At 74.1% G+C, this 56,057-nt stretch carries 48 protein-coding genes and 2 pseudogenes (2 of these 50 only partly in view); 22 read left to right on the top strand and 28 right to left on the bottom strand.

Annotation, left to right across the window (positions count from 1 at the left end; genetic code table 11):
* Nucleotides 1-1,126, bottom strand: partial view of a nitrite/sulfite reductase gene (locus ACIO9K_RS28875; RefSeq protein ID WP_363619000.1) — the 5' portion only. 599 nt of this gene lie to the left of the window's left edge; only the first 1,126 of its 1,725 coding nucleotides appear in the window; the start codon lies at nt 1,124-1,126; its stop codon lies off the left edge, out of view.
* Between the two features lie 198 nt (nt 1,127-1,324).
* Complete coding sequence (locus tag ACIO9K_RS28880) at nt 1,325-1,408, bottom strand: putative leader peptide (RefSeq protein WP_347878562.1); 84 nt, start codon at nt 1,406-1,408, stop codon at nt 1,325-1,327.
* Nucleotides 1,409-1,586: 178 nt separating this feature from the next.
* On the opposite strand from ACIO9K_RS28880, the gene ACIO9K_RS28885 reads away from it, so the two are divergent.
* The gene (locus ACIO9K_RS28885) at nt 1,587-2,879 is read left to right on the top strand and encodes a YihY/virulence factor BrkB family protein (RefSeq protein WP_363584111.1); all 1,293 of its coding nucleotides are present in this window, start codon (nt 1,587-1,589) and stop codon (nt 2,877-2,879) included.
* A gap of 188 nt (nt 2,880-3,067) precedes the next feature.
* On the opposite strand, the gene ACIO9K_RS28890 is transcribed toward ACIO9K_RS28885, so the two are convergent.
* On the bottom strand, nt 3,068-4,744 hold the full coding sequence (locus ACIO9K_RS28890) for an FtsW/RodA/SpoVE family cell cycle protein (protein WP_400334411.1): 1,677 nt from the start codon (nt 4,742-4,744) through the stop codon (nt 3,068-3,070).
* Between the two features lie 211 nt (nt 4,745-4,955).
* Here ACIO9K_RS28890 and ACIO9K_RS28895 point away from each other — a divergent pair, with 211 nt between their 5' ends.
* The 4 genes from ACIO9K_RS28895 to ACIO9K_RS28910 all read left to right on the top strand — a co-directional run bounded on the left by ACIO9K_RS28895 (nt 4,956) and on the right by ACIO9K_RS28910 (nt 9,995).
* The gene (locus tag ACIO9K_RS28895) at nt 4,956-6,041 is read left to right on the top strand and encodes a cytochrome c oxidase assembly protein (protein ID WP_400334413.1); all 1,086 of its coding nucleotides are present in this window, start codon (nt 4,956-4,958) and stop codon (nt 6,039-6,041) included.
* Nucleotides 6,042-6,397: 356 nt separating this feature from the next.
* Nucleotides 6,398-7,531 (top strand): ribosome small subunit-dependent GTPase A, encoded by a 1,134-nt coding sequence (gene rsgA / locus ACIO9K_RS28900; protein ID WP_400334415.1) that lies wholly within the window; start codon nt 6,398-6,400, stop codon nt 7,529-7,531.
* A 440-nt stretch (nt 7,532-7,971) separates the two neighbouring features.
* Nucleotides 7,972-9,489, top strand: coding sequence for an AlkA N-terminal domain-containing protein (locus ACIO9K_RS28905; RefSeq protein ID WP_363619005.1), 1,518 nt, complete (start codon nt 7,972-7,974; stop codon nt 9,487-9,489).
* Nucleotides 9,486-9,995 carry a methylated-DNA--[protein]-cysteine S-methyltransferase gene (locus ACIO9K_RS28910; RefSeq protein WP_363619006.1) on the top strand — a complete coding sequence of 170 codons (510 nt, stop codon included), beginning with the start codon at nt 9,486-9,488 and terminating at the stop codon, nt 9,993-9,995. Before ACIO9K_RS28905 ends, ACIO9K_RS28910 begins: the two co-directional genes overlap by 4 nt.
* A 28-nt stretch (nt 9,996-10,023) precedes the next feature.
* Here the strand turns inward: ACIO9K_RS28910 and ACIO9K_RS28915 are convergent, their stop codons facing one another.
* Both ACIO9K_RS28915 and ACIO9K_RS28920 read right to left on the bottom strand, forming a co-directional pair.
* Nucleotides 10,024-10,539, bottom strand: a complete 516-nt coding sequence (locus ACIO9K_RS28915; RefSeq protein ID WP_363619007.1) for a GNAT family N-acetyltransferase — start codon at nt 10,537-10,539, stop codon at nt 10,024-10,026.
* A gap of 123 nt (nt 10,540-10,662) precedes the next feature.
* Entirely contained in the window at nt 10,663-11,169 is a 507-nt protein-coding gene (locus ACIO9K_RS28920; RefSeq protein WP_363584097.1) for a MarR family transcriptional regulator, read from the bottom strand.
* A 171-nt stretch (nt 11,170-11,340) separates the two neighbouring features.
* Between ACIO9K_RS28920 and ACIO9K_RS28925 the strand changes: the two genes are divergently transcribed.
* A complete protein-coding gene (locus ACIO9K_RS28925) occupies nt 11,341-12,930 on the top strand; it encodes an MFS transporter (protein WP_400334418.1) in 1,590 nt (529 codons plus the stop codon).
* Nucleotides 12,931-12,962: 32 nt separating this feature from the next.
* On the opposite strand, the gene pth is transcribed toward ACIO9K_RS28925, so the two are convergent.
* From pth to ACIO9K_RS28945, 4 genes are all read right to left on the bottom strand, one after another.
* A complete protein-coding gene (gene pth / locus ACIO9K_RS28930) occupies nt 12,963-13,550 on the bottom strand; it encodes an aminoacyl-tRNA hydrolase (protein ID WP_363619083.1) in 588 nt (195 codons plus the stop codon).
* A gap of 110 nt (nt 13,551-13,660) precedes the next feature.
* The gene (locus tag ACIO9K_RS28935; protein WP_400334491.1) at nt 13,661-14,293 is read right to left on the bottom strand and encodes a DUF305 domain-containing protein; all 633 of its coding nucleotides are present in this window, start codon (nt 14,291-14,293) and stop codon (nt 13,661-13,663) included.
* 92 nt (nt 14,294-14,385) lie between these two features.
* Nucleotides 14,386-15,051, bottom strand: coding sequence for a DUF3105 domain-containing protein (locus tag ACIO9K_RS28940; RefSeq protein WP_350881589.1), 666 nt, complete (start codon nt 15,049-15,051; stop codon nt 14,386-14,388).
* Nucleotides 15,052-15,154: 103 nt separating this feature from the next.
* The gene (locus ACIO9K_RS28945; RefSeq protein ID WP_400334420.1) at nt 15,155-15,673 is read right to left on the bottom strand and encodes a hypothetical protein; all 519 of its coding nucleotides are present in this window, start codon (nt 15,671-15,673) and stop codon (nt 15,155-15,157) included.
* Nucleotides 15,674-16,015: 342 nt separating this feature from the next.
* Here ACIO9K_RS28945 and ACIO9K_RS28950 point away from each other — a divergent pair, with 342 nt between their 5' ends.
* On the top strand, nt 16,016-17,512 hold the full coding sequence (locus ACIO9K_RS28950; RefSeq protein ID WP_363619010.1) for a hypothetical protein: 1,497 nt from the start codon (nt 16,016-16,018) through the stop codon (nt 17,510-17,512).
* A gap of 521 nt (nt 17,513-18,033) precedes the next feature.
* Here the strand turns inward: ACIO9K_RS28950 and ACIO9K_RS28955 are convergent.
* The 4 genes from ACIO9K_RS28955 to ACIO9K_RS28970 all read right to left on the bottom strand — a co-directional run bounded on the left by ACIO9K_RS28955 (nt 18,034) and on the right by ACIO9K_RS28970 (nt 22,262).
* Nucleotides 18,034-18,633, bottom strand: a complete 600-nt coding sequence (locus ACIO9K_RS28955) for a TetR/AcrR family transcriptional regulator (protein WP_400334422.1) — start codon at nt 18,631-18,633, stop codon at nt 18,034-18,036.
* Between the two features lie 124 nt (nt 18,634-18,757).
* Entirely contained in the window at nt 18,758-19,804 is a 1,047-nt protein-coding gene (locus ACIO9K_RS28960; protein ID WP_400334424.1) for an agmatine/peptidylarginine deiminase, read from the bottom strand.
* A 35-nt stretch (nt 19,805-19,839) separates the two neighbouring features.
* Nucleotides 19,840-21,555, bottom strand: coding sequence for an urease subunit alpha (locus ACIO9K_RS28965; RefSeq protein WP_363584086.1), 1,716 nt, complete (start codon nt 21,553-21,555; stop codon nt 19,840-19,842).
* The gene (locus ACIO9K_RS28970) at nt 21,552-22,262 is read right to left on the bottom strand and encodes an urease subunit gamma (protein ID WP_363584084.1); all 711 of its coding nucleotides are present in this window, start codon (nt 22,260-22,262) and stop codon (nt 21,552-21,554) included. Before ACIO9K_RS28970 ends, ACIO9K_RS28965 begins: the two co-directional genes overlap by 4 nt.
* 589 nt (nt 22,263-22,851) lie before the next feature.
* Here ACIO9K_RS28970 and ACIO9K_RS28975 point away from each other — a divergent pair.
* Together ACIO9K_RS28975 and ACIO9K_RS28980 are read left to right on the top strand one after the other, a co-directional pair.
* Nucleotides 22,852-23,367: an ATP-binding protein gene (locus ACIO9K_RS28975; RefSeq protein WP_107452835.1), complete on the top strand. Its 516-nt coding sequence runs from the start codon at nt 22,852-22,854 to the stop codon at nt 23,365-23,367.
* Between the two features lie 369 nt (nt 23,368-23,736).
* On the top strand, nt 23,737-26,088 hold the full coding sequence (locus ACIO9K_RS28980; protein WP_400334427.1) for a SpoIIE family protein phosphatase: 2,352 nt from the start codon (nt 23,737-23,739) through the stop codon (nt 26,086-26,088).
* 6 nt (nt 26,089-26,094) lie between these two features.
* Here ACIO9K_RS28980 and ACIO9K_RS28985 read toward each other — a convergent pair whose 3' ends face one another.
* The 5 genes from ACIO9K_RS28985 to ACIO9K_RS29005 all read right to left on the bottom strand — a co-directional run bounded on the left by ACIO9K_RS28985 (nt 26,095) and on the right by ACIO9K_RS29005 (nt 31,245).
* Nucleotides 26,095-27,153: a DUF2637 domain-containing protein gene (locus ACIO9K_RS28985; protein WP_363619014.1), complete on the bottom strand. Its 1,059-nt coding sequence runs from the start codon at nt 27,151-27,153 to the stop codon at nt 26,095-26,097.
* 214 nt (nt 27,154-27,367) lie between these two features.
* Nucleotides 27,368-28,303 (bottom strand): iron-sulfur protein, encoded by a 936-nt coding sequence (locus ACIO9K_RS28990; protein WP_400334429.1) that lies wholly within the window; start codon nt 28,301-28,303, stop codon nt 27,368-27,370.
* Nucleotides 28,304-28,471: 168 nt separating this feature from the next.
* Nucleotides 28,472-29,374: a hypothetical protein gene (locus tag ACIO9K_RS28995; RefSeq protein WP_400334431.1), complete on the bottom strand. Its 903-nt coding sequence runs from the start codon at nt 29,372-29,374 to the stop codon at nt 28,472-28,474.
* 243 nt (nt 29,375-29,617) lie between these two features.
* Nucleotides 29,618-30,469, bottom strand: coding sequence for a hypothetical protein (locus tag ACIO9K_RS29000; RefSeq protein ID WP_363584078.1), 852 nt, complete (start codon nt 30,467-30,469; stop codon nt 29,618-29,620).
* Between the two features lie 164 nt (nt 30,470-30,633).
* Nucleotides 30,634-31,245, bottom strand: coding sequence for an NTP transferase domain-containing protein (locus ACIO9K_RS29005; protein ID WP_363584076.1), 612 nt, complete (start codon nt 31,243-31,245; stop codon nt 30,634-30,636).
* Between the two features lie 146 nt (nt 31,246-31,391).
* Between ACIO9K_RS29005 and moaA the strand changes: the two genes are divergently transcribed.
* The 3 genes from moaA to ACIO9K_RS29020 all read left to right on the top strand — a co-directional run bounded on the left by moaA (nt 31,392) and on the right by ACIO9K_RS29020 (nt 34,898).
* Nucleotides 31,392-32,387, top strand: coding sequence for a GTP 3',8-cyclase MoaA (moaA, locus tag ACIO9K_RS29010; protein ID WP_363619016.1), 996 nt, complete (start codon nt 31,392-31,394; stop codon nt 32,385-32,387).
* 120 nt (nt 32,388-32,507) lie between these two features.
* Complete coding sequence (locus ACIO9K_RS29015) at nt 32,508-33,266, top strand: HNH endonuclease family protein (protein ID WP_363619017.1); 759 nt, start codon at nt 32,508-32,510, stop codon at nt 33,264-33,266.
* A gap of 60 nt (nt 33,267-33,326) precedes the next feature.
* Nucleotides 33,327-34,898: an alpha/beta hydrolase gene (locus tag ACIO9K_RS29020; RefSeq protein WP_363619018.1), complete on the top strand. Its 1,572-nt coding sequence runs from the start codon at nt 33,327-33,329 to the stop codon at nt 34,896-34,898.
* Nucleotides 34,899-35,005: 107 nt separating this feature from the next.
* On the opposite strand, the gene ACIO9K_RS29025 is transcribed toward ACIO9K_RS29020, so the two are convergent.
* Nucleotides 35,006-37,522, bottom strand: a complete 2,517-nt coding sequence (locus ACIO9K_RS29025) for an ArnT family glycosyltransferase (RefSeq protein ID WP_400334435.1) — start codon at nt 37,520-37,522, stop codon at nt 35,006-35,008.
* Between the two features lie 114 nt (nt 37,523-37,636).
* Nucleotides 37,637-38,755, bottom strand: a complete 1,119-nt coding sequence (locus ACIO9K_RS29030) for an alpha/beta hydrolase-fold protein (RefSeq protein WP_363619020.1) — start codon at nt 38,753-38,755, stop codon at nt 37,637-37,639.
* 156 nt (nt 38,756-38,911) lie between these two features.
* Between ACIO9K_RS29030 and ACIO9K_RS29035 the strand changes: the two genes are divergently transcribed.
* From ACIO9K_RS29035 to ACIO9K_RS29045, 3 genes and pseudogenes are all read left to right on the top strand, one after another.
* The gene (locus tag ACIO9K_RS29035; RefSeq protein WP_400334437.1) at nt 38,912-39,862 is read left to right on the top strand and encodes a hypothetical protein; all 951 of its coding nucleotides are present in this window, start codon (nt 38,912-38,914) and stop codon (nt 39,860-39,862) included.
* Between the two features lie 281 nt (nt 39,863-40,143).
* Nucleotides 40,144-40,740: pseudogene (locus ACIO9K_RS29040) on the top strand (serine protease); the annotation flags it as partial.
* A gap of 213 nt (nt 40,741-40,953) precedes the next feature.
* Nucleotides 40,954-41,673 (top strand): annotated as a pseudogene (locus ACIO9K_RS29045) (putative Ig domain-containing protein); the annotation flags it as partial.
* A 78-nt stretch (nt 41,674-41,751) separates the two neighbouring features.
* Here ACIO9K_RS29045 and ACIO9K_RS29050 read toward each other — a convergent pair.
* Nucleotides 41,752-43,008, bottom strand: coding sequence for an alpha/beta hydrolase (locus ACIO9K_RS29050; protein ID WP_363619023.1), 1,257 nt, complete (start codon nt 43,006-43,008; stop codon nt 41,752-41,754).
* A gap of 130 nt (nt 43,009-43,138) precedes the next feature.
* On the opposite strand from ACIO9K_RS29050, the gene ACIO9K_RS29055 reads away from it, so the two are divergent.
* Nucleotides 43,139-43,597, top strand: coding sequence for a MarR family winged helix-turn-helix transcriptional regulator (locus ACIO9K_RS29055; protein WP_400334439.1), 459 nt, complete (start codon nt 43,139-43,141; stop codon nt 43,595-43,597).
* A 67-nt stretch (nt 43,598-43,664) separates the two neighbouring features.
* Nucleotides 43,665-44,063, top strand: a complete 399-nt coding sequence (locus tag ACIO9K_RS29060; RefSeq protein ID WP_363619026.1) for a type II toxin-antitoxin system VapC family toxin — start codon at nt 43,665-43,667, stop codon at nt 44,061-44,063.
* A 49-nt stretch (nt 44,064-44,112) separates the two neighbouring features.
* Here the strand turns inward: ACIO9K_RS29060 and ACIO9K_RS29065 are convergent, their stop codons facing one another.
* The 3 genes from ACIO9K_RS29065 to ACIO9K_RS29075 form a co-directional block, all read right to left on the bottom strand.
* Complete coding sequence (locus tag ACIO9K_RS29065; protein WP_400334441.1) at nt 44,113-44,805, bottom strand: aspartate/glutamate racemase family protein; 693 nt, start codon at nt 44,803-44,805, stop codon at nt 44,113-44,115.
* 48 nt (nt 44,806-44,853) lie between these two features.
* On the bottom strand, nt 44,854-46,722 hold the full coding sequence (locus tag ACIO9K_RS29070) for a CocE/NonD family hydrolase (RefSeq protein ID WP_400334443.1): 1,869 nt from the start codon (nt 46,720-46,722) through the stop codon (nt 44,854-44,856).
* Between the two features lie 175 nt (nt 46,723-46,897).
* Nucleotides 46,898-47,842 carry a hydrolase gene (locus ACIO9K_RS29075; protein WP_400334445.1) on the bottom strand — a complete coding sequence of 315 codons (945 nt, stop codon included), beginning with the start codon at nt 47,840-47,842 and terminating at the stop codon, nt 46,898-46,900.
* Between the two features lie 352 nt (nt 47,843-48,194).
* Between ACIO9K_RS29075 and ACIO9K_RS29080 the strand changes: the two genes are divergently transcribed.
* Nucleotides 48,195-49,316 carry a HoxN/HupN/NixA family nickel/cobalt transporter gene (locus ACIO9K_RS29080; RefSeq protein WP_350886390.1) on the top strand — a complete coding sequence of 374 codons (1,122 nt, stop codon included), beginning with the start codon at nt 48,195-48,197 and terminating at the stop codon, nt 49,314-49,316.
* A 60-nt stretch (nt 49,317-49,376) separates the two neighbouring features.
* On the opposite strand, the gene ACIO9K_RS29085 is transcribed toward ACIO9K_RS29080, so the two are convergent.
* A complete protein-coding gene (locus tag ACIO9K_RS29085; protein WP_400334447.1) occupies nt 49,377-50,315 on the bottom strand; it encodes an SGNH/GDSL hydrolase family protein in 939 nt (312 codons plus the stop codon).
* 311 nt (nt 50,316-50,626) lie between these two features.
* On the opposite strand from ACIO9K_RS29085, the gene ACIO9K_RS29090 reads away from it, so the two are divergent.
* Complete coding sequence (locus ACIO9K_RS29090; protein WP_400334449.1) at nt 50,627-52,282, top strand: FAD-binding dehydrogenase; 1,656 nt, start codon at nt 50,627-50,629, stop codon at nt 52,280-52,282.
* Nucleotides 52,283-52,303: 21 nt separating this feature from the next.
* Here the strand turns inward: ACIO9K_RS29090 and ACIO9K_RS29095 are convergent, their stop codons facing one another.
* Nucleotides 52,304-52,654 (bottom strand): metalloregulator ArsR/SmtB family transcription factor, encoded by a 351-nt coding sequence (locus ACIO9K_RS29095; protein ID WP_063347062.1) that lies wholly within the window; start codon nt 52,652-52,654, stop codon nt 52,304-52,306.
* Nucleotides 52,655-52,772: 118 nt separating this feature from the next.
* On the opposite strand from ACIO9K_RS29095, the gene ACIO9K_RS29100 reads away from it, so the two are divergent.
* From ACIO9K_RS29100 to ACIO9K_RS29110, 3 genes are all read left to right on the top strand, one after another.
* Nucleotides 52,773-53,177: a (2Fe-2S) ferredoxin domain-containing protein gene (locus ACIO9K_RS29100; protein WP_350886398.1), complete on the top strand. Its 405-nt coding sequence runs from the start codon at nt 52,773-52,775 to the stop codon at nt 53,175-53,177.
* Between the two features lie 150 nt (nt 53,178-53,327).
* Nucleotides 53,328-53,582: a hypothetical protein gene (locus ACIO9K_RS29105; protein WP_063347060.1), complete on the top strand. Its 255-nt coding sequence runs from the start codon at nt 53,328-53,330 to the stop codon at nt 53,580-53,582.
* A gap of 195 nt (nt 53,583-53,777) precedes the next feature.
* Entirely contained in the window at nt 53,778-55,445 is a 1,668-nt protein-coding gene (locus ACIO9K_RS29110; RefSeq protein ID WP_350886400.1) for a metallophosphoesterase family protein, read from the top strand.
* A 99-nt stretch (nt 55,446-55,544) separates the two neighbouring features.
* On the opposite strand, the gene ACIO9K_RS29115 is transcribed toward ACIO9K_RS29110, so the two are convergent.
* On the bottom strand, nt 55,545-55,877 hold the full coding sequence (locus tag ACIO9K_RS29115; RefSeq protein WP_063347058.1) for a YnfA family protein: 333 nt from the start codon (nt 55,875-55,877) through the stop codon (nt 55,545-55,547).
* 18 nt (nt 55,878-55,895) lie between these two features.
* A protein-coding gene (locus ACIO9K_RS29120; protein WP_380429136.1) for a pyridoxal phosphate-dependent aminotransferase crosses the window boundary here: on the bottom strand, nt 55,896-56,057 show its 3' portion. The gene runs 1,053 nt beyond the window's last position; only the last 162 of its 1,215 coding nucleotides appear in the window; its start codon lies beyond the right edge, outside the window; its stop codon occupies nt 55,896-55,898.

Raw genomic sequence — 56,057 nt, forward strand, 5'->3', positions numbered from 1 at the left:
CCCGGCCGACGCGCGGCGCGAAGCCGATGTAGTACCGGCCGTCCTTCTGCCGGTGGACGCCGACGTGGTCGCGCCAGCGGCCGCTGGGCTCCTGCGGCGCGGGGCCGTCGACCAGCCGGTACGCGAGGTACTCGTCCTCCAGCACCTGGCGGAACTTCTCCACGCCCCAGTCGGCGACCAGGAACTTCAGCCGGGCGCGGTTGCGCAGCCGGCGGTAGCCGTAGTCGCGGAAGATGCCGATGACGCCGCCGTAGACGTCGGCCACCTCGTCCAGCGGGACCCAGGCGCCCAGGCGCACGCCCAGCTTGGGGTTGGTGGACAGCCCGCCGCCGACCCACAGGTCGAAGCCGGGGCCGTGCTCGGGGTGGACCACGCCGACGAAGGCGATGTCGTTGATCTCGTGCGCGACGTCCAGCAGCGGGGAGCCGGAGACGGCGGACTTGAACTTGCGCGGCAGGTTGGAGAAGTCCTTGTTGCCGATGAAGCGCCGCTGGATCTCCTCGATGGCGGGGGTGCCGTCGATGATCTCGTCCTCGGCGATGCCGGCCACCGGGGAGCCGAGGATGACGCGCGGGGTGTCGCCGCAGGCCTCGGTGGTGGACAGGCCGACGGCCTCCAGCTTCTGCCAGATCGCCGGGACGTCCTCGATCCGGATCCAGTGGTACTGGACGTTCTGGCGGTCGGTCAGGTCGGCGGTGTTGCGGGCGTACTGCTCGGAGACCTCGGCGATCGCCTTCAGCTGGGCGACGGTCAGCCGGCCGCCGTCGACCCGCACGCGCAGCATGAAGTACTCGGCGTCGAGCTCGTGCGGCTCCAGGATCGCGGTCCTGCCGCCGTCGATGCCCTCCTTGCGCTGGGTGTACAGGCCCCACCAGCGCATCCGGCCGCGCAGGTCGGCGGGGTCGATCGAGTCGAAGCCCCGATGGGCGTAGATCGTCTCAATACGTGTCCGTACGTTGAGACCGTCGTCGTCCTTCTTGAACTGCTCGTTGGCGTTCAGGGGGGTGAAGTGGCCCATGCCCCACTGGCCCTCGCCGCGGTGACGGGTCACCTTGCGAGGCGCGGCGGGGCGGCGCGCGGCGGCGCGGTCGGCCGTGGGCTCGGCGGTCTCGGGGGTGGTGGCCATGGTGAAGTCCTTCGGGGCAGATGGCTCTGACGCCGGGTGGGTCGCTGGGGGTGCGTGGCGGTGCGGTGCTGCTGTGACCTGCGGGTATTCCCAGGGCCGGGGAGAGCAGTGACCGTGGCCGGCCGGGCGCCCGCGCGTCCGCTCCAGCGGGGACTGCGAGGTGGGTGGCGCCGGGTGCGGTGGTGCGGCGGGGTGGGCTCAGATCGCCGGACAGATGGCGCTGGACACGCGAAGGAGATCGACGTGGAGTCGACCAACTAGGGTGGTTCCGGCGCTCGGCATGGCAAGAGATTGGCACGGCGCGGGACTTGCGGTCCACTAACATCCGGATGGCGGACGCTGAGGTTTCGCCATGTGAGACTGCCGGGGATCCCCGCCGCTCCCCGCCCCGACGTCCGTCCACGCGCCCGTACCCCGGGGGAGATCAACCGCGCGGCCCCGGCCCGATACCGTTAGGCCTGTGCAAGCAGCAGGCGAGACGAGCAGACCGAACCCCGAACGGCCCTCCCGGCGCCGGGGCAAGGGCTCCCGACGCGCGGCCAAACAGGCCGCCTGGCGCCGCACGGCGTGGGAGCTGGTCAAGGACACCACCAACACCTGCGTCGAGTACCGGGTCACCGGACTCGCCGCGGAGGCGGCCTTCTTCACCCTGCTGTCGATCCCACCGCTGCTCCTCGGCCTGGCCGGCACCCTCGGCTACCTCGACGAGTTCCTCGGCGCCGGCACCATCGACCGGCTCAAGCACGACATCGTCTCGGCCTCCGGGACGGTCCTGTCGGACTCGTCCGTCAAGGAGGTCGTGGTGCCGCTGCTGGACCAGGTCTTCGCCCACTCCCGGCCCGACCTCGTCTCGATCGGCTTCCTGCTGTCGCTGTGGTCCGGCTCCAGAGCGCTCTACATCTTCATCGACACCATCACCGTCATGTACGGGCTCGACGGCAAGCGAGGCATCGTCAAGACCCGGCTGATGTCCCTCGGCCTCTACTTCGGCGCCCTCGTCATCAGCTCCCTGGTGCTGCCGCTGCTGATGGCCGGACCCGGACTCATCGAGAACGCCGTGCCCGGCGTCGCCGGACTGGTCGGCGCCGCCTACTGGCCGGTCGCCATCGTGCTGCTGATCGTCTCCCTCACCACCCTCTACCACCTAGCCGTCCCCGTCTCCACCCCCTGGCGCGAGGACGTCCCCGGCGCCCTGGTCGCCCTCGTGGTGCTGGTCGTCTGCAGCGTCGCCCTGCGGATCTACCTGGTCAGCTCGGTCGAGGTCCCCTCGGTGTACGGCTCGCTGGCCGCGCCGGTGGCCGTACTGCTGTGGATCTTCGTGGTCGCCCTGGCCGTCCTCATCGGCGCCGCCATGAACGCCGCCATAGACCGCCGCTGGCCCACCCTGGAGACCGCCGACGCCCGCGCCGAGAACGAGCGCGCCCAGGAGGAGGCCGCCGCCGCCGTGGTCCGCGAGGTCGCCGCCCGGCGCGCCGCCGAACGGGCCCGGCGCGCCCGCGAACTCGGCCTCGCCGAAGGCGCCGAGGAGGAGTGGGGCGAGGAGGACGGCGACGACGTCGACGTCCCCTCCGAGTACCCGGAGCGCTGGGCCGACGTCCTGGCCGCCGACAACGTCCGCGGCCGCCTCACCGCCCGCGGCGGGCCCCACCACCGGCCCGGCCCGCCCCCGCCGGACAGCGACCGGCCGTCCGGGCCGCCGCCGGAGCGGCGGGCGCCCGACTACCCGCCCCGGCCGCCGTGGGAGCGGCAGTAGGGGCAGGCTGCGGCAAACCACGACGGACGGCACAGGGCCTCCCCCGCGGGATGCGGGGGAGGCCCTGTGCCGTCCGTCGTCTCCTGACGTCCGGTCGTCTCCTGGTGCCGGTTCGCCGGTTCGCCGGTTCGCCGTCGCCCGTCGCCCGGAGGGCGGCCCGGGGCCCCGGCGGTGGGTCAGGCGGTGGGTCAGGCGGTCGCCGGATTCGGCGGGAAGGGGGACTGCGGGGCCGGGTGGTACCCGTACGGGGACTGCTCGGCCGGAGGGTGCGGGGCGGCCGGGTTGACCTCGGTCCGGTCCGGATCCGGGCCCGGGGCGGCCGGGCGTGGGAGCGTCAGCTCCGGGGCCGTCGGGTTCGGGCCGCTCGGCGCGGTCGGGCTCGGGTTCGGGCTCGGGCTCGGATCCATCGCGGCCGGACCGCCCGGGGCCGCCGACCGGCCCGCCGGCCCGGCCTGCGCCGGGAGCGGATCGGGGCTCGGCGGCGCCGGCTCCAGCGCCGTGCGCCCGGCCGAGTCGCTCAGCTTGATCAGCAGCGCCACGATCAGCCAGTTCGCCAGCAGCGACGAGCCGCCCGCCGCCAGGAACGGCAGCGCCTTGCCGGTCAGCGGCACCAGCCCGCTCACCCCGCCGACCACCACGAACACCTGCAGCGCCAGCGCCGTCGACAGCCCCGTCGCCAGCAGCTTGCCGAACGGGTCGGTCAGCCCGACCGCCGTCCGCAGCCCGCGCTGGACCAGCAGCAGGTACACCAGCAGCACCGCCGTCACCCCGGCCAGGCCCAGCTCCTCGCCGATCGTGGTGAAGACGAAGTCGCTGCGCCCGGCGAAGCCGATCAGCCACGGCCGCCCCGAGCCCAGGCCCGTCCCGGTCAGGTGCCCGGTGCCCAGGCTGAACAGCGCCTCGGCGGGCTGGTCGGAGATGATCGCCGGGTCGTGGTGCTCCTTGTAGATGTCGAGCGGGTGCAGCCAGGCCTCGACGCGCCCGTGCACGTGCGGCTCCACGGTGCCGACCACGGCCGCGCCGCCGACCGCCATCAGCAGGCCGAGCACCACCCAGCTGGTGCGCTCGGTCGCCGCGTACAGCATCACGACGAAGACGCCGAAGAAGATCAGCGAGGTGCCGAGGTCGCGCTCGAAGACCAGCACCAGCAGGCTGACCACCCAGATCGCCAGCACCGGGCCGACGTGCCGCCCGCGCGGCAGGGTCATCCCCCAGATCTTCCGGCCGGCCAGCGCGAGCGCGTCCCGGGAGGCCATCAGGTAGCCGGCGAAGAAGATCGTGATGGCGACCTTCACGAACTCGTCCGGCTCGAAGGAGAGCCCGAACAGGCGGATCCAGCGCTTGGCGCCGAAGTCCTCCGCCCGGCCCGGGAAGAACGCGGGCGCCGCCAGCAGGATCAGCGCCCCCGTCATCAGCAGGTACACGTACCGCTGGAAGAACCTGTGGTGCTTGATCAGCACGATCAGCGCGATCGCCACCGCGACCGAGATGAACACCCACATCAGCTGCGAGGGCGCGGCCGGGAGCTTCTGGTAGTCGCCCTTCCTGGCGTGCGCCGCCGCGTAGGAGATGTCCAGCCGGTCCAGCAGCATCAGCCCGAAGCCGGTCAGGAAGACGCCCAGCGGCAGGATCAGCGGATCCGCGTACGGGGCGAACCGCCGCACCGCCAGGTGCGCCACCCCGGCCAGGCCGCCCAGCGCCAGGCCGTGGACCAGCAGCCCGGGCGGCATCTTGCCGGTCAGCGCCAGATCGGCGTCGATGTGCCCCGCCAGACAGACGGCCACCGCGAGCGCCAGCAGGCCCAGCTCGATGTTGCGGTGGCGCGCCGCCAGCCGGCGGCCCTCGCCGCGTGCAGTGCTTTGCACCCTTGTCGTCCCCTTGTCATCACCCGCGTGGCCGGTATCGCCGACGGTGCATCCTGCCAGACGAACACGGCCCTGCGCCGGTTGCGGTCCGGGGGCCGTCGAGGCCGGAACTTTGCCTGGGCAAAGCTTTTTCCGGGCTCGGTAAAGCTTTGTCCAGGTGCAGGTATAGAGGCGGGCCCCGGGCGCGGCGGGCCCCGGCCGGGAGGCCATCATGGCCGGGCGCCGCGGTCCGGTCCGCGGCGTCCGACGGACCGCCGGACGGCGCGGGCGGCGGCAGGGCGCGAACGAGGTGGGCGGACGGATGGACGGCGCGGTGCGAGTGCTCGCCTACAGCGGACCGCCGCCCTGGCAGTGGTCCGACCTGGCCACCTCGTGGACGGCCGAACCGCTCGTGCTCGCCCTCTCCGTGCTGCTCGGCGGCTGGTACCTGGCCGCGGTGCGCACCGTCCACCGGGCGGGCGGCGAGCGCTGGCAGCCGTCCCGCACCGCCGCCTTCCTGGGCGGGCTGCTGCTGTGGATCTGGTGCACCTGCTCCGGCCTCGGCGTGTACGAGCGGATCCTGTTCACCGACCGGGCCGTCCAGGTCGTGCTGCTGCTGATGCTCGTCCCGCTGCTGCTCGCCCTCGGTGCGCCGGTCTCGCTGCTGGTCGCGGCCGCGCCGCCGGCCCGGCGCGAGCGCATCCTGCGGGCGCTGCGCAGCCGGCCGTCCAAGGTGCTGATGTTCCCGGCCGTCTCCACCGCGCTGCTGATGGCCCCGCCGTGGCTGCTCTACTTCACGCCCTGGTACGAGGAGTCGGTGTCCAGCGCGTTCGGGAACGTGCTGCTGCACCTGGCGCTGGTGCTGCTCGGGCTGGCGTACTTCTGGCCGCGGCTGCAGATCGACCCGGTCGGGCGCGAGTACCCGCACCTGGTCGGGCTGTTCATCACCTTCGCCGAGGTGATCTTCGACGCGGGGCTCGGGCTGGTGCTGATCTACGGCGGCCACCTGGTCGCCGAGCACTACTACGTGGCGCTCGGGCGGCCGTGGGGGCCGAGCCTGGCGCAGGACCAGACCTGGGGCGGCAACATGCTCTGGGTGCTGGGCGACCTGGTCGGGCTGCCGTTCCTGGCCGCGCTGGTGCGGCGGATGGTGGTGCAGGGGCGGGAGGAGATCAAGGCGGTGGACGCCGAACTCGACGCCCGTTTCGAGGAGGCCGCGGCGAGGGCGCAGGAGGCGGGGCTGCCGGCCGAGGAGGAGGCCGGGATGCGGCCCTGGTGGCTGGACGACCCGAACCTCAAGCACCGGTACGGCGGGTAGTCGGCTCCGGAGGGTAGCCGGCTCCGGCGGGTAGTCGGCTCCGGCGGGTTCCTGAGCGAGGGCCCGCACTTCTGTAGGTCCAATGCTGGCCCCCTGTGGATCCCTTCACCGCGTTTCCGCAGGTCAAAAATCAGTTGGCCCCGCCACCCCGACCCGCTAGCGTTTCTCCCGTCCAGATCGGGGGCCTTCACGGCCGCCCGAGGAGTAGAGAGCAGGAGGTGAACTCCGTGGTCGTTGTCGCCCCGATAGCTGCCTTGGGCAGTACTCGCGTTCACCTCCTCTTCCCGGCCGCCGGCTGACCTTTCCGCGCCAGCCGCAGCCCGCCGGGATCATCTCCTCCCGAAGGGCCCACCGCGTTGTTCAACGCTGCCTCCACTTCGTCGTCTCCCTCCACCTCCCCCTCTGGCTCCCTCTCTGACGAGCTGCCGCTGTCCGGCTACGGCTGGACGCCCGAGCTCGCCGAACTCTTCACCCCGCTCGCCGAGGCCGGGCTGATCCCGGCCCGGATCGTCCGGGTCGACCGCGGCCAGTGCGACGCCGTGCTCGCCGATCTGGAGACGGGCGAGCCGCGCACCGTACGGCTCGACACCCGCCCGGTCGGCGACGTCGACATGATCAACTGCCCGTGCACCGGCGACTGGGCCGCCGTGGACCTCCACGCCCAGCCGATGGCCGCCGTCACCGCACTGCTGCCCCGCTCGACCGCGATCATCCGCAAGGTGGCCGGCAAGCGCTCCGACGGCCAGGTGCTCGCCGCCAACGTCGACACCGTCCTGATCGCCGCCTCGCTCGCCGCCGATCCGGACCTCGGCCGGATAGAGCGCTTCCTCGCCCTGGCCTGGGAGTCCGGCGCCGACCCCCTGGTCGTCCTCACCAAGGCCGACCTGGTGGACGACGCCGAGTTCATCCGCGCCGACGTCGAGGCGGTCGCGCCCGGTGTCACCGTGCTCGTGGTCAGCGCCGGGACGGGCGAGGGCATGGACGTGCTGCGCGCCTGCGCGCCCGGCACCACGGCCGTGATCGGCCAGTCCGGCGTCGGCAAGTCCACGCTCACCAACGCGCTCGCCGGCGTCACGGCGATGGCCGTCCAGGAGGCCCGATCGGTCGACCAGAAGGGCCGCCACACCACGACCACCCGTGAACTGATCCCGCTGCCCGGCGGGGGCGTGCTCATCGACACCCCCGGGCTGCGCGAGGTCGGCCTCTACGGCGGCGAGGGCGTGGACCTGGCCTTCGCCGACATCGCCGGACTGGCCGAGGACTGCCGCTTCCATGACTGCGGCCACCACACCGAGCCCGGCTGCGCGGTGCAGGCGGCGCTCGCCGACGGCACCCTGCCGCAGCGCCGGATGGACAGCTACCTCAAGCTCCAGCGCGAGAACGAGTGGATCGCCTCCCGCTCGGACGCCCGACTGGCCTCGGCCCGGGCGAAGAAGTGGAAGTCGCTCTCCAAGTCGATGCGCGCCGCAGGAGGCCCCGTGAAGCGCTGACCAGGAAAGCCGACCAGGAAAGCCGACCAGGAAATCAGGAGGCCGCGGCCGGCCTCCGCCCGGGCCACCCGGCTCGGCGGAGGCCGGGCGGGCCGGCAGCCGGAAGTGCTTCAGGGCCACTGCGGTGGCGTCGTCCACGGTGAAACCCGGGTCACCGAGGGCGGCGAGCCGCCCTGGCCGGCGGCCAGACCGCGAGCAACGCGCGCGTGCGCCGAGCGCTGCGGCGCGGTCTTCCCCCGGCGTGGACCCGGGGCGGGCTCGCCGGTGCGGGTCTCCGGCGCGGGCCCCAGCGCGGGCCCCCGGCGTGGGCCCTCCGGGCCGGTGCTCGGGATGGGTGGGCGGAGGTGGGGGGAGGGGGGTGGGGGGAGGGGGAGGGCCCCCAACGGCCATGTCCGATTTCCGCCAGTCACCCCCCGCCCCAGTGCCGCAGACTGGACAGCGTGATCGACGACGACATCCGGTACCGAGCCGTGGACAGCCGAGACGCCCGCTTCGACGGCGTCTTCTTCACGGCCGTCACCTCCACCGGCATCTACTGCCGACCGAGCTGCCCCGCCGTGACCCCCAAGCGCGTCAACTGCGTCTTCTACCCCAGCGCCGCGGCCGCCCAGGGGGCCGGTTTCCGCGCCTGCCGCCGCTGCCGCCCCGACTCCGTGCCGGGCTCCCCGGAGTGGAACCACCGCGCCGACCTGGTCGGCCGCGCGATGCGCCTGATCGGCGACGGCGTGGTGGACCGCGAGGGCGTCGCGGGCCTGGCCAGCCGCCTCGGCTACAGCTCCCGCCAGCTCCAGCGCCAGCTCATCGCCGAACTGGGCGCCGGCCCGATCGCGCTGGCCCGCGCCCGCCGCGCCCAGACCGCCCGCCTGCTGCTGCAGACGACCGAACTCCCGGTCACCGACATCGCGTTCGCCGCCGGCTTCGCCTCGGTGCGGCAGTTCAACGACACCGTCCGCGAGGTCTACGACCGCACCCCCAGCGGTCTGCGCGCCGAGGTCGTGGCCGGCCGCCGCGTCGCGACCCCGGCCGGTGGCCTCACCCTGCGCCTGGCCTACCGCGGCGCGCTCGACAGCGACCACCTGATCGACTTCCTCGCCCTGCGCGCCGTCCCCGGCGTGGAGGAGGTCGTCCCCGGTCCGCGCCCCGGCGTCCGCACGTACCGGCGCACCCTGGCGCTCCCGTACGGGCACGGCATCGCCGAAGTCGACGGGCTGGCGCCGGGCGAACCGCGCACCCGCGGCTGGCTCGACTGCCGTCTGCTGCTCGGGGACCTGCGCGACCTCCCGACCGCCGTCCAGCGCCTGCGCGGCCTGTTCGACCTGGACGCCGACCCGGACGCGGTCGACGAGCAGCTCGGCGCCGATCCCCTGCTCGGCCCCCTGGTCCGGGAACGCCCCGGCCTGCGCTCGCCCGGCCACGTGGACCCGCACGAGCTGGCCGTCCGCGCCGTGCTCGGCCAGCAGATCACGGTCGGCGCCGCCCGCACGCTGGCCGGCCGGCTGACCGAGAAGTACGGTACCGAGCTGCCCGAGCCGAGCGGCGGCCTGCGGCTGCTGTTCCCGACGGCGGCGGTGCTGGCCACCGCGGACCCGGAGGACTTCGCGATGCCCGCCGCCCGCCGCCGCGCGCTCACCGGCCTGTGCGCGGCCCTGGCCGAGGGGGCGGTGCGACTCGACGGCGGGGTGGACCGGGAGGAGTCCGCGGCCCGGTTGCTGGCCCTGCCCGGCATCGGTCCCTGGACCGTCGGCTACCTGAGGATGCGGGCCCTCGCCGACCCGGACGTCTTCCTCCCGGGCGATGTGGGCGTCAAGCACGGCCTCGTCCGGCTCGGCGCCCCCGGCGACCCGAAGAACGCCGCCCGCGCGGCCGAGGAGTGGGCCCCGTGGCGCTCCTACGCCGTGCACCGGCTGTGGGCCGGGCCCACGAGCGCCAGCACTGGAACGGAGAAGGCAGAGGCATGAGCACCACCGTCTACACCACCATGGAGAGCCCGTTCGGCCGGCTGCTGCTGTCCGGCGTCCTGCCCGAGGGCGGCGGCGCGGCGGCGCTGGCCGCCGTCACCGCGCCCGGGCAGAAGTACGCTCTGGCCGAGCCCGCCGACGACTGGGTCCTCGACCCGGAGGCGCTCGCCGAGCCGGTCGCCCAGCTGACCGCCTACTTCGCGGGCGAGCGCACCTCCTTCGACCTCCCGCTCGCCCCGGCGGGCACCGAGTTCCGCCGGCGGATCTGGGCCGCCCTGGACGAGATCCCGTACGGCGAGACCGTCACCTACGGCCAACTCGCCGATCTGGCGGGGGAGTCGCCGCGCGCGGTGCGGGCGGTCGGCGGCGCGGTGGGCGCCAATCCGCTGCTCATCGTCCGCCCCTGCCACCGCGTCATGGGCGCCAACGGCTCGCTGACCGGTTTCGCGGCGGGCGTGGACTGCAAGCGCCGGCTGCTGGAGCTGGAGAGCGGCACGCTGTTCTGACACGTCCGCCCGGGCGGCGGCGCGGGGCTCAGCCCGCCGCCCGCAGGTCCACCCGCCAGTTGTGGCTGCGCATGAACCGCCCGGGCGGGAACTCGAAGTCCGTCTCGCCGACGAGGCTGAACCCGGCCTTCGCGCAGACCGCGTTGGAGGCCGGGTTGTCCACCGAGGGGAAGGCGTGCAGGTGGCGGTGGGCGGCCTCTCGGCGGGCGGCCGCGACGGCGGCGCGGGTGGCGGCGACGGCGATGCCCCGCCCCTGGTGGCCGGGCAGGACGTTCCACCCCATCTCGTGGACGGTCTCGTCCTCCCAGGTGCGGGTGCCGTAGCCGACGGTTCCGACGGCCTCGCCCTCGGGGAGCAGCACGATCCGGTACATGCAGCCCAGGCCGGACGGGACGAAGTCCAGGTAGCGCCGGTGCCGGACGAGGAGTTGCTCCTCGGTCTCGGGGCCGCCGACGTGCTTCTTCATCTCCGGGGTGTTGACCCGGCGCAGCAGTGCGAGGTCGGCGTCCGTCCAGGGCTCGATCTGTACCTGTGCTGTGCTCATGCCGGGGACGGTAGCGGTCCGTACGGGTAGGTGACCAGCGGTTTTGCAGGCATCCGGGGGTGCTGGCCGGGGTTCGGCCCCGGCTCGGCCCCGGCTCGGCCCCGGTTTGGGCCCGGCCGGGGTTCAGGCCTGGTCGGGGCCCTGGCCGGTCTCGGCGAGGGCGCGGGCGAGCTGTTCGAGGGCGGGCAGGGCGTGGACGACGGCGTCGCGGTCGGTGGGATCGAGGGTGTCGAGGGCGGTGGCGATGCGGCGCTCGTGGGCGCGCTGCCAGTCGTCGAGCTGGCGCCGGCCGGCCGGGGTGAGGGCGATGCGGGCGGTGCGACGGTCGCCGGGGTCGGCCTGGCGGTCGACGAATCCGGCGTCGAGGAGCTTGCCGATCAGCCCGCTGACGGTGTTGGGGGCGAGCCGCTGCCGGGCGGCGAGTTCGCCGACCCGCAGGGGGGCGGCGGCGAGGGTCTGGAGGAGTTCGACCTGCGCCATGGGCAGGGACTCCCACGGGTAGTCGGTGCGGATGCTGCTGCGCAGGGCGCGGCGCAGGCGGGTGACGGTGTCGGTGAGCCGCCGGGCGTGGTCGACCGCCGTTTCGGGGGTTTCGGTGGCGGGGTCGGGGACGTGTGGTGACGACGGCATGGCGGACAGCGTATCGCCTGGTACGGGCCGGTCCGGCGGGTTGTCCACCGTTGAGCGGGGGCCTCCCGGAACTCTGCGGGGCCTCGTGGAGCGCGGTGGAACTCTGCGGGCTCCCGTCGGAAAGCGAGCAGCTCGTAGAAAGAACATATCTGCGTCCGATATATTTGTGGCATGAACGCCACCGCCCTTGCCGCGCGGCTGCTCACCGAGCGGCCCCGGCCCCGCGGCATAGCCGGCTGGCGTCACGCCCACTGGCTGGCCGTCGGCACCGTCTGCCTCGGGGCCTTCCTCGGCCAGCTCACCGCCAGCGTCACCGCCCTCGTCTTCCCGGCCCTCGGCCGGCACTTCGACGCCGGCTTCGCGGCCGTCGAATGGGTCGCCCTCGCCTACCTCCTGGTGCTGGTCGCCCTGCTCGCCCCGGTCGGCTGGCTCTCCGACCTCGTCGGCCGCAAGACCATGTACCTCGGCGGCTTCGCCGTCTTCGCCCTGGCCTCGCTCGGCGCCGGATACGCCGGAAGCCTCGGCGTGCTGGTCGCCTGCCGGGCCGTCCAGGCCGTCGGTGGCGCGATGATGCAGGCCAACAGCGTCGCCCTGGTGGCGCGCGGCGTCCCCGAGCACGCGATGCGGCGCGCGCTCGGCATCCAGGCGGCGGCCCAGGGGCTCGGTCTGGCGCTGGGCCCCAGCCTCGGCGGGCTGCTGGTGGAGCACGCCTCCTGGCGGTGGGTGTTCTGGATCAACGTGCCGATCGGGGTGCTGGGCATCCTGGCCGGATGGTTCCTGCTGCCCCGTACCCGCACCGGGCCCCCGCCCGCCGCCGGTGCCGCCGCCGGTGCCGGTGCCGGGAAGCAGCTCATCGCCGGTGCCGGGGGCCCGCTCACCGCCGATTCCGGGATCCCGCCCGCAGGAGCCGCCGCGAGCCTGCCCGCTCCCCGCGCCGGGGGCGCCCCCCGCGCGAGTGCCGCCGCGAGCCCTCCCGCCACCGTGCCCGCCACCGCGTCCGGAGCCCGCTTCGACCTGCCCGGCCTGCTGCTGCTCGCCGGCTCCACCACCGCGCTGCTGCTCGCCCTGTCCACCGCCTCCGGACTGCCGCTGCCCGGCTGGGCCGCCGCCGCCCTGCTGCTCGCCGCCGCCGTCCTCGCGCTCGCGCTGGTCCGTCAGGAACGGCGGGCCGCCCGGCCGATCCTGGCGCCCGGCCTGGTCAACACCCCCGGGGTGCGGTCCGGGCTGGTGGTTTCGCTGATCGGCTACCTGCTGCTGTTCTGCCCGCTCGTGCTCGGCCCGGTGCTGCTCACCGGCGCGGGCGTACCGGTGGCCCGGGCCGGCCTGGTGATCACCCTGCTGCCCGCCGCGTTCGCGCTCGCCGCGACCGTCGGCGGCGCGCTGCTGCCGCGCGGCTGGTCGGACGTCGCCCGCTGCCGCGCGGGCGCGGTGCTCGCGGGCGCGGGGCTGCTGCTGTTCGCCCTGCTGCCGGTCTCCGGGGCGGCCGTGGCGGTGCCGCTGCTGCTCGCCGGCTACGGGCTGGGACTGCTGCTGCCCGCCAACAACGCGCTGGTGATGCGGGCGATCCCGGCGCAGTGCTCGGCGGTCGGCGGCGGCATGGTGAACATGGCCCGCAGCCTCGGGACGGCGCTCGGCACCGCGCTGCCCGTCCTCGGAGTCCATCTGGCGGGCCCGGCGTCCGGCGGCCGGACGGTGCTGCTCGCTCTCGCGGCGGTCGCGGTGGCGGCCGTGGCCCTGACCCGGCCGGTCCGCCAGGCCTGAGCCGGGGCCCCTTCCTCTCGGCCGGACAGGGCCTAAGCCTGCGAGCGGACGTTCAGCGCGTCCTGGGCCCGGTTGAGGCCGCGTCGCACCAGCGTGTCCAGCGCGTCCGCGCACCGGTCCAACACCCCTGGCAGGGCGGCCTGTTCGTGGTCCGAGAACTTCTTCAGCACGAAGTCGCCGACGCTCTGCCCCTTCGGCGGGCGCCCGATGCCGAAGCGCAGCCGCACGAAGTCGGGGGTGCCGAGCACCTCGCCCACCGAGCGCACGCCGTTGTGGCCGCCGGGGCCGCCGCCGCGCTTGAGCCGTCCGGTGCCGAACGCGAAGTCCAGGTCGTCCTGCACGACCACCAGGTGTTCGACCGGGACGCCGTAACGCCGCAGCAGGCCGGACACCGGCCGGCCGGACAGGTTGACGAACCACTGCGGCTTGGCCAGCACCACCCGGTGGCCGTCGACCTCGATCTCCGCCACCAGGGCGCCGATCCCGCGCCGACGGAACCGCGCGCCGTGCCGTTCGGCCAGCCGCTCCACGGTCAGGAAGCCGGCGTTGTGCCGGGTCAGCCGGAACCACGGGCCGGGGTTGCCCAGTCCGGCGATCAGCCAGGGTGCGGCGGGGGTCATCGGGAACTCCAGGGGCTTGTCGCGGACGCGGGACGGCCGGGGCACGGTACGCACGGTACGGGACCGTCGACCGCGCCCCGGCCGTCCGAGGGCACGCGCAGTGGGGTGGGTCAGGACTCGGGCACGCCGGGGGCGGCGCCGCGCTCCGTGAGCATGTCGGTCATCAGCTGCACCTCCGAGGTCTGTGCGACCACCATCGACTGGGCGAGCCGCTTCTCGGCGTCGTTCTTCGCCAGGTCCACATAGCCCTGGGCCATTTCGACGCCGCCCTTGTGGTGCTGGATCATCAGCTGCAGGTAGTACACCTCGGCGTCCCGCCCGCTGAGCGAACGCAGCTTCGCCAGTTGGGTGTTGGTGGCCATGCCGGGCATCAGCGAACCGTCGTGGGCCTGGTAGTCGTGGCCCATCTTCATCCACGCCATCGGCTTGGCCGCCGAGTGCTGCGGCAGCCCCCACTGGTCGATCCAGCCCATCATCATCCCGCGCTGGTTGGCCTGGGTGTTGATGATGTCGAAGGCGAGGGTGCGGGTCGCGTCGTCGCCGGTGCGGTCCCGGACGATGAACGACAGGTCCACCGCCTGCTGGTGGTGGGTCGCCATGTCGCGGGCGAACCCGGCCTCGGGCGAGTCGTCCGCCGGGACGGCCACCGAGGCCGACCCGGACGCCGACGTCCCGCTCGCCACCAGGGCGGGCACCCCGAGGGCCAGCGCGAGGGCGGCGGCCAGCGCGGCCGGCCACCACAGCCGCCGACGGGCCGGGCGCGGCGCCCCGGCCTCGTCCGCGAACTCCTCGGCGGCGCGCTCGGAGCCGTCCTCGGGCGGCGCCGCGTCGGCGGTCACATCTGCCCCATGGTGCAGGAGGCGCCCGGCTCCTGGGTCTGCTTGCCCTGGACGTACTTGGTGAAGAACTGGTTCACCCGCGGGTCGCTGGCGCTCTCCACGATCAGCTGGGTGCTCCAGGCGTTCAGGGTGATGGTGCCCTTCTCGTCCGGGTACGGGCTCATCAGCGAGTACGGGGTGGTCTTGACCTTGTCGGACAGGGTCTTGATGTCGTCCGGCGTCGCCTTGCCGTTGTACGTCACCCAGACCGCGCCGTGCTCCAGCGAGTGGACGGCGCGCTCGTTCTCGACCGGCTGGTCGTAGACGTGGCCCATGCAGTCCAGCCAGATCGCGTTGTGGTCGCCGCCGACCGGCGGGGTCATCGGGTAGCTGACCTTGTCCTTGACGTGGGTGCGGCTCAGCTCGCCGAAGGTCTGCACGCCCGGGATGTCCGCGTTGGCGGCGGCCTGCTCCTTCTTCTTGCTCTGGTTGGCGTCCATGACGATCCAGGTGCCGGTGGCGATCGCGCCGATCACCAGCACACCGGCCGCGACCGAGGCGATGACCTTGTTGCGGCGGTCGCGGCGCTGCTCGCCGGCGCGCAGCTCGGCTATCCGGGCGCGGCGGTCGGTCGGGCCGGGCTTGCCGGACTGCTTGCCGGACTGCTTCGAGGCGGAACCCATGGTGGTTGTCCTTGTCCCCGCCGCGCACTGCTGGAGGCGCGGCGGTCAGCTGAAAGAAGGGGAGGGGCGGATCCGCCGGCGGATGCCGGGCGGTGGGTTCCGCTCAGGACCGGTGTACTTGCAGCTCGTGTAGATCGGGTGCCGGATGCGGACCGTCCAGCAGCCCGGCGGGCACCACCCTGGGCAGCGCCTCGGCTGCCGGAGCGAGCGGTGACGCGGCCGGCTGCGGATGCGGCGGCGGGTTCGGCAGCTGGGCGTCCTGCGCGCAGTACGGGTGGCTGGAGCAGCCGTTGTCACGGCGCGGCTGCCCGCCGTCGGCGGTGCACCACGTCCAGTGCCGCTGCTCCCCGGCGCGCTGGCGCTGGTCGGAGGCCTTGGCGGCGGGGCCGGCGTGCGGGGCGTGACTGGCGACCGTCGTGACGGTGACGGCGGTGACGGCGGTGACGGCGGCGGTGACGGTGGTCGGCGTCGGAGCGGCGTGCGCGCCGACCGCCTTCGACTGACCGGCGCACGGCAGCGTCGTGAGTAGCGCGACCAGCAGCAGGACCCACAGCACACCCACCGGGCGGCCCGCCGGTGCGGCCCTCCCCGGTCGAGGTGAGCTGGGGGCCGACGCGGTCATGCGCACATTTAATCAGCCGAACGAGTGAAGCGATGCCCCTCCTCCACCCCCATTTTCGGCCGCTCGCGGACCCGAACACCCCGGAAACGCCCTGCTCCGGGCACATCCGGCAAGCACGGACGGAACGGGACCGAACGCGGGGGTGAACCCGGGGGTGGACGCGGGGCCGGACGCGGGGCCGGATTCCCCGGTGAAACCCGAGGTGGGCGCGGTGGCCGGGAACGGCCCGGCGCTGACCGGTTGTCGCCGAAACCCGGACAGCGTCGTTGCACTTGGAGACAATGACGTCGAGTCCGGCCCCGCCGGGGGCGGCGCGACCACGGACCGACCAGGAGCCGCCAGATGAGCAAGCAGGGTGCCCCCGCACAGTCGCACCGGCCGGACGACGGCTGGTGGGACACGGTCTACGACGGCCCGGCGGGCACCCTCCCCGACACCCCGCACGCGGACCCCGGCGACGGCAGCGTCGACGACTGGTTCGACACGGCGGTCGGCCTCATCGGCCAGCAGCGCACGGCCGAACCGGAGTCGGTGCTGGACACGGGGCCGGTGCTGGACGCGGTGCCGGAGCCGGAGTCGGCAGCGGTGCCGGCAGCGGCCGAGGTGCTGGAACGGGACAGCATCGACGACTGGTTCGACACCGCGATCGGCGTCATCGGACCCCAGCGGGCGGACGAGGAGCGGGTCCTCGCCCCTGACGTCCAGGAAAGCGAAGCCGACACCCTCCCCACACCGGTCTCCCTGGACAAGCCCACCTCCGAGCCCGCGCCGCAACCTGAGCCGGAACCTGAGCCGGAACCCGAGCCGGAACCCGAGGCCGAACCGGAGGCCGCCGCTGAGGAGCCCGAGCCCGAAGCCGAGGCGGCCGAGGAACCCGACGCCACCCCCACCGTCCCCGACCCGCGCCCGGCCGTCCGCTCGCCGCTCGCCGACGGCGCCCCCACCGTGCCGCACATCGGCGAGCGCCCGCCGACCTACGGACCGGAGCCGACCGCCGTCCCGGAGGCGGACCCGGGCGTCCTCGGGGCACTCGTGCCGGACACCGTCCTGGAGGGCGCCCAGTACGGGCCGTCCGTCCTGCGCGCCGTCTCCGTCCGCGGCGACTCCGCCCGCTACCGGGGCGAGTCGCGGCGCGATGCGCTGCTGATCACCAGGTTCGGGGACGGCCCGGACGGGCTGCTGCTCGCCGTGCTCGCCGGCATCGACCGGACCGGCACCGCCGCGGACGAGGCGCTCGCCCCGGAGGCCGTCGCCACCAGCACCCGCGAGGCCTGCCGCCATCTGGCCGCCGCGGTCGGCCGCAGCCGCGAGGGCCTGGCCGCCGACCTGCGCGACGGTGCCCGGGACCGGCTGCGCTACGGCCTCCAGCGGCTCGCCACCGGCGCCGTCGCCCCGCTGCGCGCGCTCGTGCCCGGGAACGAGGAGGACGGCACGCCCTCCCCGGCCTCGCTGCACTGCCTGCTGCTGTCGCTCGACCCGGCGGTCGGCCACCGGGCGGCCTTCGGGGTCGGCCCGGGCGGGCTCTACCTGCTGCGCTCCGGCCACTGGATCGACGCCTACGCGGCCCGCCTGCTGCACCACCCGGACGGCCGGCAGCCGCCGGAGGAGCCGAGGCCGTTCCGCTTCCGGCTGGTCCCCGCCACTCCGGGCGACGTGCTGCTGCTCTGCACCCCCGGCCTGGCCAGCCCGATCGCCGACGAGCCGGCCGTCGCCCACTTCCTGTCCACCCACTGGGCCCACCCGCATCCGCCCGGCACCGTCGACTTCCTCCGCCAGGTCCAGGTCCGCGCCAAGGGATACGCCGACGACCGTACGGCGGCCGCCGTCTGGACCGAATGACGACCGCATGACGACCGCGGGACGGCTGGAGCACCGCCGGCCCGCCGGTGCCGCGCCGCGGACGGTGACCGCGGCCCGGAGGGCGGGCAGCGCGCGGACGACCTGCACCGCGGCGTGCCAGGGCGGGCAGGCGCCCGGGATCGGTTGCCGCCGATGACGGCGATCGGCAGGACGAGGGTGAGGGCGGCATGACCGACGACGACACCGACCGCCGCGTCCGCGCCGTCCTCACCTACCTGAGCAAGCCCTAGCTTGATCCGGGCCCCTCCCGTGGCGAAATATGTAGACCGACCGACATATTTTTCCCTGGTCACGACCGCGCCGACCGCGCCGACGGGAGTGGATCGCGCAGGAAGTCGACCGGGCCGACTTCCTGTGCACTGCGCGCACCCACGCGCCCCACGTCCCACGCCACGCACCCCACACGCCACGCATCACGCGCGCGCATCGCGCCGTCGCGTCACCGAGGAAAATCTATAGACCGGTCGGTATATTTTCTCCCTCGCCGCCGCAGCCCCTGGTCAGGTGCGCAGGAGGATCGCGGTGACGGCGGTGGCCTGGGTGAGGGCGGCGGGGCGGTGGGCTCCGGGGAGGCCGATGGCGAGGGGGACGGCCAGGCCGTCGAGGAGGGCGCGGATCTGGGTGGCCCGGTCGGCGGCGGGCCCGGGGGTGAAGTGGCCGGTGGCGGTGCCCTCCTCGATGAGGGCGACCAGGTCGGCCTGCCAGGGCGCCTCGATCTCCTGTTGCCCCTGGCGGATCTCGGCGCTGGCGGGGGAGCGCCCCCACACCTCGACCCACAGGATCCAGCGCGGATCGCCCGCCCCGTCGGGCAGGTAGAGGCGCAGGTAGGCGTCGAGCCGCTGCCAGGGGTCGCGCGAGCGGTCGGCGAGGGCGTCGCGGCGCCGGGCCCCGAGCTGGTCCTCGCTCCAGCGGAGGGTTTCCAGCAGCAGCTGGTCCTTGCTGCCGAAGTAGTAGAGCAGGTGTCCGGCGCTCATCTGGAGCTGTTTGCCGAGCCCGGCCATGGTGAGTTTGGCGAGCCCGTGTTCGGCGATCGCGGCCCGGGCGGTGGCGAAGACCTCCTCGCGGGGGCGTGCCGGCCGGCGCGGGCGGGGGTCGGCCATGTGCGGTGCGCTCCCTCGGTGGTGCGGAGGTCGGAAGGCTGCCGGGGCGGGGGAGGTGCCCCCGCCCCGGCAGCCGGGTGGCCCAGGTGCCCAAGGTGGCCCAGGTGCCTCAAGTGGCCTGGGATCAGGCGGACTTCGGCTGCTGCTGCGTGATGCAGTGGATGCCGCCGCCGTTGGCGAAGATCTCGCGGGCGTCGACGAGTTCGACGGTGCGGCCCGGGTAGGCGCGGCCGAGGACGGCGGCGGCCTCCTGGTCGCGCGGGTCGTCGAAGGCGCACAGGATCACGGCGCCGTTGGCCACGTAGTGGTTGATGTAGGAGTAGTCGACCGGTTCGCCGTCCTCGTCCAGCAGGACGGTGGGGGCGGCCAGTTCGATGACCTCCAGCGCCCGGCCCCGGGCGTCGGTGGCGGCGCGCAGGATGGCGACGAGCTCCTGGCAGACCGCGTGGTCCGGGTGGGCGGGGTCCGGCTGGACGTGGGCGACGACGACGCCGGGGCGCACGAAGGAGGCGACGATGTCGATGTGCCCGCGGGTGCCGAACTCGTCGTAGTCGCGGGTGAGTCCGCGCGGCAGCCAGATCGCCTTGGTGGTGCCGAGGAAGGCGTGCAGCTCGGCCTCGACCTCCTCCTTGGTCCAGTCCGCGTTGCGGCCCTCGCCGAGCTGGACGGTCTCGGTGACCAGGACGGTGCCCTCGCCGTCGACGTGGATGCCGCCGCCCTCGTTGATCAGCCGGGAGGCGAAGCGCTGGACGCCCGTCAGTTCGCTGATGTGCTCGGCGATGTGCTGGTCGTGGTCCCAGCGGGCCCAGGACTGGGCGCCCCAGCCGTTGAAGATCCAGTCGGTGGCGGCCAGCGAGCCCTTGCCGTCGATCAGGAAGGACGGGCCGATGTCGCGCATCCAGGCGTCGTCGAGCGGGCGCTCGACGATCTCGACCTGCTCGGAGACGTACCGGCGGGCGTCCGCGGTCTCGCCGGTGTTGACGACCAGGGTGACCGGCTCGTACCGGACGATGGTGTTGGCGACGGCGGCCCAGGCCTCGCGGCCCGCGTGCAGGTTCTCGGGGGTGTCGAAGGTGGGGTTGGCGGTGGGGAAGGCCATCCAGGTGCGGTCGTGCGGGTGCCACTCGGCGGGCATCCGGTAGCCGAGGGAGGCGGGCGTGGGGGTGGTCATCCGGGAGTCCTAGGGGGAGGCGTTCGGCGGAAGTGTCAGAGGAAGTAGAGGCGGCTGAGCGAGACGCTGTCCGCGGGTTCGGAGCGCAGCGGTTCGCCGTCCAGCGAGACCAGGCCGGTCTGGGTGACGTCGACGCGGCCGACCCGGGCGTTGCGGACCATGTCGCGCGGGCCGATGCCACGGGTGTTGCGGACGCCGACGCGGCGGCGGCGGGTGGGCAGCCCGTCGGCGGGGCGGTCGAGGTAGGCGCCGTCGGCGGCGGCCTGGGCGACGAAGGCGACCGAGATGTCGGCGGCGGTGGCGCCGTGGGCGCCGAACTGCGGTCCGAGGACGAGGGGTTCGCAGGTGTCGGTGGAGGCGTTGGGGTCGCCGACCACGCCGTAGGCGGGGAAGCCGGCCTTCAGGACCAGCTGCGGCTTGGCACCGAAGTGGTCGGGGCGCCACAGCACGATGTCGGCGAGTTTGCCGACCTCGATGGAGCCGACCTCGTGGGAGAGGCCGTGGGCGATGGCGGGGTTGATGGTGAGCTTGGCGATGTAGCGCAGGACGCGCTCGTTGTCGTCGCCGCTCTCGGTGGTGCCGTAGCCACCGTCCAGGGGGCCGAGTTCGGCCTTCATCTTGCCGGCCATGGCGAAGGTGCGGCGGACGGTCTCGCCGGCGCGGCCCATGCCCTGGGCGTCGGAGGAGGTGATGCCGATGACGCCGAGGTCGTGCAGGACGTCCTCGGCGCCCATGGTGCCGGCGCGGATGCGGTCGCGGGCCATGGCGGCGTCGCCGGGCAGGTCGGTCTTGAGGTCGTGGGCGGAGACGATCATGTCGAAGTGCTCGCCGAGCGCGTCGCGGCCGAACGGCAGGGTGGGGTTGGTGGAGGAACCGATGACGTTGGGCACGCCCGCCATCTTCAGCACGTTGGGGACGTGTCCGCCGCCGCAGCCCTCGATGTGGAAGGCGTGGATCGTCCGCCCCTCCAGCACCTTGAGCGTGTCCTCCACCGACAGGCACTCGTTCAGGCCGTCGGTGTGCAGGGCGACCTGGACGTCGTACTCCTCGGCGACGCGCAGCGCGGTGTCCAGGGCGCGGGTGTGGGCGCCCATGTCCTCGTGGACCTTGAAGCCGGAGGCACCGCCCTCGGCCAGGGCCTCGACGAGCGGGGCCGCGTCGGAGGACGAACCGCGGCCCAGGAAGCCGATGTTGACGGGCCAGGCGTCGAAGGCGTTGAAGGCGTGGCGCAGGGCCCAGGGGGAGTTGACGCCGACGCCCCAGACCGGGCCGAACTCCTGGCCGATGATCGTGGTGACGCCGGAGGCGAGGGAGGCCTCCATGATCCGCGGCGAGAGCAGGTGGACGTGGGTGTCGATGGAGCCGGCGGTGGCGATCATGCCCTCGCCGGAGACGATGGTGGTGCCGGTGCCGACGACGACGTCCACGCCGTCGAGGGTGTCGGGGTTGCCGGCGCGGCCGATCGAGGCGATCCGGCCGCCGATCAGGCCGATCGAGGTCTTGCGGATGCCCTGGATGGCGTCGATCACCAGGACGTTGCTGATCACCACGTCGCAGGTGTCGCGGACGGCGGCGGCCTTGAGGTGCAGTCCGTCGCGGGCGGTCTTGCCGAAGCCGGCCAGGAACTCCTCGCCGGGGGCCTGGGAGTCGGACTCGACGCGGACGATCAGGCCGGAGTCGCCGAGCCGGATCCGGTCGCCGGCCCGGGGGCCGTGCACCGAGATGTAGTCGTGGGGGGTGATGGACGTCATGACGGCACCTCCGCGTCGTCGAAGGTGGTCAGGTAGCCGGTCGCGCGGGCCTTGGCCAGGGCGGCCTCCTTCGCGCCGGGCGCGTCCAGCGGGCCGTCGACCAGGCCGGCGAAGCCGATCGCGACGCGCTCGCCGCCGATCGGCACCAGGCCGACCTGGACGGTGGCGCCCGGGTCGAAGCGCACCGAGGAGCCGGCCGGGACGGCCAGGTGGGTGCCGTAGGCGGCGGCGCGGTCGAAGGCGAGGCGCGGGTTGGCCTCGAAGAAGTGGAAGTGCGAGGTGACCGAGATCGGCACCTGGGAGGTGTTGTGGACGGGCAGCAGCACCGTCTCCTCGACCGGGTCGTAGCCGGCGCCGTCGCCGATCAGCGCGCCGCCGGGGGCCTCGTCGCCGAGCGAGCCGGCGCCCCGGAACGGGTCGTTGACGACGGCCAGGCGGGTGCCGTCGTCGAAGACGGCCTCGACCTGGACGACGGTGACGACGTCCGGCACGCCGGGCAGCACGTCGGCGGCGGTGAGCACGCTGCGGCCGGCCTCGATGGCCTCGGCCAGGCGCCGGCCGTCGCGGGCGGCCTCGCAGACGGTGTCCGCGATCAGGGCGGTGGCCTCGGGGATGTTGAGGCGTACGCCCCGGGCGCGGCGGGCGCGGGCCAGTTCGGCTGCTGTGAAGATCAGCAGCCGGTCCCGCTCGGTGGGGGTCAGTCGCACGGTTCCTCGCTCGCGGTCGCCGGGGAGGGGGTCGGCTTTCGGGGGCGATGTTAGAACGTCGTTCAAACATCTCGGGCCATTGAACCCGGACCGGGCCGCCGTGTCCAGCGTTGCCGGTCCGCAGGGGTTCGGCCCGCCGGGCGCGCGGCTGGGGTGAAGCCCCGGAGCGGCGGGGGCGGAGCCCTGGAGGGGGCGGGGGCGAGGGCCCCGTCACGGTGGTGGCGGAGCCCTGGAGGGGAGGGCGCGCGGCCGGGGTGCGCCGGGCGCGCGGAGCAGGACGGGGCCCGGCGCGCGGCGGGGTGCGACGGGGAGTGGGAGGGCGGCGCGGGCCGGCGCCCGGGCGCCGGGTGTGCGCGGGATCGGGCGGGGGCGGGCTCGAAAACAGGCTCTGCGCTTCGCAAACCTGTCCGGCGCGGGCAGTTGGATCACGTGAACCTCCCCGTGCCCCTTTCACCCCACGTGATCGGACGCACACTGTTGCAAACGCCGTCAACTGGGCATGAGGATGGGTGGTCAGAACGTGGGGGCCACCCGGCCGGCGGGGGATCCGGAGGCGGGGGCTCGGATTCGAGGGCGGGGGCATGTGTTGATGGACGGTCAGTCGCGATTCCCGCGGCAGCGGACGAGTTCGGGTGACGCCTACCGGTCCGGGCCCGCCCCGGGCGCGGCCGGCGGCACCGGGACGACCCTGCCGGGCACCTCGGCCCCCGGCTGCGCCCTGCACCGCCGGCTGCACCTGACGCTCGACCCGGCCGACCTGGTCGCGGTCGGCTCGGTCCGCCGGCGGCTGCGGACGGCGCTCAGCCACTGGGGGGTGCCGGAGCTGTCGGACACCGCCGAACTGCTCTCCTCCGAGCTGGTGACCAACGCACTGCTGCACACCGGCAAGGGCGCGGTGTTCGACGCGGTGCTCGGATCGGACCACCGGCTGCGGATCGAGGTGCAGGACGGCACGACCCGGCTGCCCGGCCGGCGCCGCGATCCGGACGCCGAGTACGCGACCTCGGGGCGCGGCCTGCTGCTGGTGGAGTCGCTCGCGGACGCGTGGGGCGTGCAGCTGCGGGGCGACGGCAAGGTCACCTGGTTCGAGCTCGCCCTGCCCTGAGCCCGGCCGCTCGCGGGGCACGGGTACGGGGCACGGGCACGGAGCGCGGAGCACGGGCCCGGGGCGCTCGGGTCGCGGGGCATGTGGGGGTACGCGGCCCGCCGCACCGTTCGCCGTCGATTCATTCGCCTTCGAAGCATGCCCAGAACAGAAGGCGGAGCGGAAGATTTCCGGCCCGTTGCCATTGCCGCTCGGCCCAACATTGGACAGGATGGTGGGAATGTGTGTCCACGTGCGGGAAGCAGCGGGGAGACCGAACCTCGACCGACCCCGCCCGTCGACACCGTCCGATCCAGCACCACCCATCACACCGCCACGCGGCCCGTCCGGACGGTCGGCGCGGTCCGCCACGGCAGCGGCAGGAGCAGCATGCCCACTGAGCCCGAGTCGCCGGGGCCGGCGCTTCCATCCGGTGCGCCCACCGCCGAACCGCAGCAGGCAGCCTCCACCCACACCACCGGTCCGAACCCCGTCGGCCCCGCCGCTCCCGTGACGGTCGACCAGCCCCCCGCCGGCCCCACCGCGGCCGCGCCGGGCCGGGCGAAGCCGCCCGCGCAGGCGGTGCGCCGGCCCGTGCCGCGCCCGGCGCCCGCGCTCGCCGCCGGACGGCTGGCGACGGTGCTCCCCGGCAGCCTGCCGCCCGCCTCCGCGGACACCATGCCGGACTGGCTGGAGCCCGCGATGGCCGCCAACGGCATCGGCTCCTTCGACTGGGACATCCGCCGCGACGTCCTGGAGGGCGACCACCGGGCCTGCGCGATCATCGGCCTGGACAGCATGGACCAGGGCCGCTTCGACCGCACCGCCGGTTCCTTCCTGGCCCTGCTGCACCCCGAGGACGCGCCGGTGGTACGCCGCCGGGTCGAGCGCGCGGTGGCCGAACTGGGCCAGTGCGGCGCCTACTACCGCACCGTCGGGCCCAACGGCACCATGCGCGCGGTGCGCTTCCGCGGCCGGGTGCTCGCGGACGCCTTCGGCCGGGCCTCGCGGATGGTGGGCTTCGTCTGGGACGCCACCGTCGAACTGCACAAGCGCGACCGCGCCGACCGGATGGCCCTGCTGCGCGAGGAGCGCTCCCGGTTCATCAAGGAGGCGGCCCGCGCCCTCTCCGAAGCCGTCACCGTCCGCGACGTGGCCCGGGTGTTCACCGGACTGCCGCTGCCCGGACTGCCGCCGGACGGCCTGGTGCTGGCCTCCTTCGAGGCCGGCCGGGCGCAGGTGCTCGGCGCCTCCGGCTACCGGACCGAGGCGCTGGCGGTCTGGGACCGCACGGTGCTGCCGGCCGGGCACCCGGCCGCGGAGGCGGTGCGCCACCGGGCGCCGGTGTTCATCCCGACCCGCGAGGAGTTCCGCGCGTCCTACCCCGAGGTCTGGGAGCCGACCAGCCGTACCGGGCGCGGCTCCTGGGCGTTCCTGCCGCTGGTGGCCAGCGGGCGGGCGATCGGCGTCTGCGTGGTCAGCTTCGACGACGAGCGCGAGCTGGACGCTGACGAGCGCACCCTGCTGTCCACCCTGGGCGGGCTGGTCGCCCAGTCCCTGGCCCGGGCCCGGCTGCACGACGCCGAGCACGAACTGGCGGCCGGCCTCCAGCGGGTGATGCTGCCGCGCACCGTGCCGTCGGTGCCGGGGGTGACGACCGCCGTGCGCTACCTGGCGGCCGGCTCCGGCCTGCAGATCGGCGGCGACTGGTACGACGTGGTGCCGCTGCCGGGCGGGCACGTCGGCCTGGTGATCGGGGACGTCCAGGGCCACGACGTGCACGCCGCCGGGATCATGGGCCAGCTGCGGATCGCGCTGCGCGCCTACGCGGCCGAGGGACACCCGCCGGCCGCGGTGATGGCCCGCGCCTCCCGCTTCCTCGCCGACCTGGACACCGACCACTTCGCGACCTGCGCCTACGCCGAGGTCAACGTGGACTACGGCGTGGTCTACGCCGTCCGGGCCGGCCACCTCGACCCGGTGGTGCGCCGGGCGGACGGCACCGCCGCCGTGGTGCCGGTGGCCGGCGGGCTGCCGCTGGGCATCGACCCGGACCAGGAGTACCGGGTCACCCGGTTCAGCCTGGACCCGGGCGAGACGGTGCTGCTCTGTACCGACGGCCTGGTCGAGGCGCGCGGCATGGACCTGGACGAGGGCATCGCCCGGCTCACCCGGGCGCTCGCCCGCCCGATGCCGCCCGCCGAGGAGGCGGCCCGCGACCCGCTGGAGGACCTGGCCGACCGGATCGCCTCCCAGGCCGCCGACTCCAGCGAGCGCGAGGACGACATAGCGCTGCTGCTCCTGCGCTGGGACGGTCCGGCCGGCGGCCTGGCCGCCCAGCAGCTGCGCCGCCGGATCGGCCAGGCCGACCTGGCGCGGATCTCCGAGGTCCGGGCCGAACTGCGCGACGCGCTGCGCCGCTGGGGCGTCGCCGAGTTCATCGACACCGCCGAACTGCTCTCCTCCGAACTGGTCACCAACGCCATCCGGCACACCGACCGGGACGCCATGTTCACCGCCCGGCTCTACCGGGAGCCGGCCTCGGACGGCGGCCGGGCCCGGCTGCGGGTCGAGGTGGAGGACGAGTCGGACCTGTGGCCGACCCGCCGGACCCCGGGGGAGCAGGCCTCCTCCGGGCGCGGGCTGATGCTCGTCGAGGCGCTGGCGGACGCCTGGGGCGTGGAGCCGCGCGGCTCCGGCAAGCGGATGTGGTTCGAGCTCAGCGGCACGCCCGCTACCTAGGTCCGGTCACCCGAACTGCTGCTCCAGGTCCTTCAGTTTGCGCTCCAGCGAGTCCAGCCGGGGCAGCGTCACGGTGTCCTCGTCGACGGTCAGGTCGATGGTGCGCCGCTCCGGGCGGGCGGGCAGGCCCGGCTGCGCCACCGTGCCCTCGGCGGGCACCACCGCGCCCTCGGCGGCCTCGACCTCGCGCGGCCCGGCGGGCCGCTCCGCCGCGGGCCCGCCGGCTATGGCGGATTCCGAGCCGGACTCCAACTGCCGTGCGCCGCCGCCGCGTCCGCGCCAGGCGCTGTTGCTGCGGCTGATCGCCCGGATCTCCGCCCGCTCGCGGCGCCCGGCGAGCCTGCGGCGCTCCCGCTCCACGGCCCTCTCCCGCTTGTCCTCGCGGACCTCGTCCACCGCCTCGTCGAGGCTGCGGACGCCTTCCAGGAGCATCAGCGACCAGGCCGCGTAGGTCTCGCGCGGGGCGCGCAGCCAGCGCACGATGCGGATCTGCGGCAGCGGGCGGGGGACGAGCCCCTGCTCGCGCAGCGCGGCCCGGCGGGTCTGCTTGAGCGCCCGGTCGAACAGGATGGCCGCCGAGAGGGACATGCCGGAGAAGAACTGCGGGGCGCCGGCGTGGCCGAAGCCGCGCGGGGCGTGCACCCAGTTGAACCAGGCCGAGGCGCCGGCGAACAGCCAGACCAGCAGCCGGGAGCCGAGCGCGGCGTCGCCGTGGCTGGCCTCGCGGACGGCGAGCACCGAGCAGAACATCGCGGCGCCGTCGAGGCCGAACGGGACGAGGTACTCCCAGCCGCCGGACAGCCCGAGGTTCTGCACCCCGAAGCCGACCAGCCCGTGGAAGGACAGCGCGGCGGCGACACCGGCGCAGCAGAACAGCAGCGTGTACGAGGCGCCGCCGTACAGGGATTCCTTGCGGCGGCGCCGTTCCTCGGAACGCTCCCAGGAATCCGGCCCTCCGGCGGCGGCGGATCCCCGGCTCCGGACCAGGGCCACCAGGAGCGCGCTGACCAGCAGCCCCGCACCTCCGGTGACGGCCCAGCCGAGCGGTATGTCGGACAATTTCATCGCCGGAACCAGCCTCGCTTTCCTGCGTCGCGTTCCTGCGTCGTGATGGCGGGGACCATCATGGCGGATGCTCGGCGGGGGAATGGCCGATTCGGTGCCAATGCGCTGAGTAGAGGGATTTCTGACCCCGCGACAATCGCATTTTCTTATGCATTCGAAGCGGGTTATTCCCGGAATTCCGGGCTTTCCGGATCCGGCCTCGCACGTGTTTTCGTCAACCCCGCATGACGCGGGGGCAGCCGACGCAGATGTCCTCCGGTTGGGCGGTGTACACGAGGCAGCAGCTGGCCCGGGCCCGGTCGGTGCCCGAAGCACCCCCGCACCCGGCCGCCGGCGTGGCGAAACCGGCACCCGGGGTGAAGGGGGACGGGGCCGGAGCGGGGCCGCCGGTCACGCCGGGCGCGCACGCCGGTGCCGCCGCCGCGCCGCCCGCCTGCGAGGGCTCCAGCAGCGCGGACAGCTCGGCGCGCGCCCGCTCCTGCTCCCCGAGCAGCCCGCCGGCGTACCAGAGCCCCTCCACCGCCGCGTCCGTGGCCATCGCCCACAGCACCCGCGGCCCGCGCCGCACCTCGGGCCGGAAGGCGGCCAGCACCGGTTCCAGGAACCCGCCCAGCGCGCACCGCAGTTCGGCGGCCAACGCGTTCGCGTCCGGCACCGTACGGGCCCGCGGCACGCCGCCCGCCGGGTCGTCCGGCAGGCAGGCGAACGCCTCCGGGCGGACCGTCAGCTCCACCCGGTCGGCACCGCGGCGCACCGAGACGTCCTCCGGGCCGAGCAGCAGGACCCGGCGCTCCAGGAACCACGGCAGCGTGAACAGCAGCGAGAGCGGCCACACGACGCGGTGCAGGCCGAAGCCGGCCGCCACGTCCGGGCGCAGCGGCCGCCCGTAGCGGGCCAGGCCCTGCCGGGCGTCGTGGGCGATCAGCTCGCGGACCGCCTCGGGCCGGGTGGTCAGGTCGGCGGCGGGGATCCAGCCGTCGCCGCGGCGGGGCGGGGCGCAGCGCACCCGCAGGACGGGGGCGAGCGCGGTGAGCCGGTGGTACGAGGTCGCGCCGGGGGCGTCGGCGGCCGGCGGGGGAGTGAGGGCGTGCGCCTCGGTGGTGCGGGGGGCGCACGGCGTGGGGCCGGGCCGGGTGCTGCTCGCGGTCATGGGCGGGCCCCATCGGGTCGACCGGGGACCGCCCATGGACCGCCCGGCGGTGCCCGGTCGGCGTGGTGGCCCGCCCGGGCCCGGCCGGACCGGGGCATGGCGGTGCCCGGGGAACGGCAAGGCGAACCCGGCCGGGGCACTGCTCACCCCGGCCAGGTTAGGCTCACCTTAGCTGATCGTCCCCCAGGTCTCGCGGGTGATGCGCCCGTCCGGGGGAGGCCCCGGCGTGTGGGCCCCGTCCGGGGGAAGCCCCGGCGTGCGGGCCCCTTCCGGGACAGGCCCCGGCGTGCGGGCGGTGCCCAACTGGCGCGCGAGCCAGACCGGCACGCCGCCCAGGGCGTGGACGAGCCGGGCCGCCTCGGCGCGCAACCGGGCGGCCTCGGCCGGCTCGGACACCTCGGCGAGCGCCGCGAGCGCCGGCGCCACCCCCACCGTGAAGCCGAGTTGCTCGCGCAGCCGCAGCGAGGCGTCGAAGCCCTCGCGGGCGTGGTCGCGGTCCCCGCGGGCCAGGGCCAGTGCCGCCAGGTGCCGCCAGGTGTACGAGCGCAGCAGTTCGTCCCCGCGTTCGCCCGCGCCGTCGTGCGCCCGGCGGTAGGCGATCCAGGCGGCGCCGCGGTCGCGCAGCAGGTTCTCGGCGACCAGTCCGCGCCGGAAGTCCAGCAGCGGGCGGCCCGGCGCGTCCGGCGGCAGCAGTGCCGAGGTGCGTCCGAGCGCGGCCTGTGCCTCGTCCAGCCGGTCCCGGGGGCCGAGCACGCTGGCCACGTACGCCAGGAAGCCGCGGGCGCAGGCCGCGGCCGCGCGCTGTTCGGTGCTGGCCACCACGGCCTCCGCGAGGCGCAGCGCCTGTTCCGCCTGGGTCCACTGCGCGGCGGTGAACAGGCACTGCTCGATGAGGAGTTCGGCCCGTGCCAGGGCCGCCGTCGGGTCCTGTTCGGCGGCCGGGCGCAGCAGTTCGGCCGCCTCCTGCCAGCACCCCCGGGACCTCAGTCGCCACACGGTGTCGCCCGGCTCCTCCGCTGCCGCCCGCCCCCGCCCGTTCGGGCCGTTCGGGCCCCATCCGTGCTCTGACAACGCCACCTCCTTGTGTGCGCCATCCAGCGGGGCGCGGCCCTGCCCGGCGTCGCCGCCGTCGACTGTCGGCGGCACGGCGACGGCAGCGCAAGGGCCCGCGCTGTGGCGGCAATTCAACACGGGGGTGAGCTTGTGCACCAGATCACGAGCGGAGGTTCTTGCATTCGCGGGGGAAATGATCTAGGGCCTGGCCTGATCCACAAGGCACGCCCTGGCGGACGCGCCCCGGCGGCCTCCGGTCGGTCAGGACGTCCAGCCGGTTTCCATCAGGGCCTCGGCGGCGCCGTTGGCGGGCTGCGGCACCCCCGCCAGGTCCAGGCTGAACAGGGCGACCAGCAACTGTTCGCCGCGCACGGTGGCCTGGTGCGAGTAGCCGGCCAGGGTGAACATGGCGGCGGCCATCTCCTCGGCGTGCAGGGTCTGCAGCCACAGGCACTCGACCGACTTCACGTCGGCCGGCTCGGTCCAGGTGTCCACCTGGGCGACCATCCGGCTGCCCAGCAGGGTCACCCCGTCGCGCTCCTGGGCCTCGGTCAGCTCCAGGTCGTCGAAGCCGAGCCACTCCAGGTAGCGGGCGGCGGTGAAGACCGCGTCCTGCGAGGTGCGCACCGGGTGCGGGCGGAACGGCGCGCGGTGGCGGAACGGCTTGGGCTGGCCGCCGGAGCCGCCGGGCGGGGCGGGCACCGGGGCGCCCATCGGGTGGGCCGGGTACGGGCGGGAGGACTGCGGGCCGGGGGTGGCGAGCGGGCCGGCCGTGCCGCCGCCGAGCCGGGTGGTGCGGTCCACCGGCAGCCGGACGGTGGCGCCGCAGTTGCAGGTGAACTCGGGCTGCGGCCACTGGTCGGAGCGGCCGCAGTGCGGACAGCGCATGCTCAGCCAGGAGTCCTCCCAGGAGCGGAACCGCACCTGCACCGGAACCCCGCCGCGCAGCAGCGGCACCTTCAGCGAGGCGCCGCACGGACAGGGCAGCGACGGCGGCTCGTAGAGGTGCTCGCGGCGGCAGGCGGGGCAGCGGATCGCCCGGGCGCCACCGCCCGCCCCGTGCCCTGGCCTCGCGGGGTCGTGTCCGGTGAAGTCTTCGGGCAGTCCGGCCATCGCGGGCTCCGTCCGTTCGAGTCGGGTGGTGGAACGGTTTCCATGCTCCCCGAAACGTTGGGTCCTTGGCACGGAATGGGGCAATCCTCAGGGTCGGATCAGGGGTGTGCGCCCGGCCGGTTCCCACCACGGGTGCTTCGGACACCCCGGTCGGCGGGGTGCGGTCAGCCGGCGGACCAGCGGGCCAGGTCGGCGGGGGTGTCCAGGTCGTCCGGGACGGCGACGTCGGCGCACTCGACCAGCGTGACCGCGCCCGGGTGCGCGGCCAGCAGGGTGCGGGCCCCGGCGTCGCCGGACGCGCCGGCGGCCGCCTCCGCGAAGTGCCGGGCGCCGATCAGCACCGGGTGCCCGCGCCGCCCTCCGTAGGCCGCCGCGGCCAGTTCCGCGCCGGCCCGGTGCGCGGCCAGCAGCCGGGCCACCGCGGCCGCGGTGACGCCCGGGGTGTCCACCAGCATCACCAGCACCGCCGACACCTCCGGCGCCAGCGCGGCCAGCCCGGCGCGCAGCGAGGAGCCCATGCCGCCCGCCCAGTCCGGGTTGGCCACCAGCCGGCAGCCCGGCAGGTGCGCCGTCGAGCGGACGCGTTCGCCGGCCGCGCCCAGCACCACCGTGACGTCCGCGCAGCCGCCCGCCCGCACCACCGCCACCGCGTGCTCGACCAGCGGGCGGCCCGCGTACCGGATCAGGGCCTTGGGCCGCCCGCCGAGGCGTCGCCCGCCCCCGGCGGCGAGCACCAGCGCGGCAACGGGCCCGGTCGGGTCTTCGGTGGTCTGCATGGGCCCAGCCTGCCCGCCGGGGCCGCCGCCGCGCAGCCGTACGAACCCACAGTTGTACGAATGCACAAGGGGAACCCGCAGGTGGTGGCCGCCCCCCGGCGGTTCGGCCGCTGGTCCTGCGGCCCGCCGGCCCCTGTACTGGGTCGATGAACACCGCACCGCGCCCGCTGCTGGACCGTTTCGGCCGGGTCCACACCGACCTGCGGGTCTCGCTGACCGACCGCTGCAACCTGCGCTGCACCTACTGCATGCCGGCCGAGGGCCTGGACTGGCTGCCGAGGGCGCAGGCACTGGGCGACGACGAGGTGGTGCGGCTGGTGCGGATCGCGGTCGGGCGGCTGGGGATCGCCTCGGTGCGGCTGACCGGCGGGGAGCCGCTGTTGCGGCGGGGCCTGCCGGAACTGGTGGGGCGGATCGCCGCGCTGGGGCCGGAGGTGTCGCTGACGACGAACGGGATCGGGCTGGCCCGCACGGCGGTGGCGCTGCGGGCGGCGGGGCTGGAGCGGGTGAACGTCAGCCTCGACACGCTGCGCCCGGAGCGGTTCGCGCGGATCACGCGGCGGGACCGGATCGCGGACGTGTTCGCGGGCCTGGCGGCGGCGCGGGCGGCGGGGCTGGGGCCGGTGAAGGTGAACGCGGTGCCGGTGCGCGGGGTGAACGAGGACGAGATCCCGGAGCTGGCGGCCTTCGCGGTGGAGCACGGGTACCGGATGCGGTTCATCGAGTCGATGCCGTTGGACGCGCAGGGCGCCTGGGACCGTTCGGCGATGGTCACCGCCGCGGAGGTCCTGGAGCGGCTCGGGGAGCGCTTCGACCTGCTGCCCGTGGGGCGGCGGGGCAACGCCCCGGCGGAGGAGTGGCGGGTCGCGGGCACGGACGCCGTCATCGGGGTGATCGCCTCCGTGACCCGCCCGTTCTGCGGGGGCTGCGACCGGGTCCGGCTCACCGCCGACGGCCAGTTGCGCAACTGCCTGTTCGCGACGGAGGAGTCCGATCTGCGCGCGCTGCTGCGCGGCGGTGCCGACGACGACCGGATCGAGGCGGCCTGGCGGGCCTCGGTGGCCGGGAAGGGGCCCGGACACGCCGTCAACTCCGCCGGCTTCGTCCGGCCCGACCGCCCGATGTCCGCCATCGGCGGCTGACGCCCGGGGTGTGAGCTTCGACATGGTCGGCGGGGTTCGCGTGGCGTCGCCTTGACCTGCTCTCGGGGTGGCTGATCTGCTGGTTCGCCGTCAACCCGCCCCAGATCCCGGGAGTTATCCGTGCCCGCCCGCCGCACCGCCCTGTCCGCCGCCACCGTGTTCCTGATATGCGCGCTCGCGCTGGCCGGCTGGCTGCTCGGCGGCCGTGACCACAAGAGCGGCGACTCCGCCGCGCCCGCCGGGGGCCTGGGCACCAGCCCGCTGCAGAACCCGGACGGCACCAAGCCCGGACTGGCCCCGCTGACCACGCCCGAGGAGCAGAAGGCGGGCCGGGACGTGATAGCCAAGGTCGCCACCGCCGCCGCCGGCCCCAAGGACGGCTACGACCGCAACGAGTTCGGCCCCGCCTGGACGGACAACGTCGACGGCGTCCCGCTCGGCCACAACAACTGCGACACCCGCAACGACCTGCTCGCCCGCGACGGCGCCGCCGTCGAGCGCAAGGACGGGTCGAACTGCGTCGTCACCGCGATGACCATCTACGACCCGTACACCGGCAAGAACGTCCAGTGGACCAAGCAGCAGGCCACGAAGATCCAGATCGACCACGTGATGCCGCTGTCCTACGACTGGCAGCTGGGCGCCGCCAAGTGGGACAAGGCCAAGCGCGTCCAGATCGCCAACGACCCGCTCAACCTGATCCCCGCCGACGGCTCGCAGAACGCCTCCAAGGGCGACTCCGGCCCGGCCACCTGGCTCCCCGCCAACACCGCCGTCCGCTGCTCCTACGCCGTCCGCTTCGCCCAGGTCTCCCTGAAGTACCAGCTCCCCGTCACCGCGGCCGACAAGCAGGCCATGCTCCAGCAGTGCGGCGGCTGAGGAATCGTTACGGCAGGTGCTGGTGTGACGGGAGCGGGCGCCGGGTGGTATTCGTGGGCGGTGCACTCGTCGAACCCCCGGCGCCCGCTCCGCGCCCTGCTCACCGTCGCCCTCCTCGTGCTCGCCGCGGGCTGCACCGGGCCGTCGGACCCGGGCGCCCGCCGGCCCGGCACCGCGGCCGCGGCCGGGCCCCAGGAGCTGGTGCCCGGCACGGCCGCCCCCGCGCTCGCGGCCCTGTACCTCCAGCCGCTGGACTGGAAGGACTGCCCGGACCGGCCCGAGCGCCCGGCCGGGGAGCCGGTCGCGCAGTGCACCGGACTCAAGGTCCCGCTGGACTACGCCGATCCGGGCGGCGAGACGATCGACGTCGCCGTCTCCCGGATCCGCGCCACCGAGGCCGACCGGCGGATCGGGGCACTGGTGCTCAACCCCGGCGGGCCGGGCAACTCCGGCGTGGACCGGGTCGTCTGGGGCTGGGAGGACTACCGCGGCACCCTCTCCGACCACTTCGACCTGGTCGGCTTCGACCCGCGCGGCGCCGGCCGCACCACCCCCGTGCACTGCCTCGACGACCGCACCCGGGACGAGTGGACCAGCACCGACGACCCCGGCTACGACCGCGGCCGGGTGCTCGCCGACGCCTGCCAGGCCCGGTACGCCACGCTGCTGCCCCACCTCTCCACCCGCGACACCGCCCGCGACCTGGACGTGCTGCGCGGCGCCCTGGGCGAACGGCGGCTCGACTTCCTCGGCAGTTCCTACGGCACCTACCTGGGCGCCCTCTACGCCGAGGAGTTCCCCGCCCGCACCGGCCGCCTCGCCCTGGACGGCGCCTTCGAGCGCAGCCTCGACCCGGTCCGGATGAACGTCGAGGCCGCCGCCGCCACCGAGACCGCGCTGCGGGACTTCGCCGCCGACTGCGCGGGCCGCGACGGCTGCCCGCTCGGCCGCGACCGCGCCGCCGCCCCGCAGCGGCTCGCCGACTTCCTGGACGGCCTGCGCGCGCACCCGCTGCCCGCCGCCGACGGCCGCCGCCTCACCGCCACCCTGGCCTGGAACGGCACCCTCGACACCCTCTACGACGGCCACCGCTCCTGGGAGCGGCTGCGCCAGGCCCTCGACCCGGCGATCACCCGCGGCGACGCCGCCGAACTGCTCGCCCTCGCCGACGGCGCCAACGGCCGCGCCGAGGACGGCGGATACTCCACCGCGGCGGACGCCTTCGTCGCCATCAGCTGCGCGGACGCCCTGATGGCCCCCGGCGCCGGGGACCTGCGCACCGACCGCGCCGAACTCGCCGCCCGCGCCCCGCTGATGAGCCGGCACGACACCTCGGCGGCGCTGTTCGCCCCGGACTGCCGCTCCTGGCCGTACCGCACCGCCGAACGGCCCGCCCGGATCCGGGCCGAGGGCAGCGCCCCGATCCTGGTGGTCGGCTCCACCGCCGACCCGGTCACGCCGTACCCGTGGGCGCAGCGGATGGCCTCCGCCCTCGCCGACGCCGTCCTGCTCACCCGGGACGGCGACGGGCACACCGGCTACGACAAGAGCGGGTGCGTGCGGGACGCGGTGGCCGCGTTCCTGGTGGACGGCACGCTGCCCGCCGCCGGGACGCACTGCCCGTCCGCCTGACGGGAGCTGACGGGGGCTGACGGGGGCTGGCCAGGGGGCAACGCGAAGGGGGCGCACCGCCGGCTGCGGTGCGCCCCCTGGGGTGGGACGGTCAGGAGGTCGGACGGTCAGGACGTCGGGGCCGTCAGGTCGTAGAAGGTGGTGGAGCCGACCGTCTTCGCGGTGAAGTGGCTCGTCACCCAGCTCTCGATCTGGGAGGTCTCCGACTCCTTCTCCCCGGTGTCGCCCCGTCCGCTCTCGGCCCCGCCGAAGCCGCGGTGGGAGCCGCCGGCGATGAACCAGTGCACCTTGCCCTCCTGGACGTACTTCTGGAAGCCGGCCAGGCTGAGCGAGGGGTCGGTGCCGTTGAAGCCGCCGAGGGCCATCACCGGCTTCCCGGTGGCGAGTTGGTAGCTGGCGGCGTTCTGCGAGCCGCTGGTGGCGGCCGCCCAGGTGTACTGGTCGGCGTTCTCCTTGAGCAGGGCGGAGGCCTCCTCGCTCACCTTGGTGCCGCCGAGCAGGCCGCCCATGCCGCCCGCGCCGCCCATGCCGCCCGCTCCGGGGCCGCCCGCGCCGCCCGGGCCGAAGGCGCCGGGATCCTCGCCGCTGCCGGGGTTGCCGGTGCCCGGGTTGCCGGTGTCGGGGTTGGCGCCCGTGCCGCGCTCGCGGTGACCGTTGCCGCCGCCCGGGCCCTTGCCCGAACCGCCGCCCGGCCAGCCGCCGTTGCCGCCGTTGAAGCCGCCCTGGCCGCCGTTGCCCCCGCCGTTGAACCCGTTGCCCCCGCCCTGGGCGCCCGGCCGGCCGCCGTTCTGCCCGCCGCCCCCGCCGGGGAAGCCGGGTGCGCTGCCGTTCTGCCAGCCGCCGTTCTGCCCGCCGCCGTTCTGGCCGGGCTGGAACGCCCGCCCGTTGCCCGGGAAGCCCTGCCCGCCGTGCCGGCCGCCGCCGCCCGGGCCGGAGGCGCCCTGGACGGCCGGCCCGGCCGTCACGATGGAGCCGCTGTGCGCCGTGCCGACGGTGTCCACCGCGTACGCGGCCGGCCCGCCGAGCGCCGCCGCCAGGCCGACCAGGCCGGCGACCGAGGCGATCCGGGCCCCGAGCCGCCCGTCGGCCCGCCCGGCCAGCTGTCCGGCGACCAGCGCGGCCGCCGCCACCAGCCCACCGACCAGCACCGCCCAGCGCAGCCAGGGCAGGAACTCCGCGCTCCGCCCGAGCAGGACGAACGCCCACACCGCCGTCACCGCGAGGGTGCCGGCCAGCACCAGCGCCCACGGAAGCCGGTGCCGGGCCCGCCACAGGCCGTCCACGCCCATGCCGACCAGCGCCGCGACGGCCGGGGCGAGCGCCACCGTGTAGTACTGGTGGAAGATCCCGGACATGAAGCTGAACACCAGCGCGGTGGACAGCATCGCGCCGCCCCAGACCAGGAACGCCGCGCGGGCGGTGTCGGTGCGGGCGTAGCGGCGGGTCGCCCACAGGGCGGCGACCAGCAGGATCAGCGCGGCCGGCAGCAGCCAGGCGATCTGTCCGCCGATGTCGCTCCCGAACAGCCGGGTGAGGCCGCTCTGGCCCCAGCCGCGGCCGCCGCGCATCGCCCCGGCCGGCAGGTCGAGCCCGGCCGGGAGCCGCCCGCCGCCGCCGACGCTGCCGGTCTCGTCGCCGTTGATCCGGCCGAGGCCGTTGTAGCCGAAGGTGAGGGAGAGGAAGCTGTCGTCCTGCGAGCCGCCGACGTACGGGCGGGCCGAGGCCGGCAGCAGCTCGACCACCGCGACCCACCAGCCGCCCGCGACCACCATGGCCGCGCCCGCGAGCAGCAGCTGCCGCACCCGCCGCCACAGGCCGGTGGGCGCGACGACCAGGTAGACCAGCGCGAAGGCGGGCAGCACGAGGAAGGCTTGCAGGGTCTTGGTGAGGAAGGCCAGGCCGAACATCGCCCCGGTGAACACCAGCCACCGGGTGCCCGCCGCCTCGATGGCCCGTACCAGCCCGTACGCGGCCAGGGTGAGCAGCAGGGCCAGCAGCGCGTCGGGGTTGTTGAAGCGGAACATCAGCGCCGCGACCGGGGTGAGCGCCAGGGTGGCCCCGGCGAGCAGGCCGCCGAGCGGGGAGAAGCGCCGGCGCACCGTCGCGTACACGACGCCGACGGTGGCGGCGCCCATCAGGGCCTGCGGGGCGAGCACGGACCAGGAGGACAGGCCGAAGACCCGCACCGAGAGGGCCATCGGCCACAGCGACATCGGGGGCTTGTCGACGGTGATGAAGTTCCCGGCGTCGGAGGAGCCGAAGAAGAAGGCCTTCCAGCTCTGGCTGCCGGCCTGGACGGCGGCCGAGTAGAAGGCGTTGGCCCAGCCGGAGGCGCTCAGGCCCCAGAGGTAGAGGACGACGGTCGCGGCCAGCAGTGCCAGCAGGGCCGGCCGCACCCAGCGCGGGTCGTCCGCGCGGCCGCGCCAGGCGCGGGCGGGGAGGGTGCGCAGCCGGCCGGACCAGGAGGCGGGGCCCTTGGGGCCGGTGGGCGGCAGGGGCTGCTCGGGGAAGAGCGGCGCCGGGTCCGGCCGGTCGGGGTCCGGCCGCGGCACCTCCGGCGGCGGGAAGTCCGCGGCCTCGGGCCACGGTTCGCCGGCCGGAGTGGAGTAGCTGGTCGTGGTCATGCGCCATACCGTGCGTGGTGTGGCTGAGAGGAGCGTGAGACGACGCTGTGAGACGGGTGTGATCTGCGGGGCGTTCGGGTGATCGGGTGATCGGGCGGGCCGCCGGGGGATCGGTCAGGCGGCCTTCGGCATGGTGAGGTGCTGGCCGAGCCACTCCAGGGCCGGGGGGATCTCCCGGGTCCAGGTGTGGAAGTTGTGGCCGCCGGTGTCCAGGGTGATGGTGGACAGCTTGGTGGGGGCCTTGAAGGCGCCGACCATGGCCTGGGTGTCGGCGTAGTTGTTCTCGTCGTAGCTGGTGGTGAGCAGCAGGGAGACGGGGGCGGCCGGCTGGTTCTTCAGCCGCCACAGCAGGTCGTTCTGCTGCTTCAGCTGGTCGTTGCCGCCGAAGAGGTCGCCGGTGGTCTCGTCGTGCGCCGCGCTGTAGTAGCCGGAGAGCGCGACCGCCGCGCGGTAGGAGTCGGGCTTGCGCATCGCGAACTTGAGCGCGCAGTAGCCGCCGGTCGAGTTGCCGATCACGGCGCGGCTCGCCGGGTCGGTGCCGAGCCGGTAGGTGGTGGCGAGCGCCTTGGGCAGGTCGGTGGTGAAGAAGGTCTCCGCCTGGGGGCCGCCCGGCACGTCGACGCACTCGGTGTCCCGGTTTCCGACGACCGTGGGGCGCATCATCACCAGGACGGTCGGCGGCAGCTTCTTCTGCTCGATCGCGGTGAGGGTGGAGGCCGGGTACTGCATCAGCGAGATCAGCTTCTCCGGGGTGCCCGGGTAGCCGGTGAGCACCAGGGCCATCGGGAACCGCTGCTGCGCGTAGTCCGGCTGGAAGTACTGCGGGGGCAGGTAGACGAACGCCTCGGTGCTCAGGCCGGTCGAGGCTCCTTTGACGGCGACCTGCTGGATCAGCCCGGAGCGCTCCCGGTCGGAGCCCTGGGCCGAGTAGAACTTCTGCTCGCCGGTGACGGCCACGGAGGCGTTCGGCGTGTGGTCGACGACCGTGCCCGGCTTGCCGTCGGTGCCGAGCAGGTCGCTCCAGGAGCTGTAGAAGCCGAAGTAGCCGTTGGCGATCAGGCCCATGGCGACCAGCACGGCGATCTGGGTGGCGAGGAAGGCGCCGAGCCGGCCCGTCCAGGACTTCCAGCCCTTCCCGCCGAAGCGCGGCCAGAGCCACATGGTGGCGCCGAAGACGAGGATCGCGACGACCGAGGCGACGATCTGGAGGGGGAGTCCGGTGAGGCTGAGCACGCCCCGATCGTAGTTGACCTCGATCAGCGCCCCCGGGCGCCCCCTGCACGCCCTCCGCACGCCCTCGGAATCCGGTTGACCGCGCCGGGCGGGCCCGCCAGCATGGCGGCGGACACGTGCACGTTGTGTGCGCGGGGCGTCACGGGGGCGGGGTTCATGAAGTCCATCACCAAGGCCGGTCTGGCCGTCGGCACCGTACTGCTGCTCGCGGCCTGCTCCAGCGGCACCGGGGGCGGCGGGGGGAGCGCCGCGGGCGGGCCGTCCACCGGCGCGGCCCCGGCCCCGCCCGCTCCGACGCGGACCCCGACCCCCACCCCGACGCCGCCGCCGTACGGCCCGGTGCTCGGTACGAACATCGACCCGGTGAACACCGCGCTCGGCCAGGTGGCCGGGGCCAAGACCCTGGGGGACCTCGACGGCGTGCTCGGCGGCATCGCCACCAGCGCGCGGACGGCCGGGCGGAGCCTGGGCCTGGCGGACGAACCGGCCGCGGTCACCACGGCGCGGACCGAGCTGGTGGCGGCGCTGACCTCGCTGGCCGCCGACGCGACGAAGGTCCGCGGCGACATCAAGAGCAGGGGCGTCTGCGCGGTGGGTTCCGCGCAGGCCGAGCTGGGCGCCTCGGAGGGCCTGGCGGCGGTGTCGGCGGCCCTGGCCAAGATGGCGGCGGCCGGCTACCCGACGACCTTCGCCGTCCCGCAGACCCCGAAGCAGCAGTCCCGTTCGTTGGACAACGGCACCCTGGTGCGCGAGGGGCGGCTGCGCGGCCAGGGCGTGTTCAAGGTCGACAACGGCGGCAGGGGGGACGCGGTCGTCTCGCTCGCGCTGAACGGCAAGTCGGTGCACTCGGTGTACGTGGCCAAGGGGCAGAAGGCCAGTATCGAGGGCGTCGAGGACGGCACGTACGAGGTGTACTTCGCGGGCGGGGTGGACTGGGACTCCGACGCGAAGGCGTTCACGCAGAGCTGCCGGTTCACCAAGTTCCAGGACACGCTGGCGTTCGAGACCGGGCGCACCGCGACGTCCTGGTCGATCACCCTCCAGCCGACGGTCGGCGGCAACGCCAAGACCGACGAGGTGGAAGCGGACTCCTTCCCGCAGCCCTAGCCGTAGCCGGAGCGGGCGGGCCGACGGGTGGACATGGCGCTCCGGCGGGCGGGCGGGCACGGCCGGTGCCGTGGGGTGCCATCGCGCCCGCCCTTAACGGGCATACCGGGGCGGATGGTTGCCGCCCCGGGCCGCAACGGCCGATTGCCGTCGGCGAGTTCGGCCAATACGGTTGACCACTTGAAGTGACCATGGCACTTTCGTGCGGCGCGGGCCTCGGCGACCAGTCGTACACCCCGCGATCCCCCACAAGGAGAGCCATGTTCAAGAGACTTGCCGCGATGGCCGGCGTCGGCGCCGTCGTCGCGGGCGGGCTGACCCTCGCCGCCGTCCCCGCGCACGCCGTCCAGGCCAGCGACCTGACCTCCACCATCGCGCTGAGCAACTGCTCGGCCTCGCTGGTGCGTTACCCCACCTCGGTGGCCGGCGACCGGGCCCTGATGCTCACCAACGGCCACTGCCTGCCGACCATGCCCACGGCCGGCCAGGTCATCCAGAACGCGAGCGCGAGCCGCAGCGGCACCCTGCTGGACGGCGCCGGCAACAGCCTCGGCACCGTCCAGGCCGACAAGGTCGTCTACGCGACCATGACCGGCACCGATGTCGCGCTCTACCAACTCACCGACACCTACGGCTCGATCAGCTCCAAGTATGGCGCCACCGCGCTGACCGTCAACGACACGCACCCGACCGACGGCGCCGCGATGTACATACCCTCCTCGTACTGGAAGCAGGTGTGGAACTGCTCCGTCAACGGGTTCGTGCCCACCCTGCGCGAGGACCAGTGGACCTGGCACGACTCGCTGCGCTACAGCTCCGGCTGCAACACCACGCACGGCACCTCCGGTTCGCCGATCATCGACTCCGCCAGCGGGCGGATCATCGGCATCAACAACACCGGCAACGACAACGGCGAGATGTGCACCCTGGACAACCCGTGCGAGGTCGCCGCGGACGGCACCACCACGGCCACCAAGGGCCAGAGCTACGGTGAGGAGACCTACTGGTTCACCACCTGCCTCGGCAACGGCCGGGTCATCGACCTCAACGTGGCGGGCTGCCTGCTCACCAAGCCGGCCGGCAGCGGCGCGGTCTCCGTCAGCAGCCCGGGCAACCAGTCGACCGCGGTCGGCGGTGCGGTGAACCTCCAGATCAACGCTTCCGGTGGTGCCGCGCCGCTGTCGTACAGCGCGACGGGCCTGCCGGCCGGGCTGGCGATCAACGCCTCCACGGGTGCGATCACCGGTACCGCCACCACGGCGGGTTCGTCGAACGTGACGGTGACGGTGAAGGACTCGGCGGGCAAGTCGGGTACGGCGAGCTTCGCGTGGACGGTGACCGGTGGCGGTGGCGGCACCTGCACGCCGGCGCAGCTGCTGGGCAACGCGGGCTTCGAGACGGGCTCGGCGGCGCCGTGGACGACGAGCTCCGGCGTGGTGGACAACAGTTCCTCGCAGGCGGCGCACGGTGGTTCGTGGAAGGCGTGGCTGAACGGCTACGGTTCCTCGCACACCGACACGCTGGCGCAGACGGTGACGATCCCGGCGGGCTGCAAGGCGACGCTGAGCTTCTGGCTGCACATCGACACGGCTGAGTCGGGCAGCACCGCGTACGACAAGCTGGCCGTGTCGGTGAACGGCACCACGCTGAAGACGTACTCCAACGCGGACGCCGCGGCGGGCTACCAGCAGCGGACCTTCGACCTCTCGTCCTACGCGGGCCAGAGCGTCACCCTGAAGTTCACCGGCACCGAGGACGCCTCGCTGCAGACGAGCTTCGTGATCGACGACACCTCCATCCAGACCGGCTGACGCACCACCAGCACACCGTCCGGCCCCGGGGCTCCCACACCCCGGGGCCGGACCGTGCGCGCCGGAGGCCGCCCGGTGTCACGCCCGGCGGGCGTCGGCGATCACGGCCGGGGTGGTGCCGAGCCACCAGGTGGGGTTGGCGGTGCCGTCGGTGGTGCGGCCGTCGCTGTGGACGTAGTGCCGGACGTCGCGGCCGGGCTCGGCGAGCTCGCCGTTCAGGGCGCGTTCGACCCATTCGGCGCCGAAGCGGAAGACCTCGGCGGCGGTGCCGCCCAGCGGGTGGAACTCGTTCTCGTAGACGCGCATCTCCTTGGGCGCGCGGATGCGCTCGTAGTTGGCCAGGGCCTGCTCCAGCACGGTGAGTTCGTCGAACTCGCCGATGCCGTAGACGACCGGGCAGGCGATCTCCCGGACCAGGTCGCCCAGCGGCATCCGGGCGACCAGCTCGGTGTCGAAGGCGTCCTCGTCGGTGTAGCCGGCCATGTACATGTAGTTGTTCTTGAAGGTCGGCTGGGCGCGCTCGAAGATGGTGGTGAAGTCGCCGGTGACGGCCTCGAAGGCGGCCAGCGCGGCGAGGCGGCGGTCGGTGGCGGCGGCGCGCGAGCCCCAGTAGCCGCTCATCGAGATGCCGAACATGCCGATGCGGGCCGCGTCGACCTCGGGCAGCGAGGCCAGGTGGTCGATGTAGCGGCTGATCGCGCGCTCGTAGTTGGTGAGGTCGACGGTCAGCCCGTTGGCCCGGCTCTCGCCCTGGCCCGGACCCTCGATGGACAGGGCCACGATGCCGCGCGAGGTGTAGTACCGCTCCGCCGCGTGGATGTAGTCCTCCTTGATCATGTCCATCCCCGGGCCGAGGATCACCGCGGGGGCGTTGCGGACCTCACCGGCCGGCAGGTGCAGCAGGGCGAAGATCTGCTTGCCCTCGAAGTCGAGGACGACGCGGCGCACCCGGTTGTCACGCAGCGCGCCCAGGCGCTCCACGCAGTGGTTGGCGTGCTCGCGGAAGGCGAGCTTGCGCGGGTCGGCGGCGTCGAAGATCGAGTACTGCGCGCGGCCCCACATCACCGAGGCGCGTACGTAGAGGTCGGCGGCGGTCTGGGCGAAGCCGCCGCGCTCGTGGTGGGCGGCGCGCTCCTCGGCCTGCCCGGCGATGGTGGCCCAGGCCTTGGGCAGCATCACGCCGCTCTGCACCAGCGCGAAGACCTTGTCGAAGTCGGTGTGGTCGTGGCCGAGCTGCTCCAGGGTGCCCTTGGCCTGGGGGTGCAGGGCGTCGAAGCCGCCCTGGGCGAGGGCGATGTCCAGGGCCCAGTTCTGTCCGGTCGAACGAACGGTCATGACAGGTGTCCTCCGTGTCGATAGGGGGCTCGGTGGCTGTGCCGCCGAGTCGCTAAGTACTTATCTATTAAGTACTTAGGATATTCTGTTGTCAACCCGACCGTCGATACGAGCCACGGAGGCCGCCCCCATGTCGCAGCCCCAACCCACCCCGGCCCGCGAGCAGGCCCTCGACCAGCTCGCCCGCGCCGCCTACAGCCTCAGCGCCGCCGACTCCCGACTGCGCGGACGCGCCACCCGCACCCCCGGCGCGCTCTCCCTCACCCACGCCCGGGCCCTGCGCGTCCTGGCCGAGACGGGCCCGCTGTCGATCGGCCAGCTCGCCGCCGCCACCGAGACCACCAGCGCCGCCACCACCCAGCTGGTCAACAACCTCGCCACGGCCGGCTACGTCGCCCGGGAGCGCCCCCCGGGCGACAAGCGGTCCGTCCTGGTCGCCCTCACCGACGCGGGCCGGCGCCGCCACGACGAACGCCAGGCCACCCTGGCGCGGGCGCTCGACACCGCACTGGCGCACCACGATGCCCCCGCCCTGGACGCCGCGACCGACGTGCTCCGGCAGTTGGCCGCCATCTACGACCGGCTCTGACCGGGAGGGCCTACCCTGCGGAAGGCGCGGCAAGGTCGCGCGAGGCCCTTTCCGGAGGCGAGCGCCCGTGACCAAGTACGTGATCGCGCCGGCCGTGGCGCTGCGCCTGGCCGGCGAGCGGGCCGTCATCCCGCAGGAGCACCGGCTGCTGGCCCCGACGCTGCTCCGCTCGCAGGTGCTGTCGCTCCTCTACCAGGCCGTCCGCCAGGGCGGGCTGACCAGGGCGGAGGCCGACCGCCGGCTGGACTACCTGCGCGCGTTGAGGATCCGGCTCCTCGGGGACCGCGTCCTGCAGTCCACCGCCTGGGGGATCGCCGAGCGCCTCGGCTGGCCCGACACCCTCGACGCCGAGTACATCGCGCTGACCCGGCTTCAGGCCGACGCGTTCATCACGCTCGACCTGGAGGTCGCCCGCGCCGCCGAGGAGCTGGTGGCCGTCGCCCCCGTCGAGGCCCTGACCGCCTAGGGCGATGCCGCCGCCGACCCGGCGCGAGGGCCCCCGACCCGCCGGGCCGTCACGGGGCCAGGGCGGCGGTGACGGCGGCTTCGGCGTGCAGGCGGGTGGTGGGGAAGGTGGGGACGGCACTGTCCTCGGGGCGTACGAGCAGTTCGATCTCGGTGCAGCCGAGGATGACCCCCTGGGCGCCGGCGGCCACCAGTTCGTCGATCACCCGGCGGTACGCCGCGCGGGACTCCTCGCGGACCAGGCCGAGGCACAGCTCCTGGTAGATCACCCGGTGGACCAGGGCGCGGCTGCCGGGGCCGGGGACGAGGACGTCGAGGCCGTGGGCGGCCAACCGGCCGCGGTAGAAGTCCTGTTCCATGGTGAAGGCCGTGCCGAGCAGCCCGATCCGGTGCAGTCCGGCGGCCCGGACGGCGTCCGCGGTGGCGTCGGCGAGGTGCAGCAGCGGGACGGGGGTCGCGGCCGCGACCTGGTCGGCGACCTTGTGCATGGTGTTGGTGCAGATCAGCAGCAGTTCGGCGCCGGCCGCCTCCAGGGACCGTGCCGCGCCGGCCAGGACCTCGCCGGCCTCGGTCCAGCGGCCGTCGGCCTGGAGCCGTTCGATGGCGGCGAAGTCGACCGAGTACAGCACGAGCGGCGCGGAGTGCAGGCCGCCGAGGCGGTCGCGGGTGAGCTCGTTGAGGAGGCGGTAGTACTCGGCGGTGGATTCCCAGCTCATGCCGCCGATCAGGCCGAGGGTCTTCATGCCGCCATTTATAAAGCAATTCGGGAATTGAAAGCAAAGGTATAAGGATTACTTGGAATCGTCCTGCGGAATCCAGCGCGGCACGCGGTGCTGCCATTCCCGGGCGAACACCACCGAACCGGCCTCCAGCGCGCGCAGCTGCACGATGCTGAGGAAGTGCCCGGCGTCGCAGCGCAGTTGGGTGCGGGTCTGGACGGTGACGTCCCAGCCGATGTCGGGGCGTTCGAGGCGCACGGTGTGGTCGGTGCGGGCCTGGGCGCTGAGCGGGGCGCCGGTGAGCACCCGGTAGGCGGTGACGGTGTGCTCGTCGCGGACCAGGCCGTCGGGGTGGGTGCGGCTGCCGTCGGTGGCGGGGGAGAGTTCGGCGCGCCATTCCCGGCGGCCGATGTCGTGCACGGTGACGTGCTCGGGCCGGGCGGTCAGCGGCTCGGTGCGGTGGATGTCGAGCGGCTCGGGCAGGGCGGGGGCCTCGAAGGCGACGGGGGCGGCGCCGACGTCGGCGGCGAGGTGCCGGGTGGGCAGGGTGAGGGCGGAGCGGGACGGGTCGAGCGCGTAGCCGGCGTCGTCCGGGGTGGGCCACACCCACGGCCAGTAGACCGAGGAGAGGGCGAGCCGCAGCCGGTGCCCGGCCGGGAGGGTGCCGGCGCAGGCGGCGAGCTCGACGTCCGCGTCGGGGCCGGTGGCGACCAGGACGCCCCGGGTGAGCAGCGTGGAGGTGCCGTCCGGGCCGACGGCGCAGAGCCGGGCGGTGATCTGGGCGGGCGGGCCGCCCTCGCGCAGGCGCAGCCGTACGGTCGGGGTGCCGAGCACTTCGACCGGTTCGGGCAGCGGGTGGGAGTCGAAGCAGACCGAGCGGCCGTCCTCCTCGCGCTGGTCGGGCGGCTGGTCGGCGGGGCGGCCGCGCGGGACGTAGGCGCCGGCGTTGAGGCCGGTGTGCTGCGGGGAGCGGACGCGGACGTGGCGGTCGTCGGAGGCGGTGCCGGCGGTGCGCAGCGGGCCGTCGAGGCCGTAGTGGATCTCCCGGACGTCGGGGGAGGGCCAGGTCTCCTCGCCGGTCCAGCGGGTGTCGATCCAGCTGCGCAGGGCGGGCTCCGCCAGGGCGCCGGTGTCGAGGTCGCGCAGCCAGTGGTCCCACCAGCGCAGGGTCTCGGGGAGGGTGTCCTCGGGCAGGCCGTGCGGCCAGGGGCCGAGCAGGGCGCGGGCGGTGGGGGAGGTGGCGAGCAGGCGCAGGACGAAGGAGCAGGACGGGTCGCCCCAGCCGGCGACGGCGAAGGTGGGGGCGGGGACGGGGACGGTGGTCCCGCCGGCGGCGAGCCAGGCGTCGACGGGCGGGTCCAGGGATTCGAGGCGGGCCAGCCAGCCGGTGCGCCAGGCGTCGCCGACGTGCCGGGGGTCGGGCGGGAGGGCGGCGTCGGCGACCAGGGCGGTGAGCCGGGTGTGCAGGTCGGCGGCGAGCAGGGCGCCGCCGAGGCGGTGGCCGCCTTCGGGGCAGGCGGTGACCACGGCGCCGACGGTGTCGGGGGCGCGGGCCGCGAGCAGCAGGGCGGTGGTGCCGGCGGCGCCGACGCCGAGCAGGCCGACCCGGCCGCTGCACCAGGGGCGGCGGGCGAGCCAGTCGAGGACGGCGGCGCCGTCGTCGAGCTCCTGGCCGCCGCCGGGTTCGCCGGGCAGGCCGTCGGAGTTGCCGTGGCCGCGGGTGTCGACGCGGACGGCGCCGTAGCCGTGGCCGGCGTACCAGGGGTGGCGGCGGGCGTCCTCGGCGGCGGTGCGGTCGGTGAGCCGGCCGGCGGAGTACTCCAGCACGGCGGGGACGGGTTCGTCGCTGACCGGGCGCCACAGCCGGGCGGCCAGCCGGGTGCCGTCGGGCAGCGGGATGCGGACGTCCTCGCGGGTGGTGCGGAAGGGGTAGGACGGCATGGCCGCTCCCATCGGATCCCGGGCCGGTGAGCGCCGGAGGGTCCGCGGCGCGTACGGGGAGCGCGCCGCGGGTGTCGGCATCTCGACCCTAGGGGAGGAATCGTCCGATTTCCTGACGAAGGGCGTGCACTCCCGGTGAGGGGCGTGCGTTCCCGGCGGGGGGCGCGCGCGGTGGCTACGCCTTGGAGAGCCAGGCGGTGGCGTTGAGGGCGAGGGCGGCGTTGGTGCCGGCGGGGTCGTCCCAGCCGTTGTAGACCTTCTTCCCGGCCTCGCCGGTGCCGTCGTCGATGGCGGAGCTGTCGCCCCAGATGGCGACCCGGCCGCTGCCGTAGGTGCTGGTGGCGAAGAACGCGCCGGTGCTGCCGCTGTAGCCGGTGCGGTAGACGAGGCCCTTGACGGTGGGGTTGTCGGCGGGCTTGAGGGTGAAGGTGGTGCCGTTGCGCAGGATGGAGCCGGTGACGGTGCCGAACGTGCCGTGCAGGACGGGGTCGGCGGGGGCGTTGACGGCGCGCGGGTTGTCGGTGGTGATGTTGAGCAGGTCGACGGAGAAGCCGAAGGGGTCCTTGGTGTCGACCCCGTTGGAGGTCATCAGGTCGTTGATGATCGCGGGGGAGTCCCAGCCGTCGTTGTTGCGGTCGCTGTTGGTGTGGTCGGAGACCAGGAAGAGCCCGCCCCCGTTCTGGACGAACTTCATGATCGCGGTCTTCTCGCCCGCGCTGAGCCGGATGTTGGGCTCGGGCAGGACGAAGGTGTCGAAGTTGGCGAGGTCGAGGGCGGCGCCGGTGCCGTAGCTGATGGTGGAGCCGGCCGGGAGGGTCTTGAGGCTGTACTGGCCGGTCTTCTGGAGGGCGACGCCCCAGGCGGACAGCGCGCCGGTCCAGCTCTTCTCGGTGGTGGGGTTGGGGTTCTGGGCGAGCGGGTCGGGCTGGCTGGTGCTGATGATCCAGTCGGCGTTGCCGGCGGTCTCGGCCTTGCTGTTGTCGAACAGCACGCGGTGCCCGGCGGTGGCGGCCTTGGTCGCCGCGGGCCGGGCGGTGGCGGTGGGGGCGGCGGCGGTGAGGCCGGCCGTGAGCAGGGCGGTGCCGGCGAGTGCGGCGACGGTTCGGATACTGATCGTCATGTGCCGTTCCTCCGTGGGGGGTTGAGGCTTTCGGCGCCCGAGTTTTCGCGCGTAGAACGGGAGTATCCGCGCGTAGAGCGGCGACCGGAAGGCTTCCGGGGTTACCAGGATTTGTACGGTCCATGACGAACGGGGGCGGGTGGTGAAGCCCTCGCCGGGGCGCGGTGAAACCCCTGCCGGAGGAGGCGGTGAAACCCCCCGCCGGGAGGAGCGCGGCCGCCGTCACGCGCCCCCTCCTGCGCCCGCCCGCCTCCGTTCGCCGCCGTCCGGCATTTGCACATGACTTGCAACTGCTTCCCCGAGGGGGGAAAGATGGCCCAGCTTCGCCCGGACCACCCGAAAGGACCACAGGATGTCCAGCCCCGCCGCAGGTGCCTCGCCCGTCAGATGGCGTGACCGGCTCACCCGGGAGGAGTGGATGCGCCTGGCCGGGATGGGCGGTTTCATCCTCGTGCTGCACGTCGTCGGCTGGTTCACCCTGCTCGCGCTGGTCGCGCCCGAGCACTACGACGTCGGCGGCCAGGTGTTCGGCGCGGGCATGGGCCTGACCGCCTACACCCTCGGGATGCGGCACGCCTTCGACGCGGACCACATCGCGGCGATCGACAACACCACCCGCAAGCTGATGGGCCAGGGCAAGCGGCCCCTGTCGGTCGGCTTCTGGTTCTCGCTCGGGCACTCCTCGATCGTGTTCGGCCTCTGCGCGCTGCTCGCCTTCGGCATCCGCTCGCTCGCCGACCAGGTGGAGGCGGACGACTCGACCCTGCACACGATGACCGGCCTGATCGGCACCACCGTCTCCGGGACGTTCCTGCTGCTCCTCGGCCTGATCAACCTGGGCGCCTTCAACGGCATCCTCAAGGTGTTCCGCCGGATGCGCGTGGGCGAGTACGACGAGGCCGAGCTGGAGCGCCAGTTGGAGCGGCGCGGGCTGATGAACCGCATCCTCGGCCGGGTGACCAGGGCCGTCACCAAGCCCTGGCACATGTACCCGGTGGGCCTGCTGTTCGGCCTCGGCTTCGACACCGCGACCGAGGTGTCGCTGCTGGTGCTGGCCGGCGGCGCGGCCGCGTTCTCGCTGCCCTGGTACGCGCTGCTCACGCTGCCGATCCTGTTCGCGGCCGGGATGAGCCTGCTGGACACCATCGACGGCTCGTTCATGAACTTCGCCTACGAGTGGGCCTTCTCCAAGCCGGTCCGCAAGATCTACTACAACCTGACCGTCACCGGCCTGTCGGTGCTGGTCGCGCTGGTGATCGGCCTGGTCGAGCTGATCGGCCTGCTCGGCGAGAAGCTGGACATCACCAGCGGCCCGATCGCCTGGATCGGCGGGCTGGACCTCAACTTCGTCGGCTACGCGATCGTCGGCCTGTTCGTGCTGACCTGGGTCGCGGCGATCGCCTACTGGAAGTTCGGCAAGGTCGAGGAGAAGTGGTCGGCCGGCCTGGCCGCCGCGGCCGCCAAGTCGGAGTAGCGACGGGGCGGAGGGGGCGGTGACCGGAGTCCGGTCGCCGCCCCCTCGGCGTTCCGGGGCCTACCGCAGCGCGGCGAGCACCGCGTCCGCCATCACCTTCTCGCCGGTGGCGTTCGGGTGGAACGGCACGGCGGGCGAGCCGGGCAGCGCGCCCTCGATCCAGCGGTCGTCCGAGCACACGTCGTGCCCGGCGGTGGGCGTGGCGGTGTCGACGTACGTCGCGCCGCCGGCCGCCGCGGTGCTCCTGAGCGCGGCGTTCAGCTTGTCGAGCACGCCGTGCATGTACTCGACGTCGCCCGGGGTCACGGGCTGGCGCAGGATGCACGAGCGGCCGTCGGCGGGCAGCACGGACGGGTAGCCGACCAGCAGCACCCGGGCCCGCGGCGCCTTGGCGTGGATGCGCCGCAGCGTGTCGGCGACCTGCGGCGCGATGCTGCCGGTGATCCGCTCGGCCAGGTCGTCGTCGCCGTACTGCCAGGACCAGCTGCTCCAGTCCCAGTAGCCGTGGTGGTAGACGTCCTTGCAGGGCGTGCCGAGCGGGTTGACGACCGCGCCGGCGATGCAGGTGGCGACGAGTTCGCCGAGGCCGAGGTCGCTGGCCGCGAGGTCGTTGCCGCCGATGCCGAGGGTGACCAGGTCGGTGTCGGGGGTCACCGCGTCCAGCTGCGGGTCGTTGACCCGGATGAAGGCGTCGTACTGCGGCTGCGTCATGGCCTTGACCTTGGCGGCGGCGCAGGTGACGTCGGTGTACGCGCCGGCCTTGAGGGCGGCGGCGACCAGGTGGCCGTAGTTGCGGTCGGAGCGCAGGCACAGGCCGGCCGACTGGCCGGGCACGCCCGCGCCGGCGGCGTAGGAGTCGCCGAGCGCCACGAGGTGCTTGGGCGCCGGGGTGGCGGCCTGGGCGCTGGTGGAGGTGAGCGCGAGGGCGGCGCCCAGTGCGACGGAGGCGAGCGCGGTGGAGCTGCGCAGGTATCGGGGTTTCCGGGCAGGGGGGAGCACGGTTCCTCCTGGGGGGAGAGAAACGACGGGTGGGGGTCGTGCCGGGCCGCGGCTACTCGCAGGTAAGTTACTTGTTGGTTTCGTGGACGTCCATGCCGTGCGCGGAAATTTCCGAAATTCCGTCAGATCGCATTTCGCATTTCGCTCCGCCGTGTATCGAGGACATTTCCGAAACGGTGTGGAGCGGAATTGCCGCAGTCGGTTGTTACCGGCCGGTTGACCGGACGTCACCGCAGGCCGCAGTATCGGGCGCACAGCGACGGCGCCCACCCCGCGCGCGCCGTCCCGCTCGCCGCGACGGAGGACTGCGCATGGCCCTGGACGCCGACGTCATCGTCATCGGAGCAGGACTCGCCGGACTCGCCGCCACCGCCGAACTCGCCGACGCCGGACGGAAGGTGATCCTGCTCGACCAGGAGCCCGCGGCCTCGCTCGGCGGCCAGGCGCACTGGTCCTTCGGCGGCCTCTTCCTGGTCGACTCGCCCGAGCAGCGCCGGATGCGGATCCGCGACTCGCACGCCCTGGCCCGCCAGGACTGGTTCGGCACCGCCGGCTTCGACCGGCCCGAGGACGCCTGGCCGCGCCGCTGGGCCGAGGCCTACGTCGACTTCGCGGCCGGCGAGAAGCGCTCCTGGCTGCACGGCCTGGGCGTCCGGTTCTTCCCCGTCGTCGGCTGGGCCGAGCGCGGCGGCCTCCTCGCGGACGGCCCGGGCAACTCGGTGCCCCGCTTCCACATCACCTGGGGCACCGGGCCCGGACTGCTGGAGCCCTTCGTCCGCCGGGTCCGCGCCGCCGCCGCCCGCGGGCTGGTCGACCTGCGCTTCCGGCACCGGGTCACCGGCCTGGCCGCCACCGCGGGCGTCACCGACACCGTCACCGGCGAGGTGCTGGTGCCCAGTCCGGCGGCCCGCGGCGAGGCCAGCTCGCGCGAGGCCGCCGGACGGTTCGAACTGCGCGCCCAGGCCGTGATCGTGACCTCCGGCGGCATCGGCGGCAACCACGACCTCGTCCGCAAGGCCTGGCCCGCCCGGCTCGGCACCCCGCCCGCCAAGCTGCTCTCCGGCGTCCCCGCCCACGTCGACGGGCTGATGCTCGGCATCGCCGGCGACGCCGGCGCCAGCCTCATCAACGGCGACCGGATGTGGCACTACACCGAGGGCATCGAGAACTGGGACCCGATCTGGGCCCGGCACGGCATCCGCATCCTGCCCGGCCCGTCCTCGCTCTGGCTGGACGCGCGCGGCAACCGGCTGCCCGTCCCGCTCTTCCCCGGCTTCGACACCCTCGGCACGCTCGACCACATCATGTCCACCGGTTACGGGCACACCTGGTTCGTGCTCAACCAGCGCATCATCGAGAAGGAGTTCACCCTCTCCGGCTCCGAGCAGAACCCGGACCTGACCGGGAAGTCCGTGCGCGGCGTCCTCGGCCGCGCCCTGCCCGGCGCCTCCGGTCCGGTCCGGAGCCACCTGCGGCACGGGCCCGACTTCGTCGTCGCGAGCAACCTCGCCGACCTCGCCCGCGGCATGAACGCCAGGACCCGCGAATCGCTGATCGACCCCGCCGAACTGCGCCGCGCCGTCGAGGCCCGCGACCGGCAGTTCGCCAACCCCTTCGCCAAGGACCTCCAGGTCACCGCCGTCCACGGCGCCCGCCGCTACCTCGGCGACAAGCTGATCCGGGTGGCCCCGCCGCACCGCATCCTCGACCCCGGCGCCGCCCCGCTGATCGCCGTCCGGCTCAACATCCTCACCCGCAAGTCCCTCGGCGGGCTGGAGACCGACCTCTCCGCGCGCGTCCTGCGCCCCGACGGCGAACCCCTCCCGGGCGTCTACGCCGCCGGCGAGGCCGCCGGCTTCGGCGGCGGCGGCGTCCACGGCTACCGCTCCCTGGAGGGCACCTTCCTCGGCGGCTGCCTCTTCTCCGGCCGCACCGCCGGCCGCGCGGCGGCGGAGGCGACGGCGTAGGGGACCGGGGCGGGTGCGGCCTCAGCGCTCGTCGGTGAGGCCCAGCCGCAGGTGCTCGACGTGGTACACGGCCTGGTCGAGGAGGGCGGCGACGTGGTCGTCGTGCAGGGAGTAGACCACCGAGCGGCCCCGGCGCTCGCCGACGACCAGGCCGAGGTTGCGCAGCAGCCGCAGCTGGTGGGAGCAGGCGGACTGCTCCATGCCCACGGCGTCGGCGAGTTCGGTCGCCGCGCGCGGGCCCTCGCGCAGTTCGGCGAGGATCAGCAGCCGGGACGGGGTGGCCAGCGCCTGGAGGGTGGTCGCGACCTTGGCCGCGTTGGAGGCGTCCAGGCGCATCCGCGGTACGGCTTTCTCGGTGGTCGCGTGTCCCATGGGGGCATCCTACGGACCGCCGCCGAACCCCGGCACCCGGTACCCGGCAGTGGTTCTCGGCATGACGGGTAGGCTGCGCGTGCAGCGTGCCCCGTGACCAGGAGGAGTTCCAGAGCCGATGAGCCGCCGAGACCGGGACCGCAAGCAGGCGGCCGCCTCCCCGGTGACCGTCACCGTCTGCCGGGGCTGCTGCTGCGGCACCGAGGCCAAGCACCCGGGGGTGGACCACGCCGGGCAGTACGAGCGGCTGCGGGCCGCGGTGGGCACGGCGGGCCGGGTCCGCGCGGTCAAGTGCCTGGACGTGTGCACCCAGTCCAACGTGGTGGTGGTCGGCCCCTCCGGGGAGGGGCGGGCGGCGGGCGGGCGCCCGGTCTGGCTGGGCTTCGTGCTGGCGGACGACATGATCGACGAGATAGCCGCCTGGGTGCACGCGGGCGGCCCCGGGCTGGCCGACCCGCCCGGACTGCTCGACCTCCAGCTCATCTCGGTGTCCCGCCGGGTCCGCGAAGGCCTGGCGGAGTAGCGGACGGTGGAGCCGAACCGTCCTCATCACGGTTGGGACGCAGCGGGGTTGGCCGATCCGGCGGCCGAGCAGGATCCGCTGGACGCCGCCCTCGGCGGTCCCACTAGCATGACCGGTGGCTGCCAGCGGTTCCGCCCAGGGAGGACGACGATGACGACGGTCTGCCGCATCTGCGCGGGCACCGGCCGGACCGCCGGTCTCAGCTGCCGGACCTGTCAGGGCACCGGGACCACCGAGGTGGGCGGCGGGGGCGGCAACTGCTTCCTCTGCGACGGCACCGGGGTGTACGTCCGCTACCGGGTGGACGCGACCGGCGCCAAGCACGCCTACCGGGACGAGATCTGCCGCACCTGCGACGGCACCGGCAACCGGTCCCCCTCCACCTGGGACGAGCCCTCCGGCTGAGCGCCCCCGGCCGCGGCGGCGCCGACGGTGGCTCAGGCCGCGCCGCCGGCGGCGGCCATGATCCGGGGTCGGCCCGGTGCGGGCGCGTCCTTTACCTGATCATGGTCGAACATTGGTGTTCGAATGGGCGGCGCGCTGCGGCCCGTTCACCCCGCGTCCGTGTGCGGTCAACGCGCCGCTGGAAGAGTCCCGCGCATGGATATCCCTCACATGGGCGTACCGGCCAAGCTCGCCGACCGCATGAGCACGGCCGAGCAGCACGAGTACCTGCGGGCCCGCTTCTCCCGCCGCCGGATGCTGCGCGCCGGCGCCGTGACCGTCGGCGCCGTCGCCGTCGGCGGCGCGCTGGGCAGCGGAACGGCCTTCGCCGCGCCGGCGAGCCCGCAGCTGCTGACCGGTGCCACGACGGCCGGCGTCGACGGTTCGCTGGTCGCGCCGATCGGGCGCCACCTCCAGTTCGGCCCCGAGCCCGACACCCAGTTCCGCATCTCCTGGCAGGTCCCGGCGCCGGTCAAGAAGCCGTTCCTGCGCTACGGCAAGACCCCGTGGGAGCTCAGCCACAAGCTCCAGGCCGAGGTCCGCACCCTGCACACCCCGGCGCTGAGCCCGAACAGCCAGCCGGTGGACCAGTACTACCTGCACGTGGCGCTGGAGGACCTGCACCCCGACACCACCTACTACTACGGTGTCGGCCACGAGGGCTTCGACCCGGCCTCGCAGCAGCAGATCTCCACCCTGCACACCTTCCGCACCGCGCCCTCCCGCGACCACCGCTGGGGCAAGGTCTACGAGCCGTTCACCTTCACCGCCTTCGGCGACCAGGGCGTCAGCTCGCACGCGGCCGGCAACGACCACGTCATCCTGGCCCAGAAGCCGTCCTTCCACCTGCACGCCGGCGACATCTGCTACGCCGACCCGGCGGGCTCCGGCACGGACCCCGACAAGTCCGTGTACAACGCCAGGACCTGGGACGACTTCCTGGTCCAGACCGAGACGGTCGCGGCGACCGTGCCGTGGATGGTCGCCTACGGCAACCACGACATCGAGGCCTGGTACTCGCCCAACGGGTACGGCGGCGAGAACACCCGCTTCTTCCTCCCGGACAACGGCCCGGACCCGCGCAAGGTCCCCGGCGTCTACACCTTCCGCTACAAGAACGTCGGCGTCATCTCGCTCGACGCCAACGACGTCTCCTACGAGATCCCGGCCAACCTGGGGATCTCGGCGAACAAGCAGACCAAGTGGCTGGAGCGCACCCTCAAGGACCTGCGCAACGACGAGACGATCGACTTCGTCGTGGTCTTCTTCCACCACTGCGCCTTCTCCACCACCGTCGCGCACGCCTCCGAGGGCGGCGTCCGCGAGGCCTGGGTGCCGCTGTTCGAGAAGTTCCGGGTGGACCTGGTCATCAACGGCCACAACCACATCTACGAGCGCACCGACGCGATCCTCGGCAACAAGGTCTCGAAGCAGGTGCCGAGCGGCGCCACCATCGAGCCGGCGAAGGACGGCGTCGTCTACGTGACCGCGGGCGCGGCCGGCCGCAGCCTGTACAAGTTCGACGTGCCGGACACCTACGAGGGGCACGAGAACCACCAGGACGAGGTGAAGACCTACTACTGGGGGAAGGGCAAGGTGAAGGTCCCCGAGACCATCCAGTGGTCGCGGGTGCGCTACACCGGCTACTCCTTCATCAAGGTCGACGTCACCCCGGCCCACCTGGGCCAGAAGTCGTCCATGAAGGTGACCGCGCTGGCCGAGGACGGCACGCAGATCGACAACTACACGATCCTGCGCAAGGTCGGCGAGGGCTGGGACTCGGACCACGACGACGACGGTCAGGGCGGCGGCTGGGGCTGGTAGTCCCCGAACCGGCTCGCCGGGCCCCGGCGTCGAGGAGTCCGCACCTCGACGCCGGGGCCCCGTGCGTGGAGAACCCCGTGCGTGGAGGGCCCAGTGCGCTCAGCGCCGGGGCCCGTACATGATCACCGCGACCCCGGCCAGGCAGACCAGCGCGCCCACCACGTCGTAGCGGGTCGGCCGGAAGCCGTCCACGACCACGCCCCAGAGCAGCGACCCGGCGACGAACACCCCGCCGTACGCGGCCAGCACCCGGCCGAAGTGGCTGTCCGGCTGGAGCGCCGCGACGAAGCCGTACCCGCCGAGCACCACCACCCCCAGCCCGGCCAGCCACCACGGCCGCTGCTCGCGCACGCTCTGCCAGATCAGCCAGCAGCCGCCGATCTCGGCGAGGGCGGCGACGACGAACAGGGCGACGGAACGCAGGACGGTCATGACCGGCAAGCCTAGGCGTCAGGACTGGCGGTACGTCGCGAGGAAGCGCCCGATGCGGTTGATGGCCGTCTCCAGGTCGTCGGCGCGGGGCAGGGTGACGAAGCGGAAGTGGTCCGGGCGGGGCCAGTTGAAGCCGGTGCCCTGGACGACGTGGATCTTCTCGCGGAGCAGCAGGTCCAG

Origin of the sequence: Kitasatospora sp. NPDC087271, assembly GCF_044744605.1 — a bacterium.
In the GTDB taxonomy this organism is placed as follows: domain Bacteria; phylum Actinomycetota; class Actinomycetes; order Streptomycetales; family Streptomycetaceae; genus Kitasatospora.

Coding starts and splice junctions, on each gene's coding strand:
- ACIO9K_RS28880 (WP_347878562.1), bottom strand. CDS start 1,408: ATGCCGAGCGCCGGAACCACCCTAGTTGGTCGACTCCACGTCGATCTC.
- ACIO9K_RS28895 (WP_400334413.1), top strand. CDS start 4,956: ATGGCCGGGCGCCGCGGTCCGGTCCGCGGCGTCCGACGGACCGCCGGA.
- ACIO9K_RS28910 (WP_363619006.1), top strand. CDS start 9,486: ATGAGCACCACCGTCTACACCACCATGGAGAGCCCGTTCGGCCGGCTG.
- ACIO9K_RS28915 (WP_363619007.1), bottom strand. CDS start 10,539: ATGAGCACAGCACAGGTACAGATCGAGCCCTGGACGGACGCCGACCTC.
- ACIO9K_RS28920 (WP_363584097.1), bottom strand. CDS start 11,169: ATGCCGTCGTCACCACACGTCCCCGACCCCGCCACCGAAACCCCCGAA.
- ACIO9K_RS28925 (WP_400334418.1), top strand. CDS start 11,341: ATGAACGCCACCGCCCTTGCCGCGCGGCTGCTCACCGAGCGGCCCCGG.
- pth (WP_363619083.1), bottom strand. CDS start 13,550: ATGACCCCCGCCGCACCCTGGCTGATCGCCGGACTGGGCAACCCCGGC.
- ACIO9K_RS28940 (WP_350881589.1), bottom strand. CDS start 15,051: ATGGGTTCCGCCTCGAAGCAGTCCGGCAAGCAGTCCGGCAAGCCCGGC.
- ACIO9K_RS28945 (WP_400334420.1), bottom strand. CDS start 15,673: ATGACCGCGTCGGCCCCCAGCTCACCTCGACCGGGGAGGGCCGCACCG.
- ACIO9K_RS28950 (WP_363619010.1), top strand. CDS start 16,016: ATGAGCAAGCAGGGTGCCCCCGCACAGTCGCACCGGCCGGACGACGGC.
- ACIO9K_RS28955 (WP_400334422.1), bottom strand. CDS start 18,633: ATGGCCGACCCCCGCCCGCGCCGGCCGGCACGCCCCCGCGAGGAGGTC.
- ACIO9K_RS28960 (WP_400334424.1), bottom strand. CDS start 19,804: ATGACCACCCCCACGCCCGCCTCCCTCGGCTACCGGATGCCCGCCGAG.
- ACIO9K_RS28965 (WP_363584086.1), bottom strand. CDS start 21,555: ATGACGTCCATCACCCCCCACGACTACATCTCGGTGCACGGCCCCCGG.
- ACIO9K_RS28975 (WP_107452835.1), top strand. CDS start 22,852: ATGGACGGTCAGTCGCGATTCCCGCGGCAGCGGACGAGTTCGGGTGAC.
- ACIO9K_RS28980 (WP_400334427.1), top strand. CDS start 23,737: ATGCCCACTGAGCCCGAGTCGCCGGGGCCGGCGCTTCCATCCGGTGCG.
- ACIO9K_RS28985 (WP_363619014.1), bottom strand. CDS start 27,153: ATGAAATTGTCCGACATACCGCTCGGCTGGGCCGTCACCGGAGGTGCG.
- ACIO9K_RS28990 (WP_400334429.1), bottom strand. CDS start 28,303: ATGACCGCGAGCAGCACCCGGCCCGGCCCCACGCCGTGCGCCCCCCGC.
- ACIO9K_RS29000 (WP_363584078.1), bottom strand. CDS start 30,469: ATGGCCGGACTGCCCGAAGACTTCACCGGACACGACCCCGCGAGGCCA.
- ACIO9K_RS29005 (WP_363584076.1), bottom strand. CDS start 31,245: ATGCAGACCACCGAAGACCCGACCGGGCCCGTTGCCGCGCTGGTGCTC.
- moaA (WP_363619016.1), top strand. CDS start 31,392: ATGAACACCGCACCGCGCCCGCTGCTGGACCGTTTCGGCCGGGTCCAC.
- ACIO9K_RS29025 (WP_400334435.1), bottom strand. CDS start 37,522: ATGACCACGACCAGCTACTCCACTCCGGCCGGCGAACCGTGGCCCGAG.
- ACIO9K_RS29035 (WP_400334437.1), top strand. CDS start 38,912: ATGAAGTCCATCACCAAGGCCGGTCTGGCCGTCGGCACCGTACTGCTG.
- ACIO9K_RS29050 (WP_363619023.1), bottom strand. CDS start 43,008: ATGACCGTTCGTTCGACCGGACAGAACTGGGCCCTGGACATCGCCCTC.
- ACIO9K_RS29055 (WP_400334439.1), top strand. CDS start 43,139: ATGTCGCAGCCCCAACCCACCCCGGCCCGCGAGCAGGCCCTCGACCAG.
- ACIO9K_RS29065 (WP_400334441.1), bottom strand. CDS start 44,805: ATGAAGACCCTCGGCCTGATCGGCGGCATGAGCTGGGAATCCACCGCC.
- ACIO9K_RS29070 (WP_400334443.1), bottom strand. CDS start 46,722: ATGCCGTCCTACCCCTTCCGCACCACCCGCGAGGACGTCCGCATCCCG.
- ACIO9K_RS29075 (WP_400334445.1), bottom strand. CDS start 47,842: ATGACGATCAGTATCCGAACCGTCGCCGCACTCGCCGGCACCGCCCTG.
- ACIO9K_RS29080 (WP_350886390.1), top strand. CDS start 48,195: ATGTCCAGCCCCGCCGCAGGTGCCTCGCCCGTCAGATGGCGTGACCGG.
- ACIO9K_RS29090 (WP_400334449.1), top strand. CDS start 50,627: ATGGCCCTGGACGCCGACGTCATCGTCATCGGAGCAGGACTCGCCGGA.
- ACIO9K_RS29095 (WP_063347062.1), bottom strand. CDS start 52,654: ATGGGACACGCGACCACCGAGAAAGCCGTACCGCGGATGCGCCTGGAC.
- ACIO9K_RS29100 (WP_350886398.1), top strand. CDS start 52,773: ATGAGCCGCCGAGACCGGGACCGCAAGCAGGCGGCCGCCTCCCCGGTG.
- ACIO9K_RS29105 (WP_063347060.1), top strand. CDS start 53,328: ATGACGACGGTCTGCCGCATCTGCGCGGGCACCGGCCGGACCGCCGGT.
- ACIO9K_RS29110 (WP_350886400.1), top strand. CDS start 53,778: ATGGATATCCCTCACATGGGCGTACCGGCCAAGCTCGCCGACCGCATG.
- ACIO9K_RS29115 (WP_063347058.1), bottom strand. CDS start 55,877: ATGACCGTCCTGCGTTCCGTCGCCCTGTTCGTCGTCGCCGCCCTCGCC.